Source organism: Lysinibacillus sp. NPDC097287 (assembly GCF_044761695.1).
GTDB lineage: Bacteria > Bacillota > Bacilli > Bacillales_A > Planococcaceae > Lysinibacillus.
The window spans coordinates 1-57671 of the sequence record NZ_JBIWCX010000006.1 but is presented as its reverse complement, the minus strand read 5'-3'; the positions used below and the strand labels follow the sequence as shown (position 1 = coordinate 57671).

Sequence of the window (57671 nt, the reverse complement as noted above, 5' to 3'; positions counted from 1 at the left end):
ACGTAAGCATGTCAACTAACTGAAATAACGGATTGGCAATCCCAACAAACACCATTGGAATTGAATACGTAATTACTTCTTTATAAATACTAGAAATCGGTAGCTGTGTAGAAGTTACACTTTGACTACGGAGTAAATTAAATTCTGGTTGGTATTTTTTCCAGTAATAATACAGTACTACTAAACCGCCAATTGCTCCGATGAATGCTGCAAATACGGCAAAGGAAATGGCTGTTTGCGCTGTTCCTTTAAAGACAATTACGACTAAGAACGAGCCACCTAACAGCACCACAATACGAACGATTTGTTCTACTAATTGTGAAATAGCTGTCGGCTCCATTTTTCCATATCCTTGGAAAAAACCTCGCCATAAACTCATAAATGGCACAACAATCAGTGCAAAACTCACCCATCGAATAACAGAGGCTATTTGTTCTACTGTAAATGCTTGCTCATCACTACTAATAACTAGTCCTGCAATTGGTGTCGCAAGCATAAAGAGTGCAATAAACGACAGAAAGCCCGTGATCATCATTATAAGTATGCCGGATTTCATCAGTTTGCGACCAGATTGATAATCGCCAATCGAATTATATTTCGAAACAAACTTTGATACAGCAATAGGCGCTCCTGAGATGGCTACTGCCAGCATGATTGAGTAGGGAATGTATGCATATTGATATAAGGCGATATTTTCTTCACCAACAATTGCATAAAACGGAAAAATATAAATTAAGCCGAGTACCTTCGATAAAAACATTCCCAATGTTAATATCGCAGTACCTTTCATTAAAGAGGACATCGTATCCATCCATTCATTTTTAAAATCATACTTCTTTTAGTGATACACAACGGTCACTTTTACACCTAAAACAAATAAACTAACTGTTATCTTAACATAATCTATAGGAAAACAGACGCATAAATACGCAAAATGTTGCAAAAAGAAGGTGTCTCATAGTATGCGAGACACCTTCTTTTCTGTACTAAAGCAAAGCAATAGCACATAACCAGGCTAAAAAGACACTTCCTGATGGTTCATCACCATACAGTAGGGTTGATTTCCGTTCCAGCTGGGCGCTTTCCTTGGGGCGTCCGATGAGCCGCGCTTCGGGTCAACACGATGTTGGCCACGAAGGCGTTGTCACAGGACGTGACGCTTATAGCCTTCGTTCCCCTATACGCTCGCTCCAGGGTCTCATCTAGGACGCTAATCCCCCAGGAAGCTTTGCTCTGTAGCGAAAGGCGAATGCCGTCAGCTACACTCACCCAGCCTCCACTCCAATCAACAAATATTCTAAAATCAATACGTTATTTAAACAAATGTTATCCCATAATTCTGGTGATAAGCCTTTCTAATTACATATCGACAAAGAATTGTTTATACCAAACAAGGAATACATATACTGTCCAAATATAGCGTCCACGATTTGCTTTACCTACGTAATGCTCATCTAAGTAGCCGACTAATTGATCTGTATCGAAGAACTCCTTCGCAAAATCAGTAGTGAACATTTCTTTAACTAAATTATAGTACTTCTCTTCACGTAACCAGTGACGGATTGGTACTGGGAAACCAAGTTTTGGACGTTTTGCCCATTCCTCTGGTAGTTCTTGATGGGCTGCTTGACGGAGGACATATTTCGTATCAATATCGTTCACACGATACTTAGACGGAATATTTTTTGCAAGCTCCATAACTTCCTTGTCTAAGAAAGGAACACGTAATTCAATAGAGTGTGCCATACTCATTTTGTCAGCTTTTAATAAAATATCACCAGGCATCCAAAGATTTAAATCTAAGTATTGCATTTTAGTCACATCATCATCGCCAGGTACTTCATCGTAAATACGTTTAGTAATTGTTTTGACAGATGGTCCGTTTTTATAGTCTGGTTTTAAAACATTAAGTGCATCATCTTCATCCCAAACGACCGCTTCACCAATGAAACGCTCCTCAACAGTTTGACCGCCTTTTACGAGGAAGTTAGTATATTGGTTTTTCGGTAACGATTCTGCGATACCTCGAAGTGCTTTACGCAGACCAAAAGGCACTTTTTCATACTTTTGCATTCTTCCTGAGTTTTGATACCAAGAATAGCCACCGAAAATTTCATCTGCTCCTTCACCTGAAAGAACAACTGTTACATCTTTCGCTGCTAATTCTGATAAGAAGTATAGCGGCACTGATGATGGGTTTGATTGTGGCTCATCCATATGCCACTGGATTTTAGGTAGCGCTTCAAAGCACTCATCTGCAGAAATGTATTTACGTTCGTTTTGGATGTTTAATGTGTCTGAAAGATCTTTTGCTAAGTTTGTCTCGTTGAACATATCTTCATAGTCCGAGAAACCGACTGAGAATGATTTGTCCGGACGAAGTAACGCTGTAATATAACTTGAGTCGATACCACCCGATAAGAATGAACCAACTTTCACGTCACTAATCTGATGTGCTTCTACAGATTCTTTTACTGTCTCACGAATTTCTTCCACATACTTTTCAATAGGTGCTTCTTTTGCATGGAATTTTTTATCCCAATATTGCACCATCTTTATATCGCCATTTTTGATAATCATATAATGTGCAGGTGGTAACTTGTACACACCTTTGAAGAATGTTTCATCCATTGAAGAATATTGGAATGTTAAATACGGACGTAAAGCGTCTTTATTTAATTCTTTAATGAAAGATGGGTGTGGTAAAAATGATTTAATCTCTGAACCAAAAATGAATGTATTATCAGTTGTATGGCTCGTATAGTAAAGTGGTTTAATACCAAAGCCATCACGAGCGATAAACTGTAAATCATTCTTTTTATCCCAAATACAAAACGCGAACATACCTCGAAGTTGTTTAACGAACTCTACACCATATTCTACATAACCATAAATGATTACTTCACTGTCTGAATGTGTTTTAAACGTATGACCTTTTGCAATTAGGTCTGCGCGTAATTCTTGGAAGTTGAAAATTTCCCCATTAAATACAAGTACGATGTTGCCATCCGCACTGTAAAGAGGTTGGTTTGCAACGTCTGATAAATCAATAATACTTAAACGACGGAAACCTAAAGTTACTGTATCGTCAGTATGAATACCACCGCTGTCTGGACCACGGTGAATAATAGTATTCATCATATTTTCAATTGTTTGATGATGATCAATTACATTTGTTCCGTTAATATAGCCAATAAATCCGCACATCTATTTTTCACCTCATAATTTAGTGCATAACAACTACCATAATAGCACGAATTGCCGTTCATTTCATGCTGTCATTACAGATATGAAATTATAGAACACTTTAGCTCAATTTTCAATGTTAAGTAGTCACCTTAACTATAGGACTTCATGTATAATAGGAAAGATTCATGAAAATGAAAAGAAAGCGAGTTTATATATATGTATGATGTAATTGTTATTGGTGGAGGACCCTCTGGTTTAATGGCTGCTGTAGCCGCAGGGGAACAAAAAAAGAAAGTACTATTACTAGAAAAAGGCACAAAGCTAGGCAAAAAACTAGCAATCTCTGGTGGTGGTCGTTGCAATGTTACAAATAGACTACCTGTAGAAGAAATCGTCAAACATATTCCAGGTAACGGCCGTTTTTTATATAGCCCATTTACGGTTTACAACAATGAAGACATCATTGCCTTTTTTGAAGGACTTGGTGTCGCTTTAAAGGAAGAAGACCACGGACGTATGTTCCCAGTTTCAAATCGTGCTCAGGATGTGGTCGATGCACTTATCCGTCAACTACAACGCCTACATGTAGAGGTGCGTTTAAATACGCCTGTTAGTAAGCTTTTAATGGATGATGACAAAATTCTCGGTGTGCGCCTAGCAGATGGCGTCGAAGTCCGAAGCGAAGCGGTAGTTGTAGCAGTTGGAGGCAAGGCTGTCCCACAAACAGGCTCCACAGGTGATGGCTACCCTTGGGCAGAACGTGCTGGGCATACCATTACTACACTTTTCCCTACTGAGGTACCTGTGTTATCTAAAGAAGATTTCATTCAAAATCGTGAATTACAAGGCTTAGCACTACGTAACGTGGCAGTTTCTGTACTAAATAAAAAAGGAAAAACACTTGTTACACATCAAATGGACATGCTCTTTACACATTTCGGTCTAAGTGGTCCAGCTGTCCTACGCTGTAGCCAATTTGTCGTCAAAGAGCTCATGAAAACTGGCTACGAACCCGTGACAATGCGAATTCAAACGCTAGTTGATTACAACGAAGAAACATGTCTACAATATTTAAACAAGCTCGTGAAAGAAGATCCGAAAAAATCAGTGAAAAACGTCTGGAAGGGTGTTGCACCTGAACGTTGGTTACTGTTCCTATTAGAACGAGCTGGCATTGATGCTCAATTAACAGGGATTGAATTGTCACAAGAAAAAATCCGTAACTTAGCGCGCGAGCTTGTGAACTTTACAATGACTGTCAGCGGCACACAATCACTGGAAAAGGCATTCGTCACAGGCGGCGGAGTTTCGGTCAAAGAAATCGAACCGAAGACAATGGCATCCAAGAAAAAGTCTGGGCTATTTTTCTGCGGAGAGATTTTAGATATTCATGGCTATACTGGTGGCTATAATATTACTTCTGCTCTTGTCACAGGCCGTATCGCAGGAATGAACGCCGCATTATAAAACAATCAAAGCCACCTGGCAACGATTAAATATCGGTTTGCTAGGTGGCTTTATCGTGTTCTATAGTTATCAATAACCAGTAAAACAATAGCTTGGCGTAGATTGTTCGGATATGCTATTACTATTTTTCACTAGATAAATACACTTCCTCAAACGGCTGAATGATTACGAAACCCTCACCTGAAAACGACATTTGAATCGATTCACCACTACCACGTCCGATAAACGTACGGAAGCTAATATCTGTATTAAATTCCGGTGTTAAATTTCCCGACCAAGCTACCGTGGCATGCGGATCAGTATAAACTGTTTCACCTGGTTTCACTAACAACGTTAACGGTTCAAAATGTGTTGTAATCGCTACTTTCCCACTTCCTCGTAGTGTTATATTAAATAAACCACCTGCCATTACCCCTACCATTTTACGCATTAAATGAATATCCCAATCTATGCTCGGCTCAAATGCAAGTAAATCATTGCCGTTTACACAAATGGTCTCATCCTTTAAATCAAAAATTGTAACTTTTTTACCTTGATCAGCTAAATAAAGGCGACCCTTCCCAATCGCTTTCATTAGTTGAGTGCCTTCGCCTGTCAAAGCCTTTTTAAACATTTTAGTAAGCCCATGCTCCAGCACTCGTTCACGTTCAAATTTAATATCTCCTACGTATGAAATCATTGCCCCCATCTTCGACCAAACTTCACCGTCCAAATTAATCTCTAAAACACGCTCAGTTTCTAACTCAAAATATTCGTTCTCGTTATCGTCTTGTTGCGTTTTGTTAACGAATTCACTCAATGCATATTTCACCATTATATGCCCCTCCCCCTTTTAACATTTATATACGTACTTCGCGAAAGAAAAGATTCAATTTTCTAATAATTAAAACACGTTACATTACCACTATGATACCGTTGCAAAATAGCTCTTTTGGTAGCAAAATCCTTTTATTTCCCAAAATGTTGTTGACACCACACAACCACTGTTATATGTTAGGTGAAGAATATTCGTTTGTACTATAACAACGTTGGATATAAAAAAACCGAATAGGGTCATGTGCGAAATGACAACTATCCGGCTAAGTACTTTCAAGTGCGAATTGAAAGTGTTTTTATTGAGCTGTTGTTGAGACGTCTCCAACTTTTTCTACTGAGGCTTGTTGTGCATTCAATGCCATTTGTTTGCGCACATCTGCACGTAAAGTTAAAGAAATAATTAATGAAATAGCAATTAAACCTGTAAATACATAGAATACTGGAATATAACTTCCATAAGAATTTTTGATTGTGCTTACTAAAAGCGGACCAAAAACTCCACCTAATGACCAAGTCGTTAATAGATATCCATGAATCACACCTAGTTGCTTCGTACCAAATAAATCACTTGCGAATGCTGGTAAATTCGAGAAGCCACCACCATAACAACTAACTACTAAGAAAATAAGTGCTTGGAAAATAATAACGTTTGTTGTATGCGGTAACACGATAAATGTTATTAACTGTGCTGTAAAGAAAATAACAAAGACGTTTGAACGACCAATATAATCAGACACAGCTGCCCAAATCAAGCGGCCACCACCATTGAATAACCCCATAATTCCTACCATTGCTGCAGCACCTGCAACTGATAAACCTACGATTTCTTGTGCCATTGGAGATGCCACAGAAATCATCATAATTCCCGCTGTTACATTCACTAAATGCATCGACCATAACATCCAGAAATGTTTTGTCTTTACTGCTTCACGAGCTGTCATAACAGCTAAATCTTTTTTCACTACTTGCTTGCCATTTTCTGATGCTACCTTCATGTTTGCTGGCATATAACCAGGTACTGGAGGTGCAATATATAGAGACCCCAAAATCATTAACGTGAAATAACTTGCCCCTAGAATAAAGTACGTTGTAGAAATACCTACTGCTTCCATCAAATTCGCTGCAACTGGCGCTGTAATCAATGCCCCTGATCCAAATCCTAATACAGCCATACCAGTTGCTAAGCCACGACGGTCTGGGAACCATTTTACTAATGTCGAGACAGGTGCAATATAGCCAATTCCCATACCTAACCCACTAAGTACCCCATATGTAAGCCAGTATAATACAACTGAGTCCATCATAATTGCGACACCCGCACCAGCTTGTCCTGCACCAAACATAACGGCAGCTACCATAGCAGATTTACGTGGACCCATTTTTTCTACCAAGTTACCAAATAGTGCAGCTGCAAAACCCGCAAGCCCCATCATAATGGTAAAGGCGATCGTTACATTCGTTTCACTCCATCCCATCTCTGTGACAATCGGTAGTTTGTATACGCTATATGCATATGCTCCCCCAATTGAAAGATGGATTGCAATTGCTGATAATGCAATTAACCATCTATTTTTATTCATAAATTCTCATTTCTCCCCTCTTTCGCTATATGTGAAGACTTTATGAACTTCCATGTAGAACAATTTACCACTTATAATTATTCAAATGCAAGATGTTTTTCTAAAAATTATTATTTCTCTAAAAAGTAATTTAAATCAAACAATCCATTTCCACATTTATTCCGCTTACAGTCTGTAAGGAAAAAGACGTTTAGCAAACAGTATTTATTACTTTTTTTAGCAAATAATATTTTTCTACTCTATTTATCAAAAAAACATTAACTATTTTAAAATAACTAATTTTGTGTATACTTTCACATATTTTTTACAACTCTCTTCCTATCTTTATGTGTTTTTTCTCATAATCACGAAATTTATCTGCCACTTACAATGAGGAATCCTCGCTTTATTAAACAGAAATATTAAGAATAATAGAGAAATTTTCAACTTTAAAAAGAAAATACCCTCAACATCCATTTTCAAGGGAAACTACCATGCAAAAAACTATATCCTGATAATAGTTTACTTATAAACTTTTTACAAAAACCTTCTTATTTCGTAAATTAACTCCAAAATATTTTTCTGCATCTTTTTATTATTCAAATATATATTTTTTAAAAATATTTATTTTCTTTGTTTGTAAGATACACAGCATTAAACTTAGATACACCAACATCTTCAATCAAATTACCTTATAATAAAATAAAACACAATTGTTATAGTACACAAGTGGAAATAATGTAGTATAGTAAGTTTTGTATTACAACAATCTTTTAGTTTATGTGTATTTGTAATAGAATGAAATTCTTAATTAACTTGACTATGGTAAAATAGGACAAATATACTTATATACCCAAATAAAGTACTTTTTACAGAATTGTTATGCTGGCATCAAAAATACTTTCATAAAAGAGGTGTACATTCTAAAAAAGGTTGCCGCTTTGGTATCCCCTTTTACATACTTATGAAAAATATTTCTTTACGTTTAAAGATGTTTATTTTTTCATTCATTATTGTTATATCGTCTATTGCTACAAGTGGCGCTATTATGATTCATAATCTTGCAGGTGCCTTTGAAAAAGAATTCGGTGCACGCGCTATTGCGATTGCTAGAACTGTCTCGCAGCTTTCGGATATTCAAAATTCTGTGGGTAAACAGGGTGGTTTTGAAATAATCCAACCTATCGCTGAAAGAATTCGATTAGCCACTGATGTCGATTACATCGTTGTGATCGATATGAATCGTATTCGTCACTCACACCCTTCTGAAAGTAAAATCGGTACAGTCTTTGAGGGTGGAGACGAAATAGAAGCTTTTTCGCAGCATGAATACATCTCAAAAGCTCGTGGTGTACTTGGTTACTCAATTCGAGCGTTCGTACCAATCATGAACGAAGCAGGAACGAAGCAGGTTGGTGTCATTACAGTTGGTCTTCTTGCACCAAAATGGTATCAGCTTCTTGATGAATATCAATTTGATATATTAGTGTCGTTATTTTCAGGATTAGCAATAGGTTTGGGAGGCTCAATTTTAGTAGCAACTCACTTAAAACGACAAACGTTCAATTTAGAACCATTTGAAATCGCTCGCCTTGTAGAAGAACGTTCGGGCATTATTCAAGCGATGGATATCGGAATATTGGCAACAGACGAAAAAGGAAATGTAACGTTTATTAACCGATTGGCAAGACAGTATACACATTTCTTTGGACAAACAATATCGAGAAAATCGTTATTTAAAGATACATGGCTTGCGGAGGATACGCTTCAACAATACGAAGCATATCGACCACTTTTGATGTTCGAGCAAATGTATTTAGTACGAACCGTATCTATACGAATTATGGATCAAAATGCCGGCTACCTCATTATGTTGACGAACCGAAAAGAAGCAAATATGCTTGCTGAAGAACTAACTGGCATTAAAATGCTTGTAGATTCGTTGCGTGCACAACAGCATGAATACATGAATCGCCTGCATAGTATCGCCGGGCTAATCCAACTTGAACGTAATGATGACGCCTTAAGTCTTATAATTGATGAAATAACAGATGAGGAAGAAATTATTCAAAGCTTACGTGATAAAATTCACGACTACTCCACTCAAGGCTTAATGCTCGGCAAATATTCACGCGCGAAGGAGCTTGGTGTAGAACTTACGGTCGACGAAGATTCTAACTTAGTCGAATTTATGAGTGGTTTCTCGAGTGGAGATATGGTAACAATAATCGGCAATTTACTCGACAATGCTATGGAGGCCTGTCTAGAAAGTCCACATAAGGATGTTCATTTAACATTAATCGGTGATAGGCATCATTTATTTATTGAAGTACAAGACAGTGGTAAAGGTATTGAAGGAATTCCACAACGAATTTTTGATTATGGCTTTAGTACAAAACAAAAAGAAGGCCGTGGTATTGGCCTCGCACTAATCAAACAAATAGTCGAATCGAACAAAGGAACAATCCAAGTAGAGTCTACTATTAATATTGGGACAACGATTACAATTAAAGCAGGGGTGACTGAAAAACAATGAGTAATCTTTCAGTTTTTATCGTAGAAGATGATCCAATGGTTCTTGAAGTAAACAAAGGTTTTTTAGATAAGATGAATGGTTTTCAGCTAGTAGGTGAGTCTACAAATGGGCGAGAAGCTTATGAAAATATAATAGCCAAGAAACCAAATCTCATTTTACTTGATATGTTTTTACCAGATATGACAGGTATGGAGCTCTTTTTAAAACTTCGTGCTGAGCGTATCCCATCAGATATTATAATGATTACGGCAGCTAGGGATGCACAAACTGTACAAGAAGCACTTCGCCTTGGTGCTATTGATTATCTTATTAAACCATTTCGTTTTGATCGCTTTGAAAAAGCTTTGCAACAGTATAAAGACTCTGCAAAGAAACTTTTAACTACTAATACCTTTAAACAAGAAGATATCGATCAATGGTTGGGAATCCAGTATGAGACAACAGAGCTCCCTAAAGGTCTCAATGACATTACTATGAAACAAATTTTAGATTATTTAATGACAGATCGTGCACCTATTACGTCTGAGCAGCTTGCTCAAAATGTCGGAATGGCTAGAGTAACAGTTCGAAAATATTTAGACTTCTTAGCTACAAAAGGTAGTGTTCATATTAATTTAAAATATGGTACAGTTGGTCGGCCAACAAAATACTACTCTATCAAATAATTATATAAAAAAAGCTTGCAAATCTAGCATTTGCAAGCTTTTTCACTGTTTTAGAACAGTATATAAGAATAGTGAATTGTTATATACCATAAATACCAAAATGTCCATTAATACCATAATATTGTGTATTTCGACATTTAAACTACAATGAGAACAGTCCAGCTGTTAATAACGTTAGGGGTCGTTTAGATTATGTGGCGAAAACATCTTATCCTCAGTTTTGTTAGCGTTCCCATTCTAGCAATAATTCTGTTAATTTTATCTCAAGAAACCGATTACCCTATCGACAATGAACAGTTAAGTCACGAGGAACAAATCGTTATTCGATTTTCGCATGTAGTTGGGGAAAATACGCCAAAAGGAATGGCTGCCCTTAAATTTGCTGAGCTTGTCAAGGAACGAAGTAATGGACATGTTGAAGTTCAAGTATTTCCAAACGGCGTTCTTTATAAAGACGGTGAAGAAATGAATGCACTTTTACGTGGAGACGTTCAAATGATTGCACCTGCGATTTCTAAAATCACACAACTTGTACCTGAATGGTCAGTCATGGATCTACCTTATGCATTTAAAAATGCAGATGAAGTTCATACATATATAGAAAGTAACACCGGTCAAGTTCTGATGAGTAAATTAAATGCGCATAACCTTTTGTCAATGGGCATTTGGGATAGCGGATTTAAGCAATTAAGTAATAGCATTCGACCAATTAAAGAAGTTAAGGATTTAAAAGGATTGCGAATGCGCATTATGCCAAGTGATATTTTAGCAGAACAATTTTCAAGCGTCGGAGCATTTCCAAGACGAATTGATTTTAATACTGTCTTTAATCAATTACAAAAAGGAAATGTTGACGGACAAGAAAATACGTTCACGAATATCACAAGTAAAAACTTACATTCTTTGCAAGATTATCTGACAGTAAGTAACCATGGCTATTTGGGCTACCTACTGCTCATGAATAATGAGTTTTGGAATTCCTTACCGAAAGATATCCAAACACTACTCATCGAAACACTTGCAGAAGTACAAGAATGGCAATGGCAACTGGCTAAAGATTTAAGTGTTGAACGTCTTCAAGAGGTTGAAGCATGTGATTGTATCGATATTAATTACTTAACAGAGCAAGATATTCAAAAATGGGAGACGGCTTTTGACCCTGTTTATGAATTTTACACAGAGCGCTATGGCGAAAAATATATTAAGGCGCTACCGAAAAATCAACCACACCATTAACTTGAGTTTAAAAGGATTACCTTTTTAACTATAAATCAAATTTTTAGGGGGATATATAATGAAGAAATGGCTTTTAATGTCACTTATGGCTGTGCTTGTACTAGCACTTGCTGCTTGTGGTGGCGACAAAGAAGAAGCTGCTCCATCAACTGATGGTGACGGTGGCTATACAAAAGACAAACCGCTTGTAATTAAGTTCTCTCACGTAACATCTATCGATAGTGTTAAAGGGATAGCTGCTGAACAATTCCGTAAATTAGTAGAAGAGAAAACAGAAGGTAAAGTAAAAGTTGAAGTTTACCCTTCATCTCAATTATACGGTGATGCAGATGAAGTTGATGCGTTAGTATCAGGAAACGTTCATATGATTGCTCCATCTGTAACAAAAATGGTAAAAATCGACCCGCGTTGGCAATATGTTGACATGCCTTATCTATTCGAAAACGAAGAGCATGTTCGTAAATTCTTTGAATCTGACGTAGCAAAAACAATTCTTGAATCAGATCAATTAGCAAATAACGATATTAAAGGTTTAGTATTCTGGGGAAATGGCTTCAAACATTTCTCTAACAACAAACACCCACTTGTAAAACCAGAAGACTTTAAAGGTCTTAAGTTCCGTGCACAAGCTGGTAAAGTTCTTGAAGAACAATTCAAAGCTTTAAACGCTGGTTCTGCAACAATTTCATTCGGTGAAACATACGCTGCCCTACAACAAGGTACAGTTGATGGACAAGAAAACACATTCAATAACTTTGATACACAAAAATACCAAGAAGTACAAAAACACTTCTCAGTTTCTGAGCACGGTCGTCTTGACTACGCAATTTTCGTAAACAAACCATTCTGGGATAAGATTCCTGCTGATTTATTAACAGCAGTAGAAGAATCTTTAGACGAAGCGACTACATTAGCATTGGATTTAGCTTCTGAAGAAAATGCAAAATCATTCGAGAACATTAAAAACTCTGGTATTGAAGTAGTCGAATTAACTACTGAACAAAAAGAAGCAATTAAAGCACAACTTGAGCCAGTATACGAAGAATTTGGCGAAGTAATTACTGAAGAATTAATCAACGGCATCCGTGATTTAAAATAAGTTCTTCTAGTTTGAGTGTCGATTCAATCGGCACTCACTCTTTTTTTGAAAATAAGCCGCTCACGCTTATGTGTTGAATGAAATCTTAACATGAATTTTTAAGGAGGCAACAGGATGAAAGCATTATATAAGTTATGGGGCTATTTAGAGGAAATCCTCGCTGGATTTTTCTTTTTAGTCGGTATTGCACTAATCTTTTACGGCGTAATTATGCGCTACGCTTTCAATGATCCGCAAGCTTGGGTAGAAGAACTTGCCCGTTATTCGATCATTTGGGGGACATTCCTTGGTTTTGGATTAGCACTTCGTCATAACCAACATATTCAAGTGGATATTTTATACGATCAATTAAAACCGTCTATGAAACGCGTCTTAGATTTAGTCGCAACTGGCTTAAGTATCACTTTCTGCGCGATTTATACGTATTACGGATTTGTATTAGTAGAGAATCGCTTCTCTTCTGGCATGGTGTCTCTTGATATTGGGATTCCGATGTGGATTGTCTATTTAGTATTACCAATATCAGGTGTACTGTTCCTAGCGCGTTTCCTTGAACGTCTAGTAAATATCCTACGAGGAAAGGATGAAGAATATGCTAATCCTCTTAATTAGTTTCTTTGTTTTACTATTTTTACGAGTACCCGTGGCGATTAGTTTAGCCCTATCAACTATTTTTGTATTGTTCCAAATCGATTTTAATATGAACATGGTTCCACAACGTATTTTCACTGCGCTTGATACTTTCCCGATGATGGCGATTCCAGGCTTCGTACTTGCTGGGGTGTTAATGGCACGTGGTGGTATTTCTAAATACTTAATCGAGGCTTTACGTTCTTGGATTGGTCACCTACCTGGTGGTCTTGCAGTTGTTACCATTTTAGCATGTGCGATTTTCGCAGCGATATCAGGTTCTTCACCTGCAACGGCAGCTGCAATCGGATCAATTATGATTCCAGCGATGATTTCTGCTGGCTATAAAAAACGTTATTCAATGGGTCTTGTAGCAGCTGGTGGTACATTAGGGATTTTAATTCCTCCAAGTGTACCGTTAATTATCTACGGTATTACTTCTGAGCAATCAATCGGTGAATTATTTATGGCTGGCGTTATCCCAGGTCTTGCTTTAACTGGCATCTTAATCGTCGCTGCTATTTTCTATGCAAAGAAAAATGGCTTCAAAGGTGATGCAAAGGCATCTTGGGGTGAACGTGGACGTAAATCTCTAAAAGCTATCTGGGGTGGTTTTTTACCATTCTTGATTTTAGGAACTATTTATTCTGGCGTTGTCACACCTACAGAATCAGCTGTAATTGCAGTATTTTATGGTTTAATCGTATCTGTGTTCATTTACCGTGAATTAAAGTTAAAAGACTTCCGAGAAATTTTAGTAGAGTCTATTAATATTACAGCGATGATTTACTTAATTATCGGCGCAGCTTCACTATTCGGGCTATACTTAACAAATGCTCAAGTTCCACAAACTGTAGGTGCTTGGATTGCTGAAAGCGATATGAATAAATGGATCTTCATGATTATCGTTAATATTCTGTTCTTCTTCATGGGGATGTTCTTAGAAGCAGTATCTATTATTTTAATCACGTTACCAATCTTATTACCGATTCTTGCACACTTCGATATTAACTTAATTCACTTTGCGATTATCATGACGATCAACATGGAGCTTGGTATGATTACTCCTCCTGTAGGTCTGAATCTCTTCGTTGTAAGTGGGATTGCGAAGGAAAAACTCGGAGAAGTTGTAAAAGGTGTAATTCCGTTTATCGTTCTGATGATTGTGTTCTTGGCACTTGTTGTTCTAGTTCCACAATTATCACTTTGGTTACCTGATCTAATGAAGTAGGAACATCCTTATGGACACGTTCAAACAGGGGTATTCCATCAAAGACATACAGTTTTGGGTAATTGTCACGAGCTTAGGTCTTGCATCGGTATTCGTATTTGCGGCGATGTATTCGATGCAACCACTCCTACCCTTCTTTACAGAGCAGTTTCAAATATCTGTATCGTATGCTAGTATGTCGATGTCCATGACAACATTGTCTGTTATTTTCGGGTTAATTGTTTTAGGATTTTTATCAGACCGACACGGACGATTAGTCTTTATCAGATTTTCAATCATCCTGACTGTACTTCCTTTTCTATTCATGCCTTTAACAGATTCATTTTTCATCATTGTTGTTTTGCGATTTATTCAGGGCTTTGCCATTGCTGGTGTTCCCGCAGCGGCACTTGCCTACATTAGTGAAGAAATTGATCACAAATCGATGGGGATCGCGACTTCACTCTATATTTCCTGTAACGCACTTGGTGGAACAATAGGGCGCCTTGTAATGGGCTATGTAACAGAACGGTTTTCTTGGGAGACTGCGTTCTTTGCACTTGCTATATTGGGTATGATCATCTTTGCCATCGTATGGCTACTACTACCAAAATCACGCAACTTTGCAGTGAATGATCGAACAATACAAAAAGATCTACAGGGCTTTTGGTTCCATTTGAAAAACCCAAGCTTGTTGAAGCTATTTGGGCTCGGCATAATTTTACAAGTATCGTTTACAGGTATGTGGTCGTTTATTCCTTATCATCTAACAGAACCACCGTTTTCTCTTTCGTTAAAAATAATTTCATTCATTTTTTTAGCGTATAGCTTAGGCATTGTCGGCTCACCATTCGCTAGTGCACTTGCAGGGAAAATAGGGATTCACATTGTTCGAACATTAGGGGTGTTTTTATTAGTAATCGGGATTCTTTGCACACTAAGCAACTCACTTGTCATCATTGTAGCCGGCTTATGTATTGCTTGTTTAGGGTTCTTTTCTGCACATGCCTTAACATCAACAACCGTCAGTCGAACTGCAACCTATCAAAAGGGTAGCGCTTCTAGTCTGTATCTCGTTTCCTATTATATAGGTGTTGCTTGCGGTAGCACGTTGCTTAGTCCGATTTGGACCTTTTTCCAATGGCCAGGCATCGTCAGTATCGCGGCAATCCTTCCAATAATTTATATACTATTTTTAAATCGTACGTTACGAAAACAAACATGAGAAAAATAGATTTCATTCAACACTATGACCGTTGAGCATATAAAAGAGATGTCCGCTAAAAAGCGAGACATCTCTTTTGAGTTACATCTTCAAAAAGAATAAGAACAAGACAAAAAGAGTAATGCTAGCGATAGCAGAAGCAATCGTTACGTAATGCCTTTTCTCCTCTCGCCCATAATAAAAATCAATCGCAATAGATGAAAGTACTGCCATAATCAGTATGCCTAAGAACCCACCATAATAGAGAAACCATCCCTTGATTATAAAAATAATTATTAATATACCGTACATGATGCTATAAATTGTCGTAACCAGTTGGTGATTTCGAGACATGTATTTCGGTTTCTGTTTAATATTAAAGATTTTTCGCACAACTATTTCTACAAGCCATCTTAATAGAAATAGACTCATGATAAAAATAAACATTAAATTAGAATGTAAGTCGTTACTATTAAAGGAATTGAACAATGCAATAAACTCTGCTGCCACTACATCGTCTACTTTGTAAAACAAATCTGTATTTACATCAATAAAAGCTAGCTGTTCATCGTTGCTTTGCATTTTCAGTTTTGCTATTTGTCCATTTTCAAACTGGAGCCACACATCCCTAAAAGGGCTATATTGCTCATCCTTTTCGCTCAATTCAGCATGTCGTAATACCCGCTCCAACAGCTCAGTTTCATGACCTTGTTGAAATTCCTCTTGATCAAAAACCCACCCTACTCTCCCTGCCTTAAAAGAACCATCTTCCCAATTCCAAGCAACTCCAAATTGCTTCACAGTAGTAGTTTTCGCGGTTTCATTAATAGTTGCCACTTTAGAAGGATTTGTTGTACTCCATGGCCCACTGACTATTAAAAACAATATTATTGCCGTCATCATAGCAAGAACAACCGGATATTTCCATTGTCTTTTCTTGTTCGGTAGCTGCTGTGACTTTTGTAAAATGGTTGCCTGTAATTCTTTTGTAAAGAATGAAGGCTCCCCAAGCTCTTTATTTAACTTTTCTTTAAAAGGTGTCATCTACTAGCACCTCCCATTCACTTTGATCGAGCTGCTCTTGCAATAATGTCCTCGCTCTTCGTAATCTCGTTTTCACCGTGTTTTCAGAGCAACCTAAAATCTCTGCAATCTCTCGAACTTTAAGATCCCTATAATAATGCAGGATCAACACTTCTCTATACATAACCGACAACGCGAACAAAGCATCCTTCAATACAGTTCGTTCTTCACCTTCAATAAACTCTTTTTCAACCGTCCTATTACTTGCTCCAATTTGTAATTTCTCAAGTAAAACATGGCGTTTGTTTTTCCAACTACGTAAGTAATCGTGACTTTTATGAACGGTGATTTTTACTAAATACGTTTTCAATGAAGACCTTTGTGCAAATCGTTCTTGTTGCCGATAATACGCCAAAAATACATCTTGCACGATTTCTTCTGCAAGTGCCCAGTCCTTCACATACAAATAGGCGACACGTAAACAATACTCACCATGTTCATCCATAATTGCTGACAAGTGCTCACTCAAACAAACACCCCCATTCACACTATAGTCGGGAAAAATATATGTATGGTTTCATTTTTGCATAAAAAATTGCTAAACGATTCATTTAGTTTCGTTTAGCAATCCGACTTTTACTTTCCCTTTAAATTTAGCACCATACAGTATCGATTCTCACCGACGCCAAATTCATCTGGTCTTGTTTCCTTAATCACAAACCCACAACGCTCATATAAAGCGATAGCTGCCTTATTCTCAACATTGACTGTAAGCGTTACGTTTAAAAATCTGTCCTCACGTAGTAACGCTATTACCTCTTGTAAAAATCGTCTACCAATCCCCTTCCCCTGCCAGTCGGAACGCACATAATAACCAAATACATATGCCGTTTCAGGATTATCATAGCTACGCATGATTTCTGCTACTGCAATCGGCCGTACATCCCCCTCAGCTCTATACCAAACCATCTTGCCGTAGCGAGCAATTGGTACAAGGGTTTGCTCATCGACAGCGCCTATACCCGAAAACGCATCTCGTTCTAGCTCAATCATCATCTTCTGTTCTACTGGCGTTAACTTTTTTGGAACCTCAACATAGTACATACTTTTCCTCCTATAAAAAAACCGGGAAAGCAATGCTCTCCCGGCTAGTCAATTATTATTTTACAACGATGTTTACAAGTTTTCCTGGAATAACAATAACTTTCACAAGTTCCTTGCCAGCCATATGCTCTTGTACTTTTTCGTCAGCTAATGCTACTTTTTCTAATTCTTCCTTAGAAGCATCTTTAGAAACTGTCACTTTTGCACGTACTTTACCTGCTACTTGCACAGCTACCTCTACTTCATCATCTACTAATTTAGATTCGTCGTATGTTGGCCATTCTTGGTAAGAAATTGTTCCTTCATGACCTAGTAGTTGCCATAGCTCTTCTGCAACGTGTGGTGCAAGTGGTGCAAGCATTTTTACAAAGCCTTCTGCGTATGCAGTTGGAATGACGTCTGCTTTGTAGCAATCATTAATGAATACCATCATTTGTGAAATAGCTGTATTGAAGCGAAGACCTTCGTAGTCTTCTGTCACTTTTTTCACAGTTTGGTGATATGTTTTTTCTAATGTTTTATCATTAGAATCTTGGATTTTAGCTGCGATTGTTCCTTCTTCTTCATTGACAAGCAAACGCCAAATACGATCTAAGAAACGACGTGCGCCGTCTAAGCCATTTGTAGACCAAGCTACTGAAGCTTCTAGTGGACCCATGAACATTTCATATAGACGAAGTGTATCAGCACCATGTGAAGCAACGATTTCATCAGGATTTACTACATTACCTTTTGACTTAGACATTTTTTCATTACCTTCACCAAGAATCATCCCTTGGTTGAATAATTTTTGGAATGGCTCTTTCGTGTGAACCACGCCTAGATCATACAATACTTTATGCCAGAAGCGAGCGTATAGTAAGTGAAGTACCGCATGCTCTGCTCCACCAATATAAATATCAACTGGTAACCAGCGTTTTAGTAATTCTGGGTCAGCAATTGCTTCCGTATTCGTTGGATCGATATAGCGTAAGAAGTACCAGCTTGAACCTGCCCATTGTGGCATTGTGTTCGTTTCGCGACGACCTTTCATACCTGTTTTTGGATCAACAACATTTACCCAATCAGTAATGTTCGCAAGTGGTGATTCACCTGTACCAGATGGTCGAATATTATCTGTTTTAGGTAGCATTAATGGTAATTCAGATTCTGGAACTGGCGTGATTGTGCCATCTTCCCAATGAATCATTGGAATTGGCTCGCCCCAGTAACGTTGACGAGAGAATAACCAGTCACGTAAACGATAAGAAATCTTCTTCTCTCCAACACCTTTTTCTTCTAACCATGCGATTGCTTTGGCGATTGCTTCTTCTTTACCAAGTCCATCAAGGAAACCAGAATTGATGTGCTTGCCGTCTCCAGTAAATGCTTCGTTTTCGATGTCTCCACCTTCAAGTACTGCTTTAATTTCTAAGCCGAACTCTTTGGCAAATTCATAGTCACGCTCATCATGTGCAGGTACTGCCATAATCGCACCCGTACCATAAGTAGCAAGTACATAGTCAGCAATCCAGATTGGCATTTTCTCGCCGTTTACAGGGTTAACTGCATAAGCTCCTGTGAAAACGCCTGTTTTTTCTTTCGCTAAATCTGTACGCTCAAGGTCAGATTTAAGTTTTACTTTATCTAAGTACGCTTCAACCGCTTCTTTTTGATCTGCAGTTGTAATTTGAGCTACTAATTTATGTTCTGGCGCAAGTACTGCGTAAGTCGCACCAAATAATGTGTCTGGACGTGTCGTAAATACTGTGAAGTTTTTATCAGTACCTTCAATATCAAATGTTACTTCTGCGCCTTCAGAACGACCAATCCAGTTACGTTGCATATCTTTAATAGACTCTGGCCAGTCAACTTCTTCTAAGTCATCGATTAGACGGTCTGCATAAGCAGTAATTTTAAGCATCCATTGTTTCATCGGACGGCGTTCTACTGGGTGTCCACCACGCTCAGATTTACCATCGATTATTTCTTCGTTGGCAAGTACTGTACCAAGTGCTGGGCACCAGTTTACAGCGACTTCATCTACGTAAGCTAAACCTTTGTTATACAGTTGGATGAAAATCCATTGCGTCCATTTATAATATTCTGGATCTGTCGTATTAATTTCACGATCCCAGTCATAAGAAAAACCTAATTCTTGAATTTGACGCTTGAACGTAGCAATATTTTTCGCAGTGAATTCTGCAGGGTCATTCCCTGTATCCAGTGCGTATTGCTCTGCTGGTAAACCAAATGCATCCCAGCCCATTGGATGAAGAACATTATAGCCTTGCATTCGTTTGAAACGTGAAAGAATATCCGTTGCAGTATAACCTTCTGGGTGTCCTACGTGAAGACCAGCACCTGATGGATATGGGAACATATCTAATGCAAAAAATTTCGGTTTGTCTGTTTCATTTTCAGTTTTGAATGTCTTGTTGTCAGCCCAGACCTGCTGCCATTTTTTTTCGATTTGTTGATGATTGAAACTCAAAATTATTTCCTCCTTTTATATGTGCAGTGTTGCTCACTATTAGAATTGACAAAATATTTAAAAAATAAAAAAACTCGCCCCTTTTTTGTATAAAAGGGACGAGAGAATACGCATCTCCCGCGGTACCACCCAAATTAGTGATCACACTCGGCTCAATTTTCCTTAACGCGGAAATAAAACGGCAAACGTGATTTTACGTTTACTGACTCAGTAGGCGAGTTCAATTTGTTCTCTTACTAGCTTCCACCACCCGCTAGCTCTCTAAAAAGAAAGGCAAATCTACTATTCCTCATCATTGTCATTACATGTATTGCATTTATTCTAATAGATAGTTTCAAAAAGCACAAGTACAAAACGAAATCCGCTATTTACACACTATCTCATTCATTTTTTCTTCCTGCACAGATAACGTCGTACACTCTCTAAAAGCGAAGTGCTTGCAGCCTAAACACTTACTAGTATTTAAACATGTTAATGCAGCATCTATAGCTTCACCTGTTTGGCTATAAAAATTCTCCTCACCAATTTCAGCAACTAAACCACTTTGCTCGAGCATTACTTTTAACTCTGGCTGTACACCTGTAACTAACACTGTGCCACCGCGCTTTTTAAAATTTTGCACGATATTCCTAAAGTAAGATTCCCCTGTCGAATCCATAAAAGGTACTTTCCCCATACGCAAAATTAATACTCTAGGATGATAATGTATTGAATCTAATATTGATTGCTCAAATGTTTGGGCAGCACCAAAAAATAGTGGTCCTTCTATTGTATAAATACTAATTTGCGGGCAATCATGCGTTTGATTGACAATATGAGGTAGTAATTTACCACTTTTTTTCGTATGGTCAGGAAGAACCTTTGTCACAACAAGCATCTCACTCATACGTTTAGCAAAAAGAATGACCGCTAATACGAGCCCTACTTCCACTGCCAATGTTAAGCTTGTAAAAACTGTAAGTAAGAAAGTGACCAGTAAGACCAGTGAATCTCCTGATTTCATTTTTAAAATATGTGCGAAATGCTTTTGCTCACTCATATTCCATGCAACAACCATTAAAACTGGCGCCATACTTGCCAACGGAATATGTGATGCATATGGCGCTAACAATAGCACTGTTATTAATACAAAGACACCATGGATAATACCTGACATAGGTGATGCCGCACCAGTCTTAATATTTGTCGCTGTGCGAGCAATCGCCCCGGTTGCAGGAATTCCGCCAAATAGAGGCGTAATAATATTAGCAATTCCTTGTCCAACAAGCTCTCGATTACTGTTGTGTTTACTGTTTGTCATTCCATCTGCCACAACTGCCGATAACAGGGATTCAATCCCCCCTAGCATTGCAATGACAAATGCTGGTCCAATTAATTGCTGAATACGTTCAAACGTAATTTCAGGTACCGCAAACTGTGGCAATGTATTTGGAATACTGCCATATGCCGTGGCTATTGTCGCTACTTGCCCAGAAAAAAATACGGATGCAACAATCGTAGAAACGACTATCCCTGCTAATGCTCCCGGTACTTTTGGTAGTACTTTTGGCGTTAATAGTATGATTACTAAACTAAGAAGAGCTATTAAAATACTGTAAAAATTAGTAGTACCTATCTGTTTGGCTAACTCTTTAATGTTTGCAATGAAATATTCATGCTGTTCAATATTAGTCAACCCCAAAAAATTCGCAATTTGCCCAGTAAAAATGATGACTGCAATTCCTGCAGTAAAGCCCACTGTTACAGGACGAGGGATAAATTTAATAAGTGAACCTAATTTAAAAATACCCATCAAACATAATAGAATACCCGCCATGAACCCTGCGATAAGCAGATCTTCATAGCCATAGGTCAATACAATACCCAATAGGACGGGGACAAATGCACCTGTTGGTCCACCTATTTGATATTTGGAACCACCGAGTAACGAAATAAGGATACCGGCAATACATGCGGTATAAATGCCATACTCCGGTTTAACGCCTGAAGCAATCGCAAATGACATGGCAAGCGGAATCGCCACAATGCCCACGATGGTCCCAGACAATAAATCCTTTTTAAAATGTCCAACTGAATACCCTTCATAACGGCCCGTAAACAGTGACTTCATAATAATTCTTCCTTTCGAAATTAAATTTTCCACCGGATCTAGTACAACTAAAGCATTTTTCAACCAGATTTTGAGATACTTTCTAAGGAGGGTATTAATTATTTATTTGCAACATCATACAAATTTCTCTTAATAGGTGCGATTATCATGAAATCCCATCATTACTTTCACTAACAGCCATTTCTTCTAATCTTGAAATAGTATTAATTAAATGATTGTTAAAAATCTTACGGGCCACATCAAGCAATTCTACAATCATCGGGTCTCGCAAAGAATAGTAAACTCTCTTCCCATCTTTCGTCCCATACACAATATTTTTGGCGCGTAATATACTCAATTGTTGTGAAACAGCAGAACCCTCTATCTCTAGACAGCTTTGAATTTCATTTACACTTTTCTCGCCATCTACTAACAATTCAAGGATTCTTATTCGTAATGGATGTGCTAATGCTTTAAAAAAATCTGCCTTGAAATGTTGCAATCCTTCTTCCATATAAATCCCCCATTTCTACCGTGGCCACTTAAAAAATGTTTTCCCAATAAATTCTCTAATAAAAATATGACCTAAAGGATTTTGCGCTCTAGCATTCACTTTCCGCAGGCACAGCGTAAGCCGCAACCCTCGCTACGCGCGGTTTGTTGCGTCTTACATCTCGTGCTATTCCTGCTGGAGTCTCACGCCGCTGTCGCTTTGCTTTCGCGCGGAAGACATTCGCTGCCGCGCAAAATCCTTGCATAGTAAAATAATGCCATGCGGAAAATTACTATAAAATAATTTTAGTTTAGAGTTTTTCAGTGCCCTCTTTCTACCGTGCCGTTAACTACTCTAACTTTCGTGCAGAAAAAAATGCGTTACCCACTAAATATAGTTAAAGCAACACAATTGTGTACGATTTATAAAAATAAAGCCTCTTATATTCAAATATCTGAATATGTATGATTGTAAGTCGAAAACAAGGCGATTTCAAGAGAAAATTTCAAAAAACGAACAAAAAAGCTGCTTTAACAACTTTTTTGTTCGTTTTATACACGTTTTCTATTCTACAACCTTCTATCTATTAATCTGGTACCACATTTGTCTTTTCTCTATTAATAAGAGGGCGATCATATACAAGGCATGGAATAATCGCGATAACTACAATGACTACTAAAATCGACATGAGCGCCATCATTCCAAATTGATCAACCATAATACCACCAAATAATGGTCCAATCATCCGGCCACCTGTTGCTGCACTATTTATAATGCCTTGATAGAAGCCTTGACGACCTTTTGGTGCAAGCTGATTTGCAATCGTCGGTAATACTGGTGTATAGAACATTTCACCAAACGTTAAGACGACCATCGCAGCTGCAAACATTTTAAAATCACCTGCAAATGCGACAATACCAAATGAAATTGCGATTAATACAACACCGAATACTAACTGACGTTTTAAATTATTTTCCCAACGCTTCACGAGTGGGGCAATTAATGGCTGCGCCAGTACGATGAGTAATCCATTGATTGTCCAAAGTAAACTATATTGCTTTAAACTTAAGCCCAAGTCCAGTGTGTAAGAAGAAATTGTCGCACTCCATTGCGAATATGCTAACCAACATAGAACTGATGATGAACTAATTATCAATAGTGCATAAAACGGTGCTTTATTTGTGATTCGTTTACTTTCACCGATTACGTTTTTCGGTGCAACACTGCCTGTCTCGAGGCGTTTAAACGTTAATAGTGCAATAAATAAGAACAACACATACATCCATAAATTAACCTTAAATACATTATCAAAGCCATTATCAGCGATAATCCCCGCTAATGCAGGACCAACAGCAACGCCTAAATTTTGCGCTAAATAAATGGCATTAAACGCCTTACGACCACCTTCAGGCCAAGCCGTACCTACTAGTGCAAACATACTTGGATAAACAATCCCCCCACTAAAACCGAGCAATGTTAAAAACCATACATAATGCGGCCATTCATGCCACATCGTGAGCCCCACTAAAGTTAATACAGTAAGTACAATACCTAGTATTATCGCTTTATAGCCACCGATTTTATCGAATAAATAACCACCAAGTAAGTTTCCTAAAACGCCCGCTGCTGAATTTAGCATTAAAACAAAACCCGCCATTGCAAGAGTCTTTCCTAAATAATCATGCATATAAATCGCATTCAATGGCCATAAAAAAGAATTACCCGTCGCATTCACGAGCATCCCGATAACTAAAAACCACACAATTTTCGGCATTTCCAGTCCCCCATTATTTCGACACTCTAAATAGATAGTTTATTCTGAATTCCGAAAATTGACAAGAAAATAATTTTATCATTTCTTCATAGTAACTCGATATGAGCAAAATAATGCCCTAAAAATACCCAATCTATTTTAAGAGGTATTCATCTTCATGAATGGGTGATTTCCGTTCCGGCTGTGCGCTTTCCGGGGGGGGCGTCCGATGAGCCGCTTCACTCAGCAAGCCTCGCTCCAGGGTCTCATCTAGGACGCTAATCCCCCAGGAGTCACCCAGACTACTACGGGAAAGCGAGTGCTGGAGCGGAAAGCAACTACCACTTTATTAGATGGAAGTAAATGCTTACTTATTTACTCATTATGAGTAGTAATTATTATCCCATGACGTAACGCACTACGCATGATAAAATATAACGTTAGAGGAGTGAAACATATGACAGAAACAAACTTTCCTTTTCCTTCTGAAGGGAAAAGATATTATACATGGAATCGCTATTTACGCGATCAGTTCGGCCATAAAGTATTTAAAGTAGCACTTGATGCAGGCTTTGACTGCCCGAATCGTGACGGCACAGTAGCCTTCGGAGGCTGTACGTTTTGTAGCGCTGCTGGTTCAGGTGATTTCGCAGGGAATAAAGTTGACCCTATCGACGTCCAATTTGCTGAAATCCGTGATAAAATGCATCAAAAATGGAAAGACGGCAAGTATATGGCGTACTTCCAAGCCTATACCAATACGCACGCCCCACTTCCTGTCCTTAAAGAAAAATTTGAAGCAGCTCTTGCACAAGAAGGCGTGGTCGGTTTATCGATTGCCACGCGCCCCGACTGCCTACCTGATGATGTGGTGGAATATTTAGCAGAGTTAAATGAGCGCACATATTTATGGGTTGAGCTTGGTTTACAAACTGTACACGAAAAAACAGCTAACTTAATAAACCGCGCACATGACTATGCAACATATGTAGAAGGTGTGGAAAAACTGCGTAAACACGGGATTCGTGTATGTTCGCATATTATTAATGGACTTCCACTTGAAGACTATGACATGATGATGGAAACAGCTCGTGAAGTAGCAAAGCTAGATGTACAAGGCATTAAAATTCACTTACTTCACCTATTAAAAGGTACTCCTATGGTGAAGCAATATGAAAAGGGTATGCTTGAATTTTTAGACCAAGATGTCTATACAAAGTTAGTAGCAGACCAATTAGAAATTTTACCACCAGAAATGGTCATTCACCGTATTACTGGCGACGGGCCAATTGACTTAATGATTGGGCCAATGTGGAGTGTCAACAAGTGGGAAGTATTAAATGGCATTGATGCAGAGCTTGAAAAACGAGGAAGCTGGCAAGGGAAACTTTATAATGCTGAGGTACCAAAATGAAGTTACAACGAGTTTTGCAATATGCGCAGCAGCTTTTGAAAGATTCCATAGAAGAAGGCGATACTGTCGTTGATGCAACTGCTGGAAACGGTCATGATACGTTGTTTCTAGCACAGCTTGTTGGGGATGATGGACAAGTATACGCATTTGACGTGCAAAAGACCGCCGTCGATGCAACATTACATCGCTTACTGGATAATGCTTTAGAGCACCGTGCGCTTGTCCTCCATACTGGGCATGAACAAGTCGCTAAACATGTAAAAAAGCCAGTAGCTGCTGCTATTTTTAATCTTGGCTATTTACCTGGTAGTGATCACGATATTATTACAAAGCCAAACACAACAATTCAAGCAATTCAATCATTGCTCGACCTATTAAAAGTAGGCGGCATCATTGTACTCGTCATTTATCATGGACATGAAGGTGGAAAAGAAGAACGGGATGCAGTCATTGACTATGTCTCTACATTGCCTCAAAAATTTGTTCATGTTTTGCGATATGAATTTTTAAATCAGCAAAATGACCCCCCCTTTATCATTGCATTAGAGAAAGTAAAAGCTTTCCCTACTAATTAGAAGACAGAAAAAGAGGCTATCCAATAAACCCTTTAAGCAAAACAACGGGCTTTCTATATGGTAAAAATCCACTTCGCTTTCCGCGGGCACAGCGTAAGTCGCAACCCTCGCTACGCGCGGTTTGTTGCGTCTTACGTCTTGTGCTGTTCCCGCAGGAGTCTACGTGGATTTTTACCTGTATAACAAAAGTACTCTCAACACACTATTTCACTTTTAGGACAACCCCCTCAGTCTGTAGGCAAACATAATGTTGTTTGCATAACGGTGTTTAGTTGTAAAACCGGCAAGCTCCGCCACTTCGCTTTTCGTGATCTCGACTGTCACGCTTTCCCACAGAAGTCCACGTGACGGGGCTTGCCTTGCATAAAAATGAGCTACCCTATAGGCTTAAGAGTACTTTATAACAGATGTAAAAGAATATTATTTTTGTTTCAACTTGTCGACTCGCCCATTATATAGGGATAGCGTGAATTAAATCGTTCTTAAAGATATTGCAAAAAAGATGGTGCTTCTACTTTTACTAACTCGTATAGAAAAAATCTAGTTGATTGGAGTGGAAGGCGGCGACTCCTAGGGGATCAGCGAGCAACTTGAGACCCTGCAGGAGCAGTGTGTTTTGCGACGAAGCGGCTCAAGGCTCTCCCCCTGGAAAGCGCCCGCCTGTAACGGAGATCGACGGGTTCCTTGTACACTCTCATAATCGTTCACAAAGAATTTATTGAAGTAATTGTTTGCAAAAATATGAAAAGAGACTATGAATTATATCATAGCCTCTTTTTATATTATTTATTTTTACGTTTTTCATTGTAGTCAACCCAGAAGTCTGCACCTTTAATACCTAGTTTACGAGGATCGAAGACAGGGTCTTTTCCTTCTTTTTTCTGTTTATCGTAATCTTTTAATGCGACAATTGCTGGTTTCATAATAATTAAGATTGCAAGTACATTAATCCATACCATTAATCCTAAACCTACATCCCCCATTGCCCAAGCAAGATCGGACGTTCTTACTGTACCGTAGAAGGCTGCACATAAAATTGCAATCTTCGCTAACCAAATGAATATCTTCTCCTTTTGCCCCTTGAATAGATATGCTACATTCGTTTCAGCGATATAGTAATAAGCCATAATTGTCGTAAATGCAAAGAAGAATAATGCTATTGCTACGAATGGTGCACCAAAGCCTGGCAATGCAGACTCAACTGCATACTGTGTATATGCTGCACCCTCTTTAATGCTTTTCGCAAACGTCATTTGCTCTTCGCCTGTTAAGCCACCTTGATTGAATTCACCTACATGAATAAATGGTTCAGTCCCTTCAGCCGCCTTCTCAACCTGAACGTTATACATGCCTGTGAACAAAATCATAAATGCTGTCGCTGAACAAATCAGTAATGTATCAATGTATACAGAAGCCGCTTGCACAAGACCTTGTTTCGCAGGGTGTGAAACTTCTGCTGCTGCAGCAGGGTGCGCACCAGTTCCTTGACCTGCTTCATTAGAGTAAATACCACGCTTAACACCCCAAGCAATTGCTGAACCGATAATACCGCCAAAAATTTCTTGTGCGCCAAATGCACTTGTGAAAATCAACGCAATTACATTAGGTACTTCTGAAATATTCATCACGATAATGATAATTGCCATGATCACATATGCTAACGCCATGAAAGGTACGATAAATTGGGCAGCATTTGCAATCGATTTAACACCACCAATAATAATTCCACCAAGTAATACTACGATAATCAAGCCTGTAATCCATGTTTCAATACCAAAAGCGTTTTCAACTGCTCCTGCAATGGCATTCGCTTGAACACCCGGCATTAAAATAAGCATAGCGATTAACGCTGCAATTGCAAAAATAATTGCAAACCATTTTTGCCCCATCCCTTTTTCAATGTAAAAGGCAGGACCACCACGGTATTCTGTTTCCTTTTCTTCTTTATAAATCTGAGCTAATGTCGATTCAACATAAGCAGTTGCTGCACCAATGAAGGCAATTGCCCACATCCAAAATACTGCACCAGGTCCACCCATACCGATAGCAGTAGCAGTACCAGCGATGTTACCAGTACCTACGCGGCCTGAAAGTGCGATGGATAGAGCTTGGAAAGAAGAAATCCCTTTTTCAGACTTCTCCCCCCTAAACATTAATACAAACATGTCTTTAATGTGTCTCACTTGGACAAACCGTGTAATAATAGTGAAAAATAATCCAACTAATAAAATGCCATAAATAAACCACGGTCCCCATAAAATATCATTAAGCGTCCCTACGAGTGTCTCCATTTTATCCCTCCCCATTCTTTAATTTCCTATTTAAGACATTATAGTATTACACTTTTCAGAAAATTACAATATTTTTTCTAGATCAATACTATCTTGAAAAATTATTGCTAAATAGGGAGAAATATAGGTTATTTTACAATATATCCTACTGAGCGAAGTACGTTATTCATAAAGTCCCTCATATAGATAAAAATCTCTTCACGCTCTACCTCGTGAAACAGATTATGATAACATTTTGGCCATTCTTTATATTGAATTTCAGTTAAATCCTGCTGAAAGAGCCAGTGACGAGCCATTCTTATATCTGTAATAGAATCTCTTTCCCCGGTCATCACAAGCATAGGCTTATTTGGGAATTCACCTTTTGGCAAAGCTATTAAATCTTTTTTTAGCATTTGTAGGTCACGATACCATTTTACTGAAACAACTGTCATAAAGGGGAAATCATCTTTCATCTCCTCTATGCCTTCCACACTGCGTGTTAATTTACCAAATCCAATTTCATGGGTCATCTTTACGTTCGCAGTTAGTGCACTTAAAGTCGTTAAAGCGTTCGATAATTTACCTGGCTGTAATTTCAATTGCAACCATGGAGAACTTAAAATAATTCCTGCACACTCATACTTTCTCTTATGCATCATACGTAGTGCTAGTGTTGCACCTAGTCCATGCCCAATTAAAAAAACAGGTAACTCATATGAAAAAGCATTTTCTATAAGCTGTCTTGTATATTTATAATATTCTTTAAAATCCTCATCATGGGCACGTGAAAACTGCGCTTTTGTCCCATGATTCGGTAAATCCCCCATTACTACGTGGAAGCCTTCCATTCTAAGTTTTTCTATAAGCCACGCATACCAGCGGTGATTCTCATACGCACCATGAAGAACGGCAATTACAGCCTTGGCTTGTCCATCAGCTTCCCATTTCCACATTTAACATACTCCTCCTGAAACTTAGTTACACAATTATTATAACGAATATCATGATTTTTTAACATTATTCGACGATTTATCTAAACAATCGTCGAATAATATTAAATACTACTGATGTTTGTAGATCTACATGTTGTAGGATTTTTAGCCATCTTCGCATAGTTGTAGCAAGCTTTGGCTACTATTTTTATTGTAAACGAATATATCGAACAAGTATGATACAAAATCTGGATGAAGTATTTTTCTTATTTAAGTGATGCTTCTAGTATAATTACTAAATGGCGTAATTGATTTTCACCTTTCTAATAACTTGCGTATTTGATACGATAATATCACATCACGTAAAAGAAAAGAGGCGGTTAATTTGATCTATCCTTTTAAAGATAAAACCCCAGACATTGATCCATCTGTCTTTATTGCAGACTATGCTACTATTACAGGCGACGTCAAAATTGGGGCTGAATCAACAATTTGGTTTAATACGGTTATTCGAGGGGATGTATCTCCTACAATTATCGGTAAACGAGTAAGTATTCAAGACCTTTGTTGCTTACATCAAAGTCCTAAATTTCCACTAATAATTGAGGATGAAGTAACAGTTGGTCATCAAGTGACACTACATAGTTGTACAATTCGGAAAAATGCTTTGATCGGCATGGGCTCTATTATTTTAGACGGGGCTGAAATTGGCGAAGGTGCCTTTATCGGTGCGGGTAGTCTAGTACCACCGGGTAAAGTAATTCCTCCTAATAGCTTAGCTCTAGGACGCCCAGCCAAAGTCGTTCGTGAATTAAATGCAGAAGATAAAGAAGATATGGAACGCATTGTTCGTGAATATGCTGAAAAAGGACAATACTATAAATCACTGCAAGAATAAGGGAAAAGGGGAACTAAGATAATTTCTTAGTTCCCCTTTAATCATTATAGACCAGCTTTAGCTCTTAATACGTCAGCTTTATCTGTCTTTTCCCATGGTACATCTAAGTCAATACGACCGAAGTGACCATATGCTGCTGTTTGTTTGTAAATTGGGCGACGTAGGTCAAGCATTTTAATAATACCTGCCGGACGTAAGTCGAAGTATTCGCGGATCCATTCCACGATTTGGCTTTCTTTTACTTTACCTGTACCGAACGTATCAACAGCGATTGATACAGGTTGTGCTACACCAATTGCATAAGCAAGTTGTACTTCTGCACGATCTGCAAGTCCAGCTGCCACGATATTTTTCGCCACGTAACGTGCTGCATACGCTGCAGAACGGTCAACTTTTGTTGCATCCTTACCAGAGAATGCACCACCACCATGACGCGCATAACCACCATAAGTATCAACGATGATTTTACGGCCAGTAAGACCTGCATCACCTTTAGGTCCTCCGATTACAAAGCGTCCTGTTGGATTAATGAAGTATTTTGTATTTACATCTAATAATTCACTTGGTACAACAGGTCCAATCACAACTGCTTTCAAATCAGCTTGAATTTGTTCAAGTGTCACTTCTTCATCATGTTGTGTTGAAATAACAATCGTATCCACACGTACTGGACGGTTATTTTCATCGTATTCAATCGTTACTTGTGTTTTACCATCTGGACGTAAGTATGCTAGTTCGCCTGATTTACGTACTTCGGTAAGACGACGAGCTAATTTATGTGCTAAGCTGATTGGTAAAGGCATAAGTTCAGGCGTTTCGTTACATGCGTAACCAAACATTAGACCTTGGTCTCCTGCGCCAATCGCTTCGATATCCTCTTCTGTCATAGTTCCTTCGCGTGCTTCTAATGCTTGGTCAACACCTTGTGCAATGTCTGCAGATTGCTCACCGATTGCAACTAATACAGCTAGGTTTTCAGCATCAAAACCGTACTTCCCACGCGTGTAACCAATCTCTGCTACAGTATCGCGTACGATTCCTTTAATATCTACATAAGTAGAAGTAGTAATTTCTCCTGCTACCAATACTAGGCCCGTTGTTACAGTAGTTTCACACGCTACACGTGCATTTGGATCTTCTGCTAATATGGCATCTAAAATTGCATCCGAAATTTGGTCACAAATTTTATCTGGATGTCCTTCTGTCACACTCTCTGATGTAAACAGTCGACGGTTTGTCATTTGGTTTCCTCCTATTACTCTTGCGAATAGTGCTCGCGAAATTAATACGGTACTCATTACCCATGTCAAGTTCGCTCCAAAGGGAATGAACTTCAAGCCGTTGTTGCTGTCGTTTCACTTTCGCACAAAAAGACACGTTGTTGCTGTCGTTTCACTTTCGCACAAAAAGGCAGCTGCTGCTTAAACACGAGGATTTCGAAAGGCTTATCCCTACTTATAATAAGGAAGAAAATAAATATCGCTACTACGGTAGTTATTTTTACAAATAAAAAAATCCTCTACCCACGCTTATACATGAGGAAAGGATTTGTAATTTCGTAACCTTTCACTCTTATCGTTCAAGGGAAATTCCCCTGCATCAGGTTGGCACCAACGCATAACGTGAAATAAGTTATGCAGGTTGCCGGGTTTCATAGGGCCTGACCCTCCACCAGCTCGGGATAAGAGTATCCGTTCAATTCCACATAATACGCAAATCAGTTGCCTATGTCAAATATTTTATGACGTTTTCGCAAATTGTAATAAATTCTCATAAATATTTTTTTGAATTAGTATAGATTATTTAGTCAATTGTGTTATACTATTTTTGAAATTAAGAAAATCTCCCTGACTCAGGGAATACTATAAAAAAGGATGGTATTTAATCGATGAATTCAGTAGAAATTGCAAACGAACTGAAGGAATTATTAAGCGGCGAGAACATTAAAGTTCAACTTTCAGTACCACAATTAGTAGAAAAAGCTACATCTCGTGGTGAAGCATTGTTAACAGTAGATGGCGCAGTTAGCGCAGAAACTGGTAAATACACTGGTCGTTCACCTAAAGATAAATATACGGTAGAAGAAGCAGGCTCAAAAGATCAAATTGATTGGGGCAATGTAAACCAACCAATTTCATCTGAAGTATTTGATAACTTATATGTAAAAGTAGTGAACTACTTAAAAGAAAAAGATGAACTTTTCGTTTTCAAAGGCTTTGCTGGCGCTGATAAAGATTCACAATTAAGCATCCAAGTGATCAACGAATACGCTTGGCACAACCTTTTTGTTCATCAATTATTTATCCGTCCAACAGAAGAAGAATTAGCATCTCACGTTGCAGACTTCACAATCGTTTCAGCTCCTAACTTCAAAGCAGACCCTGCTGTTGATGGTACAGCTTCTGAAACATTCATCATCGTGTCTCTTGAAAAGAAAGTCATCTTAATTGGTGGTACTGAGTATGCTGGCGAAATGAAAAAATCAATTTTCGGTATCATGAACTACTTATTACCACAACAAGGTATCCTTTCAATGCACTGTTCAGCAAACGTTGGTGAAGCTGGCGATGTAGCACTATTCTTCGGACTATCTGGTACTGGTAAAACTACGTTATCAGCTGATGCTGATCGCAAATTAATCGGTGACGACGAGCATGGTTGGTCTGATAATGGCGTATTCAATATCGAAGGTGGTTGCTACGCAAAAACTATCAATCTTTCTGAAGAAAAAGAGCCTGAAATTTACCACGCAATCCGTTTCGGTTCTGTATTAGAAAACGTTGTGGTTGATCCAGAATCTCGCGTATGTGACTACGATGACGGTTCATTAACTGAAAACACGCGTGTTGCTTATCCAATCGATTACATCGAAAACATCGTAACACCATCTGTTGCAGGTCACCCAAAAACAATCGTCTTCTTAACAGCCGATGCTTATGGGGTATTACCTCCAATCAGTAAATTAACAAAAGAGCAAGCAATGTACCACTTCCTAAGTGGCTTCACTTCAAAACTTGCTGGTACTGAACGTGGCGTTACAGAGCCTGAACCAGTATTCTCTACATGCTTCGGTTCTCCGTTCCTACCACTTCCAGCAACAGTTTATGCTGAAATGTTAGGTAACAAAATCGACGAGCATGGCGCACAAGTATTCCTAGTTAACACTGGTTGGACTGGCGGCGAATACGGCGTAGGTTCACGTATGAAGCTTTCTTATACTCGTACAATGGTACGTGCTGCAATCGACGGTAAATTAAACAACGTTGAAACAATCCAAGACGCGGTATTCGGATTACACATCCCAACAGCTGTTGAAGGTGTTCCAACTGAAGTACTTAACCCTCGCGATGCATGGGCTGATAAAGCAGCTTATGATGTAAAAGCAGCTGAACTTGCTAATCTTTTCAATGATAACTTCAAGAAATTCTCAAACGTTTCTGAAGCAATTACAAAACTTGGCGGTCCTTTAAAATAAGACACATTCAAAGAGGAGACGAATAACATCGTCTCCTCTTTTTTTTACGATCTATAAGGATTTCACAATATCATAAATAACCTGATTCAACTCTGGTTGATGGACGCCAACCATCGTATAATGATTACTTGGTGTTACAAATGTTTCAATATTTTTTGTATAGTCCTTTGTGTCCTCAAAAAATGGGGCCGCAAACAAAGCAGGGAGAGGGCCGATCATACCAGTTGCTATCACTAACAGTACTGGACACTTCACTTTTCCTGCAATTGCCTTTGGATTATAGTCTGCAAAGCCTTGTAAATCTTCATTTATATTTCGAGCATTCATTTTGCTTTTCCATATTCCATCAGTCTCTACTACCTCGTACAATACTGCCTGTTCAATTTCTTCAGACCAAGTAATGCCTAACATCGTATAAAGTAGCCGCATCTCTTGTAAGTACTGCTCTTTTGTCTCATACGTTTTTTGTAATCGACTTAGTGATGGCTGTAGCATCATACTAAGTATAGGGTCAACTTTACAAGCACCATCTAAATAAACCGCCCCTTTTACATGCGGATGCTCACTAGCAATAATCGATGTGATAAATGCCCCCATCGAATGTCCGATAAGTATCGGTTCGTCTATTGCTAGTTTTTCTAGTAACAGTTGGATATCTTTTGCATGTTGTGGTACAGAACTCTTTTCTGCCGGGTCACTTTCCCCTCGCCCTGCCAAATCCACTGTCACCGTTTTAAAGTCTTCTTTCAACAGTTGGACTAAATGATAAAAATTATGCTGATGTCCCGTTAAGCCATGCAAAAATACAATCATGTTCTCACCTTGTCCATCAATTGTTACCGCTAAATTCCTTCCTCCTACGTCTACAAGCAATTTCTCCATTGCTCCACCCCTTTTGTGAAAGAAAATTCTAACAATTAAATGATAGCATGAGAGAAAATCAATCACAATTGCTTCAAAAATAACCTTATTACATAATCTGTTTTTCTTTTGCTTCTTTTAGCCACACAGGAAACTCCTCAAGTAATTGCTCATATAACTGTTCATCACTGACAGCTTCCATACTATCTAGATGAAAGAAATTAGCATTATCGACTACGCGTCCCTCCATTGTATCTAACTTACGTAAAACATCGAAGTTCGAATCTCCAATTCCTATAAATTGCCAAAACAAAGGTTTATTCGATGATTTAATAATAGAGCGCTTAATGCTAGCCTTACATCCCCCATCATTAATGAAAACAATAAATACAGGATCCTGACTAGGCTCTTCATATACATATTTTTTTATAACATCTGCCATAACTTGTGGCTCATCATTACGTCCAAATTTATGCACACTCGCATTATTTATGATTTCACGATCCACATAGCCAATAAAATCTTTTTCAGTTACCGCAGGCAGTCTTGAAAATTCATTATCATATACCCACACGTCTAGTGCCCCATCATCATCAAACTGACTGGCTACAGCGAGCATTCGTTCAACGGCCTCCTGTACTACACCCTCACTATAAAGCTTACGCATTGAACCTGAAATATCTAGTACAATCCCAACACGTGCGACAACACCCTTTAATTTCTTCTTCTCTAATACAATCTTAGCGGCTTGCTTCTTCAAATTAATAGAATTCATCTCACAACACCCCTGATAGTTAATAGATTACAAATAAATTATACAATATAATACAATTAAACAAAAATAAGGTTATGACCCATAAATTGTGGGTGATTTCCGATGGGCGTCCAGCCCCCACCCCAATCAAGGCGTTGGTTAAGATTAAATTTTGATTATACATTACTCTAAATCCTTGATTTTACGGCATATAAAAAGCTATCGTTTCGAATAAAGATTGATCAAAACGATAGCTTTCTTTTATTTTTTAGAACTGTGTTTTTATAAAAAAGATTGATTTTTTTAAATATTCCCACTCCACTAAAGCACTCCGTTAGCTTAAGTACACTATTTCACAAATTCTAGATTTCCTTTCAGTTATTACAGGAATGCTGCTCTTAGCGAAATAACAAAAGAACTCTTATAATTAAGAAAACCCCATAAAAGACACTGACTAAACTGCCACTGTAGCAGTTTACAGAAAGTCCGCTAAATATTTATTTTTGTAATAATTAATGAGTAAATAAAGGACTATACACAAAAATAAACGCTGTTTCCAAGGGGCAACTAATAGTTTACATCCCTGCAACGATACGGTTCTTTAATTTTTTAGTGTAAGTAAATATACTGTGGATAGGAGTTGATCATATGTATTTTTCTTCAAAAATAAAAGAAGAACGTCAAAAGCATAATATGTCACAACAACAGCTTGGAGAAAAACTTAATATTAGTAGACAATCTATTTCCAAATGGGAACGTGGAGAAAGTTACCCTAGTATTGAATTGTTAATTAAGTTAAGTGACATATTTGATATTACTCTTGATGAATTAGTAAAGGAGGATAATTCTTTGAAAGAGCAACTCATAAAAGATAGCCAAAAATTAGTCTATCCAAGGTGGAAATTATTTTTTGATATTCTTCTAATAATTGGATTTTTAATCATACTAGCTAAGATATTCATTGTAATAGGTAATAAGTTATTTGATTTAAATATTGTGTTCTTACAGGATTCTCTGTTATTTCAAATTGGACCTTTTTTTATGACTATCATTGGAGCAATTGGCAGCGAATCTCTAGCCAAAAAATACAAATAATCATTTTGGATTTAGAGTTATACACTAATTATTTAGGAAAGTCCCTTCAAACTATCTGAAGGGACTTTTTTCAGTATGTATCTTCTTCAACAAAACTGCTTCGTTAGTTTAAGTACATTTCTTCACAATCTTTATAGCGATATCCACATAAATATCCAATTAAAATCATCTCACCTCTAAGAAATCTACAGAGATGAGATGATTTTAATCAAACTTTATTATAAATAATCAATCTTTTTTACAAAGCTACACAAGGAACATTCTAATATTGATATCCTCTTTAACCAAAATTAGTCCAATTTATTGTAAAAACCGAAGCGAGCACTGATATATAAGATACATGTGACGAACCATATAAAAACAGTCATTCTGATAATAGAATGACTGTCATGTTCTTTATTGTGATTTCATCCAGTTACAAAGCTTTCGAACAACTTGTCGATTCACTTCTGGTGGGAAGAAATGCGTCAAGTTTTCATAATACCATGTCTCCACGGTTTTCTTTTCATCTTCTAAATAAAATTCAAGCTGCCTTGCATGCTCAACATCAACGTTTTCATCTCGTAATCCATGAATGATTAATACAGGTCCTGCTATTTGTTCTAATTCAAACAATGGTGTTCGAGCATCATATGCTTCAGGTACTCGATTTGGTGTACCCCCTATGACACGTTTCATCATACGACGCATATCCATCCGTTCCCAATATGTAGCTGTTGCATCTGATACACCTGCCCACGTTACAATGGATGTAATATCACTTCGTAAAATCGCTGTCCATAATGCCATCATGCCGCCACGTGAGAACCCAAAAACATGCACGCGGTTATTGCAATATTGCTTTAAAACTTCAACTCCATGCACTGCATCGAAGCGATCATCACCTGCAAACTCATCGCGTCCTTCGCCGCCCCGATTACCACGATAATAAGGTGCAAAAACAATAAATCCTTGTGCTGCAAACTGCGTAATACGTGGAGCTCTTACCATACCGACATTTTGTATGCCACCTCGTAAATATAGAAAGCCATCATATGTGCCTTCTGCTTTTGGTTCTGCTAGTAATCCTTTCACCCGTAAACCTTGTGAGAAATACGTAATTTCTGTTAAACGAATAGCAGGATTCGGTGAAGGATATGCTCGTTTTTCAAGGATCTCACCATCGATTATCATAACGCTTCACTTCCTCTAGCATTTTTTTCATGCCTTCATCCTTCATATAAAAGCTTAAATTTGGATGTTCCCCTAATTCTTTATCTGTTAGCCACGTCATACCCGACGTTTCTAAATCAAAAGATATATCTTCTTGACTAGCAAACTGTGCAGTAAACACCGCTTTACAAAATAATGTGTCCTCGTGTACTGCGTATTCCGCGAACCACTGCAAGTTCTTCACCCGCACTCCAGTTTCCTCAAATACTTCTCTTACAGCCGCTTCTTCTAAAGTTTCACCAGGCTCTAACTTCCCACCCGGAAATTCAACACCTCTACGTTTATGAATTGTACAAAGCCACTTATTTTTATGCTTTAAAAACACAAGTACGTGCTTCGGCTCTACGGTAAATTCCCCTCTTGTGAAACTTAAATCTACTTGAAAGCCATTTAAATCTTGAAATGAAAACATTCACGTCAACTCCTATATTCCTAGTGTAACCAACGTGTTCAATGCATTCAACTTTCCCTGAAAAAAGTACTGTACTTCAAACAAATAACACCTATTAAGTTTGGCATGTATTTCCTCTAATACATCGTTAATTTATCACCATAACACCTATCTCTACACCTGTGTGGAATCAATCACAAGGAAATAACGACACTCTTCATCTCCAATATTAATAAATCTATGTTCTGTATCCGCTTCAAAAAAGAATGAATCCCCCTCATCTAATTCATCTTTAAAAACCCCGTTTCCTAGTTCAACGCGTAATTTTCCACTTTCAACAAAAATATATTCTTGAACACCTGATTTGTGTGCCGGAAATACGCCCGACTCTTTATGAGCGGGAATAATATTTAAAACAAATTCAATACCTCTTGATGGAAAGGACGGCGACAATAAGTGCCGTTGGAAACCAGATTTTTCATCAACATAAATGGGACGATTATTTTTTCTCATCACAACAATATCCCGTTTTTCCTGCTGATCTAATAAAGCTGAAAGTGTCGTATTTAATGCCTCCGCAATTTGACAAGCTACTTGAATGGTTGGATTTTTTTCTTCTCGTTCAATTTGAGACAGCATGGAGGCACTCACATTACTTAATGAAGATAAATCCTGTAACGTCATATTGTTTTTTTTTCTAATAAAATTTACTTGTTTTCCAAATCCCATTATTTTAAGCTCCTTCATTTTCACTATAGTGTATTTTCAGAGACGCATTTCTTCTATAATATGGCACAACAGCTATAACTATCAACATTAATAAAACCTTATATGGTTATTGTGAAACTAAAATTACAGTAATTTTCAAAACTTTTATACTATAGTGCATTTTTATATACTATAATGAATTAAAGTCGTATAAATTAGGAGTGTATGAAATGTTAAAAATCATTTTTGCTTTGCTACCACTACTTAGTATTTTGTTTATGATTTTCGTATTAAAAAAATCTTCCATTTTAACAGGGATAACTGCTTGTATCATTACAACGGTCATTGCTATTTCACCAGTCTTTAACACGAGTATTAAAATATTACCTGAACCTATAACTAAAAGTTTTCTGACGACATCAATTATTGTGTATATCTTATTTTTTGGTATTCTTTTATTTCACTTGATGGAAAAAGCCGGAGCTATCGATGGAATTGCTTCTTCTATTACAACTGCGACCAATGATAAAATTTATCAAGTTTTGATATTGGCTTTAGGGTTATCCCCTTTAATAGAGGCTGTTAGTGGCTTTGGTTTAGCCGTCATCGTCATTGCGCCTATATTAATCGCATTAGGTTATAGTCCTATTCAGTCATCCGTTATTGCTTTAATTAGTTTATGTATTATACCTTGGGGAACTTTAGCGTTGGGTACGATCATTGGAGCCACACTAGGAGATATCCCCTTACAAGAGTTAGGAATGGGCAGTGCCTTAATGTCTATACCTATTTACGTCTACTTTGCAGTCTTAGTTGCATACATAGGCGCTGGAAAAGAAGCTTTAAAAGAAAGCATTTTTCAAGTATTATTTATTGGATTTTTATTAGGCTTTTCTGTCTGGATCTGTAATCGTTTTGCTAGTGTTGAGCTTGCAGGCATATTTGGATCTCTAACTGTAATCGTCGTTATTTTTCTATTGATCAAACTAAAAAGTAAAGGAAGTAATCTTACACAAGAAAGCCCAATTTCTTTTTTGAAGAATGTTTCTCCCTATTTACTTTTAATACTCCTATTATTCACATCAAGAATCATTCATCCTATTAAAAACTTTTTATCTGGTATCTTTAACATTTCTATAGAAAAATATAATTTTCAGTTAGCACTACTATACTCACCCGGATTTTTTCTCATGCTCGTTTGCCTTTTCACACTTTTCCTCTTCCGCTTAAACAGAAGTGCCATCATAGATAGTATTAAGTTAACAATCAATAAATGTTATCCAGTAATCTTAACTACTTTTTTATATATTGTCGTTTCAGAGATTATGTCAGAAGCGAAGATGATTGAAATTTTGTCATCAACTGCAGCACAATCCTTTGGTCAATTTTTTATATTTATTGCACCCTTAATAGGAGCCACTGGTGGATTTTTAACGGGAAGTAACACCGCCTCTAACACCATGTTTATAAGACTTCAAACAGAGACAGCTGTCCAAGTAGGGATTTCTCCAGTTCTAATAGCATGCGCTCAAAATGTAAGCTCATCTTTTATGACCATGGTGAATCCCTCTAGAGTCGCACTAAGCTGTTCTGTCTGTAAAATCAGCACACTAGAAAATGACATTCAAAATAAATTAGCTTTCGTTGGCATCGGTACACTTACCATTATTTTTATAGAGTTAGCAATAATTTATTCACTATTTTAATTAGTTTTCTTAAGTTCGAATAAAAAAGGTGCTATTCTAAAAGAAAAATCGTACGCTGTGAGTACTTTTAATACGCTATTTTTTTGATAAACAGGTGAAAATCCGTGTAGACTCCTGCGGGAAAGCACGAAACGCAAGACGCAACAAACCGCGTGTAGCGAGGGTTGCGACTTGCGCTGTGCCCGCGAGCGGATTTTTACCATATAGGAAGCCAGTTGTTCTGCTTATAAGGTCTTATTGGATAGCCCCTTTTCCCAGAATATTAAACTGCCTTTATTGATTAATAGTCGATATAAACCATTTCTCCGCAAAATATAAAAATGCCTAGCCGCAATAAGCTAGACACGTCTATCGAAGTATGGTAACTGCTCCACAAATGCTTTTGTGTCATCATCCCCGTACTCATGCACTAAGGCATATATCTTTTTCAATCTCAAATCAATATCATCATTTTCTTTATCTAAATGATAGGGTACATATGGAAGCTGTGCTCTCCACATATTAGATATCTCGAGTAGCTGCATTTGCTGAAAGATTTTTTCAAAAACATCTAGTGCTTGTCGATCAATATTTAGCTCAAAATTCCATGGACCTGCATGTGGATTTGTATAATACGTTCGGTTGGCAAGTGAAAAATATACGCGGTGGCGATCCATCAAAACACTCCTTTTTTCTCTAGTATGATGAAAAAGGAAATTTTTTATTCGCCGGAATGTCAAACTTCCTTCACAATTACCAGAAGCACATATTCTATAATAGAGTTGATGAATCAGAAACGGAGTGAAGTAAATGAGTTTAACCACACTATTAATTGTAGCGGTTATCATCGTTATTTTAATAACAGTTGCTACTATTGCAAGTGTCAATCGTGCATACGCCTTTAAACATACTGTCGATGAAAAACCTGTCCAAAACTTTCAACACGATAAGAAGTAGATTGCTACATAACTTATCCCTAGTTCAATTAATACGTTTTTAATGCTAAAACTATTATAATAAAAATAAAGAAACTGATTTGGAGTGAAAAAAATGGGTGTCCCATTACCAATTATTATTATGATTGCCATGATGATGCTAATGTTTGGCGTTTCTGTCATCGTCCTCATGAAGAAAAAAGGCGATGTTTTTAAACATACAATCGATGCTAAACCTGAACAATCAACAATACAGCACAAGGATGGTCAAGCATGAAATATCCCTTTATATGGCTCATTAAGTTTTACAGAAAATTCATCTCACCTATGACGCCACCCTCGTGCCGCTTCCATCCTACATGCTCATCTTACGGATTAGAAGCATTTCAAAAGCACGGTGCAATTAAAGGATTTATCTTGACGATTACCCGTATTTTAAAATGCCAGCCACTGCACCCTGGTGGCTTTGACCCAGTTCCAGACAAGTGGCCTTCGAAAAAGAATTAATTTCGAAGGTCATTTTTTCTTGTACTTTTTTCATATGTACGTTATTATAATAACTGTCAAAAAATAAATCGTAATCATTACTATTTGAAAGAGGTATACGTATAATTATGAAAAAAATGCTTTTACTGTTCACAGTAGCTGTACTCGCGTTATTTACGGCCGCATGCGGTGACAAAACAACAACTACGGATAAGGACGCCGCATCTACTGACAAATTATCTATTTACACGACAGTTTACCCGTTAAGCTATTTCACTGAACGAATTGGCGGCGAATTTGTAAACGTTTCTTCTATTTACCCGACTGGCGCTAATGAGCATACATTTGAGCCTACACAAAAAGATATGATGAAATTAGCAGAGGCTGATCTGTTTTTCTATGTTGGCTTAGGTCTTGAAGGCTTCGTTGAAAATGCGAAAAAAACGTTAGCCAAGGAAGACGTAACAATGATTGCAACTGCTGACCAAGTATCAGATGAACAACTAGCAATTAGCACTGGGCTTGCGCATGACAGCGAAGAAGATAGTCATAATCACGAGGATCACGACCACGGTGATGTAGACCCACATGTTTGGCTATCGCCTATCATTAGTCAGGACTTAGCACTTTCTATTAAAAACGCATTAATCGAAAAAATGCCTGAACAAGAAGCTACTTTTACTGCCAATTACGAAGCTTTAGTTAATGAATTACAACAATTAGACGATCAATTTAAAACAATGGCTGATACAGCAACAGATAAAACATTCTTCGTATCACACGCAGCATTTGGTTATATTGCGGGTGAATATGGCTTAACTCAAATACCAATTGCTGGATTAAACTCACAAACTGAACCGTCACAAAAGGAATTAACGGCGATCGTAGACAAAGCGAAAGATTTACAAATTTATCACATTTTGTTCGAGCAAAACGTTTCATCCAAACTAGCGGAAGTTATTCAAAAAGAAGTCGGAGCAGATTCACTTGTCTTGCATAATTTAAGTATCTTAACGGCAGATGATGTAAAAAACAAAGAAACGTACTTCACGTTAATGCAGAAAAATATCAAAACCTTAGAAACTGCTTTAAATGCTCAAAGTCATTAAAATGAAAAAAGGGTGTCTCGATGATGAAAATTCGAGACACCCTTTTTTATGACGACTAACTTCTTATGAGATATTCTTTGTTGTGGAACGTAAATGCTCTTATACTTTTGATTGCTAGTTAGATCATATTCTTTCTTGCTATCAAAGAATAAAATTAAGGACAAATTAGGTATAAGAAATTTCGCATTCATGTTTTCTGCATATATCTTTGAAAACTTGTCATCCTTTGAATTGCTTCCTTTATAAACGGTGTTCTTTACTACAGCAAGAAACTTTGTGCGATTAATTGAAGCCTTCTTTAATCGTGGCATACCACTATTCGTAGCATATACATTTTCAATGCCACTAAGATCCAGGCTATTAAATACAAATGACTTATTCAAATCATTTCCCATTGAAAAGTATTCACGATTTGCTACAGGATATTGAGTGCGATCCCATTCATGATCTTTTGCCAATTGCTCATCTGACAGAAGAAAATAGTTATAACGTACTTCATTTGCTTTATCTGGTACTGGATCATCCCACGTTACATCAATGTGATACCAAGCATCATCTAAATTCACTAATACCCAAGCATGGAGCTGTTCTTTCGCATCTCCAGTAACATAACGCACTTCTAACCCTAACTTTTCTAACATTCGATAAAGGACTAACGCATAAGCTTGGCAAACCGCCTTGTTTTCCGTTAACAATGTGTATGGTGAATATTGACTGTTTATTGACTGACTTGAATACTCTGTAAACAAGACGATAAAGTCATGTGCAGCCTTAACTTTCTCAAAGTTACTAAGTCTACGCATCGGCTCTATTATATTATTCAATGTATGATCTACGAAAGCTTCTTCGACTTTTGAATGATGATAGTTAAACTGAAAATTGATGACAATGTTTTTTACATAGCCGCTATAATGCCATTTAAAACTTGCTATATTCGCATAAATATATGGATCTGTAACTGACTCTTTAATCATTGCTGTCAGCTCATCCTTCGTCAAAACAGTCGATCCCGTATAGCGAATATCAAAATCCGTTTTTAGTTGCATTACAGCCTGTTGAATTTGATGTTTTAATTCATCGACTGTATTTGCTGTTTCATATTTTTCATGATAATTACTGGCCATTACATGCAGTTGACTCATTTGTAAGAAAGTTAGTAGTATCATAATAATACATAAGTATTTTCTCATATGAGTCTGTCTCCCTTACTATCTAATTTATGTAATTTCCACGTTTTTTATGCAAAATTTCTTGTAAATTTGTGATATGCATAAAAAAAGAAGCCTTCTTGTATGCAGAAAGCTTCTTCTTAGACTATATTTCCTTTAATTTTCTTCTTAACAGCTTATTGGATCCATTCCTAGGTAACTCCTGGACAAAATTTAATTCCTTAGGCATTTTATATTTGGCGAGCTTTTGTTTACAAAAATCTATAAGTTCCTCAACCGACACTTCTTCCTTCAACACGATATAGGCTGATGGTACTTGCCCCCATTTCTCATCGTCCTTACCACAAACACCTGCTTCCTTTACAGCTGGATGTGCAAGAAGTACATTTTCGATTTCTGCAGGATAAATATTTTCCCCACCTGAAATGATTAAATCTGCTCTACGATCGACAACAAATAAATATCCATCTGCGTCGATATAGCCAATATCACCCGTATGAAGCCAACCATCTATTGTCGTTTCTCTTTCGGCAAAGCGTCCAATGTAACCCGGCGTCACATGTGGGCCTCGAATACAAATTTCTCCCTCACCTTGTCCATTTGGCTCAGCAATACGAATTTGGTTGAAAAATAGCGGCTTCCCCGCAGAACCAATTTTAAACATCGCATCCTCACTCGCAAGCGTTGCCGTTTGTGAGGAAGTTTCTGTCATGCCATATGTTTGTGCGACTGCTAAATTTAGCGCTTGGGCACGCTGTAAATAATCGACAGGTACAGGTCCACCACCTGCAAGCATCATTTTAAATCCTGATGAGGCTTTCGCATGTTTCTCCTCTAGAGCATGTAAAATTCGTTCTAATGTGACAGCAACTACAGACATATGTGTCACATTACCGTTTACAATATTGTTCGTAATAGCATCAACATCGAATTGTTCATATAAATGCACTTTGTTGCCATATAGTAATGACCGCACTAAAATCGAAAATCCACTAATATGAAATAATGGTACCGCACACAACCAGACATCTTCAGCCTGTAAACCTAAATTTAATACAGAGGCTGTTGCACTTGCCTGATGATTGCCAACAGTTTGACGTACCCCCTTCGGAAAGCCAGTTGTGCCTGACGTATACATAATCGAAGTCGTGTGTGCTAATGACCATTCTTTAACGATGGTAACATCTCGTTCAACACCTTGCTCGATTACGGAGAATAAAAGCCGTGGCGCATTTTGTGGCAGCTTTTCTGCATCTTCATCCGCAACAAGTACAGTTACTACTGCTGCATCCTCTAATTGATAGGCAATTTCTGATGCTGACAAACGTCGATTCAGCATGACCAATTCACACTGCAAGTGCATACATGCATACATCATGAAAATTAAATTTGGCGTACTTGGCCCCATAATCGCAATCCGGTCCCCTTGCTTTATCCCAAGTGCGGTTAATTGTCGAGCACGTTTTAACGCAAGTTCATTTACTTCACTAAATGTCCATGTTTGTCCTTCATATGTTAAAGCAGCACGCATTGGTGTTAAATAAGCGCGCTGTAAAATCCAGTTCGGATACATATCGTTACCTCCAATCACTTACAATGCTAATCTTACTGCTTTTTTATAGGATTTGTATAGATATTGTGCTGTTCTATCCGCCACTTTCGTGGTTTTATCCGTCATTTTTCATTTTTATCCGTCTCTATCATAGTTTTATCCGTCTAAACGTCTTACCCACGCAAAAAAACACGTATCTAATAAAAGATACGTGTTTCTATCATTGTCTAGCTCCGAGCGTTATTCCCTCGGGGCGTTTCGGGAATGATCGAACGCGCTCCGCTTTTCAAATCATCAAGGGAATCTTGGGAATTGACCGAAGTCTGGTTGGCGTTTTTCTTTGAATGCGTCGCGACCTTCTTTTGCTTCATCAGTTGTGTAGTAAAGAAGTGTAGCGTCACCCGCCATTTGTTGAAGACCTGCTAAGCCGTCTGTATCAGCGTTCATCGCTGCTTTTAAGAAGCGAAGTGCCATTGGAGACATTTGTAGCATTTCTTCACACCATTGAACTGTTTCGTCTTCAAGTTGCTCGTAAGGAACAACTGTGTTAACTAAGCCCATATCAAGTGCTTGTTGTGCATCGTATTGACGGCAAAGGTACCAAATTTCACGTGCCTTTTTATGTCCAATAATACGTGCAAGATAACCAGAACCATAGCCCGCATCGAATGAACCAACTTTTGGTCCAGTTTGTCCGAAACGAGCATTGTCTGCAGCGATTGTTAAGTCACATACTACGTGTAGTACATGTCCACCGCCGATTGCAAAACCTGCAACCATTGCGACAACTGGTTTTGGAATAACGCGAATTAAGCGTTGTAAATCTAATACGTTTAAACGTGGAATTTCGTCGTCTCCAACATAACCACCGTTACCACGAACTTTTTGGTCTCCACCTGAACAGAAGGCTTTTTCACCTTCGCCTGTTAAGATGATAACCCCAACATTTTTATCGTCGCGCGCACGTGAAAATGCATCGATCATTTCCATTACCGTTTTAGGACGGAAAGCGTTGCGCACTTCTGGACGGTTAATCGTAATTTTTGCGATACCGTTATAGAACTCATACTTAATATCTTCATAAGTATGTAATGATGTCCATTGACGTGTCATTGAAATTGCCCCCTAATTATTCTAATCCGCCTCATAATTGATATGAGGCGTTAACATGATCTCAAAATCACATTAAATACTTCTTTACTATTGTAGCAAACTCCGCAGGATTTTCCACATGAATTGCGTGCCCCGCGTCATTTACTGTCACATGTTGTGCATTCTTGCATAAAGCTGTAATCTCAGTTGCAATTTTACAGAACTTTTCATCAATCGAACCCGTAATCAGTAGTACTGGCATGTCAAGTTGTGCCAAAGATGGCCAATTGGATGGTTGCATCCCTGTCCCTATTCCACGTAGGCTACCAGCTAAACCAGATTCGCATTGCGCAAGCCGCTCTGTACGAATGTCATGCTGTACACTTTCTGGCAATCTTTTTTGTGATGCAAAGAGCGGAATGTTTTCCCATGCATCAACAAACGAGGTAATGCCGTTCATCTCAATTTTATCGGCTAACACGTTATCTCTCTGACAACGCTCTATACGCTCTTTAGATGTGCGTAGACCAGGTGATGCACTTTCTAATATTAACTTATCAATTCGCTCTGGATACACCAGTGCATAGGACAATGCAATACGACCACCCATGGAATACCCGAGTAATGAGAATTTTTCCAAACGTAGTTGCGTAAAAATTTCTTCTAAGTCCTTTATCTGCTCATCCATTGAGAAGCGACTTGCGCTTTCAGGTACCATTGTTTTACCGTGACCGATTAAATCAATTGCAACGATTCGTACATTAGGGAGCTCATTCGCTAAATTTCGCCATGTGGCCGTACTACCTGTAAATCCATGTAATGCCACGACTACTTGCTCGCCCGCTTCATTCCACACCTCTACATTTGTCTCAATACCTCGGATAATTAGCTTTGCCATGCTTTTAACCCCGAATTTATTCGTTGCCATAGCGCACGGTGCGCAAAAACATTTTCCTCACGATCTGTGAAGATTTCTACCAAACGTAATGGGCGTTTTTTTGCCATCGTAAATTTCGGGAACAACTCCGTAATTTCATCCACACGTACATATTCCATACCATACATATGTGCAATATCACGAAACTCAAGAGCAGTTGGTGTACCAAATAAATCCTCATAATGTTCTTCCACTTTTGACTGAGGCAAATAAGAGAAGATCCCACCACCATCATTATTCATGACGATAATTGTTATATTGCAATCCTGATAACGCGAAGCAATCAGGCCATTCACATCATGTAAAAACGCTAAATCACCAATGAGTAAGTACGTTTCGCGTTTGTTTACTTGGCTAAAGCCCATCGCTGTAGAAACAACACCGTCGATTCCATTCGCTCCGCGGTTCGCAAACACACGAATATCCTTAGTCGTTTTGATTAAAAACGTATCAACATCCCGAATCGGCATGCTACTACTTACAAAAATATCACTACCTTCTGGTATGAAATCAAGAAGTAAACTTACCATTGCCCCTTCATCAATTGCCCCGTCTGTGTAATGCTCTATATATTCAAGTGCTAGATCATCAGCATCTTGCCATTCAGCTAAATATGCTGATTCTAGCATATTATCACGAACATCTAATTCTCTTAGCCATTCACCAATAGTCGCCTGTATAAAGTGCGTGGACACACCTGTTGAATCTCGGAACATCGGATCCTCATCGACTACAATATACGCATTGGGCTGAGAGTTTGTAATAAATTGCATAATAAATTTCGATATCGGTTGTGCCCCTAAGCGAAGCACTGTTTCCGGCTTAACTAACGCTGTAAAATCATCGCTCTTCATAATCGCATCATACGTAGCAATCACATACTTCATACAGTCTTCAGGTACTAATGTGCGCATGTTTGACAGGCTTTCCACAATTATTGGCCATTTTAACTGGCGTACAAAGTCCCAAATGATTGTTAAGTCAGTGCCTAGTGGAAGCTCACCTACAACAATAAAGCCTCTTTTCGTCGCACGTAATATATCACTTAATTCTCGCTGCGTTCTATCTGAAGGTGTTAACTCTGCGATTCTGCTTTGCTGAAATGTTGCTCTTGGCAGTTCGTCACGAAAGTCAATAAGTAATGGCTCTCGAAACGGTACATTCAGGTGCACAGGTCCAAACGGTGCACTCGTTGCTAGCGCAACTGCACGTGCGATATGACGCTCAACAAATGGCAATGTAGGTGCCGCACCATCTGCTAATGGAAAGTCGACATTCCACTTCACATGCTCACCGTAAAGGTTCAGCTGGTTAATGGCTTGTGGTGCACCCACCTCACGTAATTCATGCGGACGGTCTGCTGTAATGACGATTAATGGTACACGCGCATAACTCGCCTCAACAATCGCAGGAAAGTAGTTTGCTGCCGCAGTCCCTGATGTGCACAATAACACAACTGGCTTTGCTGTTGCTTTGGCAATACCTAGTGCAAAAAATGCTGCTGAACGTTCATCAACCTGACGATACATCGTTAACTCTTTTGTTGATGCAAAGGCATAGGCAAGCGGTGTAGAACGTGAACCTGGACTAACAACAACATGTTCGACTCCACCTTGTACTAGTGATGCAACCATTTTATAAACATAATCAGTTAATATCTGACGATCACTCATCTAATTGACCTCCTAACGCTCGAAGCATCGGGCGGAATTTCACTAATGTTTCTTCATATTCAGATTGTGGTTCTGAATCTGCTACAATACCACCACCTGCATATAAATAGGCTTTATCATCGACTAAAGATGCAGAGCGAATCGCTACAGCAAATTCACCGTTACCTTCTGCATCTAGCCAACCAATCGGCGCAGCATAAAGCCCGCGATTCATCGGCTCGTATTTACGAATTGCTGCCATTGCCTCTTGTCTTGGTACGCCACCTAAAGCTGGTGTAGGATGTAGATACTTCGTTAATTGTAATATTGTTGCATCCGCGTTCAACTGACCTTCAACAGGCGTATACAAATGTTGAATATCACGGATTTTCAGTAAACGTGGACCTGTAGGAATTTTCGTTTCCGAACAGTTTTTACGGAATGTTTCAGCAATCATATCAACGACATATTGATGTTCTCCACCATTTTTGCGATCATTCAATAGACTTTGGCCTAAAAACGTATCTTCCTCTGCTGTCTTACCACGCTTAATGGAACCTGCTACGCAAGACGAAAAAGCACGACCATTTTCCACTTTCACAAGACGCTCTGGTGAAGCACCGAAAAATAGTAAATTATTTCTCTCTAAGCCAAATAAAAAACTTTCTGGTTGCTCATTAATCACCTGAGAGAGTACTTGTTGTGAGCCGACTTGATCTTTAAATTGCAACGCAAGAGAGCGCGCAATGACAACTTTATCGGCTTCTTTGTTTTTAATAAGTGATGTCACCTGATTAATCGATTCTAGATACTGTTTCTTATATGGTTCGAAATAGCTTATCATTTCAGGTTTTGAATAGGTTTTTACTTCTTTCACCTGTGCTGCGTGAATTAAATGATCTCGCTCCTTCAAAAGCGTTGCAAATTGTTCTTCTGCATGCGCATTTTTAGTTACAAAATTCACACTGATATATGCTTTGTCATCGCGTAAAACTAATTGATATGTTGCGAGTGCAAAATAAGCTTGTGGAAAGTCCGTCCACTCCCCACTCACATCATTTTGTGGATCGAAAGTAAAACCGCCAAAAAGTATCGGCTGTAATTCAGCTTGACCTTTTATACAATTTTTCGTTAAGCTAATCCATTCTTTTTCTACATCATCAAAACGGTCGTTTTTTGCGTTATTTTGAATTGTATAGGCATGTCCTAAGCCTACTAATGTCATTGTTTTTTCTCTATTTTGCCAATAAAATCGTTCACCTTTATAACGCTCCTCACCAGCCGCGTAAAATGCTAGTGCCGATAAGCGACTTACTTCGATCGTTTCCATATAAAAATGAAGGTTTTGGCCCAAAGAGTCCACATATACTTCTGTGGCTTGGTACCACTTCTGTTGCATGAAAATTCCCTCCGTTGTTGCAATGTAAACTCGCTAAAAGAACCGTCCCTAGTTTCTCTGACGGCTATTAACTACTGTATCGTTCTATGAAATCAGTTTCTATTGTATCATATCATTTTTTTAGACTTAACTGTATCCATTAAGCCGATAACCTACCCAATTTCTCGTTCTTCGTATAAAATAGGTAGAGTCTACAACATTTGAAGGAGAGAATCACCTTATGACCAAAGTCATTGAAGCTGATAGGGGTTTTAAAGTTTGGTGGCATTTAACACGTCCACACACTTTAACCGCTTCATTCGTTCCAGTATTTTTAGGAACAGCAATTGCTCTAGCAATTGACAAAGAAACTATTAATTTTGCCCTGTTTTTTGCCATGCTTATCGCAAGTATGCTCATTCAAGCGGCAACAAATATGTTCAATGAATACTATGATTACAAATTAGGACTCGATAATGAACATTCTGTCGGCATCGGCGGGACAATTGTCCGTCATGGTGTCCAACCAAAAACTATTATGATTATTGCACTTAGCTTTTATGCCATTGCTGCATTAATCGGTATTTATATTTGTGCCTCAACGTCTTGGTGGCTTGCAGCTGTTGGACTTGTATGTATGCTCATCGGCTTCTTGTATACTGGGGGACCTTACCCAATTGCGTATTCACCATTTGGTGAGCTCGTTTCAGGGGCTGTCATGGGGATGGGGATTGTATTAATCGCCTTTTTCATTCAAACAGGTACAGTCACATTGGATGCGGTATTACTCTCTGTTCCAAGTATGATTTTAGTTGGAGCAATTATGCTCTCGAATAATATTCGTGATATTGTCGGAGATACGGAAGGCGGACGTAAAACACTCGCTATCTTAGTTGGTCGTGACCGAGCAATTACTGTGTTATCAGGCTTCTTTATCATTTCATATTTATGGATTATTGCACTTGTAGCAATTGATGACATTACCGCTTGGGCACTCATTATTTTCTTAAGCGTACCAAAACCATTACGTGCCATCCAAATTTTCCGCGATAAAAAAGAAGCAAAAGAAGTAATGCCTGCGATGAAATATACAGCGCAAACAAATACATTCTTCGGCTTCCTACTTGGTCTTGGATTATTATTTAATTATTTCTTTTATTAATAGAAGTGCGGCAGCCTTAATGGGTTGTCGCATTTTTTATATTCATCCAGTAAATTTTTTCTGCGCGAAAGCGAAGCGTCAGCGGCAATTACGCCGAGGCGTAATTGATAAAACGACGGAAATTCATATTGGCAATTCCGCGCACTTCTTCGACTGAAAAATGTTCTCGTAATGCTTCTAATAAATTTTGTGCTTCACCTGCATGCGCTAAACCTTTTACCGTTTCATCAATTCCATCAAAATCAGAGCCTAAGCCAAGATGCTCAACACCTATTAAATCAGCTAAATGCTTTACATGTGCAACTAAATTATCCAGTGTAGCATTTTTACCAATAAAATGTGGATAGTACACCACATGGATATGTCCCCCGTGCTCTACTAGTGCTTTCGCTTGCTCATCTGTCAAATTACGTGGATGCTCACAGAGTGCACGTGCATTACTATGACTCGCTATTATATGCTTCGCTAGTGGCAGGACATCCCAAAAACCTTGCTCATTTAAATGTGAGACATCAATTAGTATATCTCTCTCATTTAAAATGTTCACGACCTCTTTGCCAAATGGCTTTAAACCGAGTTTCGCATCTTGCTCAGCTCCGTATGCCACACTGTTTTCACCATTCCACGTTAGACCGACAAGCTTCACACCAGCGTCTAATACTGCTTGTAATTTTGTGATATCATCACCAATGGCATCACAACCTTCTAAACTTAAAATCGCACCTATTTCATGAGGCGCTAAATTTTCAAGCTGAGACCAGTCCGTAATATGCACCATACCCTCTGTTTGTAGCACATGTGTATGAAATGCTTCAATCTGACGGATTACCTCCAAGAACTTCATGCTTTGTGGAATTTGCGGATCAATAAATATCGCAAAAACCTGAGCCTTTACCTGCCCTAATTGCAGTCGATCCTTATTTGTTTGTAAACGTACATCATCTTTAAATCTCGCTGTTTCTAGCTTTGTTAATTTCATCAACACATCACAATGTAAATCAATAATGTCCATACTTTTCACCTCATACAAATATTATACTGCCAGAGGTGAAGAATGCTTACATATTTTGATCAGACTCAGTATCCGATGAGCCAAATGCCTCGACCTCTTCAAAATCATCCGAGAATTTTGGTGAAGCTGACAGCACCTCTTCTTCAACAGGTCTTAAATTCTCATCTTCTTTCTCCGCATGCTCTACGCATGTCAGAGCTTTTGGCATCGCCTCTAGACGACCAAGTGGAATCTCTTCACCACATACACTACAAACGCCGTAAGTGCCCTCTTCCATCGCTTCAAGGGCTCGTTTGATTTCTTCAGCGTTGTCACTGCGATGCTCATCAATAGCCATTTCTGTTAGCTGATCCGTTAAATCACTGGCATTATCGGCTGGATGATTATCATAATTTGATAATTCCGTTTTCTCTGGTCTCTCAGAGTCTTCCAACTGTTGTTCTACTTCCTTTAATTCCTGCTCTAATTGCTTTTTCAACTTGGCTATTGTTTGTTCTTTCAAAAAAACGCCTCCCTTTGCCTTTTCTGTATTTTTTCCTAAAATATCATTTCTAAAACACCAAGCATCGGGAGAGTTTTGTTAATTCCGTGTATAAACTAGAATGGCCTCATGTAAAAACTGCGTCGCACCTGGCGCTACACGCTCATCATAGTAAGCCGTAAATCGCTCATCTGCTATATACATCTGTGCTAAACCAGCATGTGCCTCCTTCGAATATTTCGACCAATTAAAGCATAACCAACGCTTGTGAAGTTCTGCTACTTCCATCGCAATGTCACTCGATGCATCACCAATTTCTATCGCCTCTTTTAAGCGGGCAAATAACTGTTGCTCTAACTGCTGCATCGCTTCATATTGTTCCTCTGTCATATTTCTTAGTTTCGCGTTGGATGTATCAACCGTTTCATTGCCGTATTTTGCACGGATTTCATCGCCGTATTGTTTTTCATTGTCCTCAATAAGCTTTTCTTTAAAGCCTTCAAATTTTGCTTCGTTCGTCATCGGTGCTTCCTCCTCTAATGATTGAATCGTTTGCTCTACCGTTTGTAATAATTTATCAAGCTGCTGTTTTCGTTGTAATAATGCAACTCGGTGTGATTCAAGTGCCTCTTTCTGCTGGAAATCAGGAGCTTGAATGATTTCTTGAATCATCGACAGTTTTATATCTAACGCCCTGTAAAATAAAATTTGCTGTAACATATCCACCTCATCTTGGGTGTAAAATCGGTAACCTGCCTCATTCGTTCTTGCTGGCTTCAGTAAACCAATTTCATCATAATAACGTAGTGTCCTCGTACTGACACCAGACATGTTTGCCAGCTCTTGAATCGAAAATTCCATAGATTTCACCTCCACTATCCATACTGTAAACCTTTACGTAACGTCAAGGTCAAGCGAAATCCTTTTTCCATTTCATGTACTAACGAAATACCATTTTTCTGATAATACTAAGCATCAATTTCAATCCCATTAACCTTTGCAATAGAAAGTGGCGAGCTCATTTATGCTGATTTCTCTATTCATCCATGTAATTTCAATCAATTTTTTCCATTTAACCCTACACACTCGTGACTTTTTACCGATATTAATAGTAAATATTTCACAAGGAGTGCAGTAAGATGAAATGTCCGAAATGTAAATATGAAAACAACTCCAATGGTAAATTTTGCTCCGAATGCGGTGAAAAATTTGAAGGCATTGTAATTGTCAAACAAGCCATTCCCATTTGGGCTATGATCATATTATTAATGTGTTTTCTAACAATTGGTGGACTTGGATATGGTTTTTGGGATTACTTCCAAGATCAAAAAGGAAGCCCAATCGCCTATACAGAAACAGCTGACAGTGAACAAATAAAAGTACAACAAGTTTCAAGCGAAGAAATTGTGAAAAAACAAGAAAATCACGCCCAACAAGTAGATCGTGTGACGCTCATTAAAGAAGTTCAACAAAAAGTCTTTACTGTGGTAACAAGCAAAGGACATGGCTCTGGCTTCCTCTATAAAAAAGGTGGCTATGTCATTACAAATGCTCACGTGGTCGAGGGGAATGTCGAAGTAGCCGTTCGTAATTCAAAGGGGCAGGAATCCCCCGCTACGGTCATCGGTATTTCTGATCATTACGATATTGCTTTGCTACATGTACCTGCCTATCAGGATACTACACCACTGGGCGTCGAAAAAAATGAATCACCTGTTGGTTTAGAGGTCATTGCCTTTGGTAGCCCGAGGGACTTTGAAAATTCAGCATCTGTTGGTTATATTACAGGCAATAAACGCGATATGGAGTCTGAAAAATTTATTTACAAGCAAATCTATCAAATTGATGCACAAGTTGATCAAGGCAGTAGTGGTGGGCCGTTAGTTGATGTGAAAACTGGTAACGTCATCGGTATCAATTCTCTCTTGTACACATCAGAAACGAGTACAAACTTTGGCTTCTCCATTCCGCTCTATAGCATGCTTGAACAGTTCGATGCTTGGGTTGCTCAGCCACTGTCGACCAACGATGTGCTTGCTGTAGCAGGTGTTTATAATTACAATCCACAACCAGTTGAAACCGAAACAGATGACGTTTTAGCTGGACAATTCGTGCAATCCTTCCGCATGTACTATGAAATGGCACTAAATGAGGGAGACTTTTACTGGATTGCCGATATGCTCGCAATCGATAGTAGCGCCTACAACGAGCTAGAGGATTACGTTAACGACATCTCTGGTGAAGGTCACTATTTCTCCTTTACGAGCAATGATATTTTAAGCGTTAACTATGCTGATGGTCAGTATTATGTAGAAATGAACGAAACATTCGATTTCTATGATACGCAAAATAATTATCAATATTATGATCGCTATAAAACATACACTGTAACAACGGACGAATATGGTGCGTTCAAAATTTCTAAAATCGATATTCATTAAAAATAGACAGCTACGTTTCACCTGACGTAGCTGTCTTCTTTTATTTTGCGTATTTACCGTGCCACACAATATCTCGGTAGTTTTTAATATCGGTATCGCCCTCTGTATTTACAAACAGTACACGTGACATTTTATCTAACTGTAATGTCTCTTTCAGCTCAGCATAACGAAAATCCGTCATGAGTTCATAAAAACAGCCAAACGGTGCTGCGCCCGATTCACCGGCAATAATTTTCGCATCCTGACCTAGCGGATTGCCAAGCACGCGCATAGCCGTAGCTGCCACTTCCTCTGCACAGCTAATCGACACTCTCGTATACCCTTTTAAAATATCCCATGCAATCGGACTCGGCTCACCACAAGCAAGCCCTGCCATAATCGTCTGCATAGCTCCTCCAACTGTCACAAATTCACTCGTTCCTTGATTAAAACTCTCATAATAGCAATTCGCTACATGTGGCTCTACCAAAACAAACGTGATGTCCTTTTCATAGTACTGCTTTAAAAACGCCACTATTGCGCTCGCAAAAGAGCCCACCCCAGCTTGTAAAAATACATGTGTAGGTGCTTCTTCAAGATGATCAACAACTTCTTTTACAAGCGTTGTATAGCCTTGCATAATCCACAATGGAATTTCTTCATAACCTTCCCACATCGTATCTTGTACAATAACCCAACCGTTTTCCGAAGCAAGCTTTGAGGTATAACGAACAGTATCATCATAATTCATACTTGTAATTTCAGCATAAGCGCCCTCATTTATTATATTTTGTAGACGCTCCTCTGCACTACCAGCTGGCATATAAATGCGTGCTTTGAAACCAAGCTCTCTCGCAGCCCAAGCCACACCACGTCCATGATTACCATCCGTTGTTGAAATAAACGTCAGTTCTCCTAAGTGTTTCTTCACTCCTGGCAACTTTAACTCTTCAAACGATAAATCATCGATATTTTTTCCTAATGCTTTAGCCACATACTGTCCTAATGCATACACCCCACCTAACACTTTGAATGCATTTAGGCCAAATCGAAATGACTCATCTTTTACTAAAATCTGATTCACTCCTACATATCTTGCTAAAGCATCTAATCTTCGTAAAGGTGTCTCTTCAAACTGCCCATATGTACGATGGAATCGCTCGACACAACTCACTTGATCTAACGTGAAATTTTCTAGTAGTGGCACTACTTGTTTTATGTTCCCTGGCAATTGAAATTGTTTATTTTGAACCCACATTAGTTTATCGTTCATGTTTCTCCCCCTATCTATACTCTATCAATATCTTATCTGAAATAAATTTTAAATACAAAAAAACACCGAAGATGTTAAAAAACATCTTCGGTGTTTTACGTATGACCCCTACGGGATTCGAACCCGTGTTACCGCCGTGAAAGGGCGGTGTCTTAACCGCTTGACCAAGGGGCCAATATTTTTTATTGTGGCGG

50 protein-coding genes, 1 tRNA gene, 1 riboswitch and 1 other annotated feature (1 of these 53 running past the window's edge) are annotated in these 57671 nt (G+C 38.3%); of the genes, 20 read left to right on the top strand and 31 right to left on the bottom strand.

Going from position 1 to position 57671, the window contains the following annotated elements:
• Together ACIQ2D_RS10465 and asnB are read right to left on the bottom strand one after the other, a co-directional pair.
• Positions 1-802: the 5' portion of a putative polysaccharide biosynthesis protein gene (locus ACIQ2D_RS10465; protein ID WP_402863471.1), read on the bottom strand. The gene continues 812 nt to the left of window position 1, outside the view; only the first 802 of its 1614 coding nucleotides appear in the window; it begins with the start codon at positions 800-802; its stop codon lies off the left edge, out of view.
• 557 nt (positions 803-1359) lie between these two features.
• Entirely contained in the window at positions 1360-3207 is a 1848-nt protein-coding gene (gene asnB, locus ACIQ2D_RS10460) for an asparagine synthase (glutamine-hydrolyzing) (RefSeq protein WP_402863468.1), read from the bottom strand.
• Between the two features lie 198 nt (positions 3208-3405).
• On the opposite strand from asnB, the gene ACIQ2D_RS10455 reads away from it, so the two are divergent.
• Entirely contained in the window at positions 3406-4656 is a 1251-nt protein-coding gene (locus ACIQ2D_RS10455) for a BaiN/RdsA family NAD(P)/FAD-dependent oxidoreductase (protein WP_402863465.1), read from the top strand.
• A gap of 121 nt (positions 4657-4777) precedes the next feature.
• Here ACIQ2D_RS10455 and ACIQ2D_RS10450 read toward each other — a convergent pair whose 3' ends face one another.
• Both ACIQ2D_RS10450 and ACIQ2D_RS10445 read right to left on the bottom strand, forming a co-directional pair.
• Positions 4778-5470 (bottom strand): AIM24 family protein, encoded by a 693-nt coding sequence (locus ACIQ2D_RS10450; RefSeq protein WP_402863462.1) that lies wholly within the window; start codon positions 5468-5470, stop codon positions 4778-4780.
• Positions 5471-5768: 298 nt separating this feature from the next.
• A complete protein-coding gene (locus ACIQ2D_RS10445; RefSeq protein WP_402863459.1) occupies positions 5769-7052 on the bottom strand; it encodes an L-lactate MFS transporter in 1284 nt (427 codons plus the stop codon).
• A gap of 1027 nt (positions 7053-8079) precedes the next feature.
• Here ACIQ2D_RS10445 and ACIQ2D_RS10440 point away from each other — a divergent pair.
• From ACIQ2D_RS10440 to ACIQ2D_RS10410, 7 genes are all read left to right on the top strand, one after another.
• A complete protein-coding gene (locus tag ACIQ2D_RS10440) occupies positions 8080-9567 on the top strand; it encodes an ATP-binding protein (RefSeq protein WP_402863456.1) in 1488 nt (495 codons plus the stop codon).
• Positions 9564-10232: a response regulator gene (locus ACIQ2D_RS10435; RefSeq protein ID WP_402863453.1), complete on the top strand. Its 669-nt coding sequence runs from the start codon at positions 9564-9566 to the stop codon at positions 10230-10232. The genes ACIQ2D_RS10440 and ACIQ2D_RS10435 overlap by 4 nt, the downstream gene beginning before the upstream one ends.
• A gap of 192 nt (positions 10233-10424) precedes the next feature.
• Positions 10425-11468: a DctP family TRAP transporter solute-binding subunit gene (locus ACIQ2D_RS10430; protein ID WP_402863450.1), complete on the top strand. Its 1044-nt coding sequence runs from the start codon at positions 10425-10427 to the stop codon at positions 11466-11468.
• Positions 11469-11526: 58 nt separating this feature from the next.
• Positions 11527-12567, top strand: a complete 1041-nt coding sequence (locus ACIQ2D_RS10425; protein ID WP_402863448.1) for a DctP family TRAP transporter solute-binding subunit — start codon at positions 11527-11529, stop codon at positions 12565-12567.
• 114 nt (positions 12568-12681) lie between these two features.
• Positions 12682-13179: a TRAP transporter small permease gene (locus ACIQ2D_RS10420; RefSeq protein WP_402863445.1), complete on the top strand. Its 498-nt coding sequence runs from the start codon at positions 12682-12684 to the stop codon at positions 13177-13179.
• Positions 13160-14428, top strand: coding sequence for a TRAP transporter large permease (locus ACIQ2D_RS10415; protein WP_402863921.1), 1269 nt, complete (start codon positions 13160-13162; stop codon positions 14426-14428). Before ACIQ2D_RS10420 ends, ACIQ2D_RS10415 begins: the two co-directional genes overlap by 20 nt.
• Before the next feature lie 10 nt (positions 14429-14438).
• Complete coding sequence (locus ACIQ2D_RS10410; RefSeq protein WP_402863442.1) at positions 14439-15632, top strand: MFS transporter; 1194 nt, start codon at positions 14439-14441, stop codon at positions 15630-15632.
• 81 nt (positions 15633-15713) lie between these two features.
• On the opposite strand, the gene ACIQ2D_RS10405 is transcribed toward ACIQ2D_RS10410, so the two are convergent.
• The 7 genes from ACIQ2D_RS10405 to ACIQ2D_RS10375 form a co-directional block, all read right to left on the bottom strand.
• Complete coding sequence (locus ACIQ2D_RS10405) at positions 15714-16655, bottom strand: hypothetical protein (protein WP_402863440.1); 942 nt, start codon at positions 16653-16655, stop codon at positions 15714-15716.
• Complete coding sequence (locus ACIQ2D_RS10400) at positions 16642-17163, bottom strand: sigma-70 family RNA polymerase sigma factor (protein WP_402863437.1); 522 nt, start codon at positions 17161-17163, stop codon at positions 16642-16644. Before ACIQ2D_RS10400 ends, ACIQ2D_RS10405 begins: the two co-directional genes overlap by 14 nt.
• Positions 17164-17270: 107 nt before the next feature.
• Positions 17271-17738, bottom strand: a complete 468-nt coding sequence (locus tag ACIQ2D_RS10395) for a GNAT family N-acetyltransferase (protein WP_402863434.1) — start codon at positions 17736-17738, stop codon at positions 17271-17273.
• A 55-nt stretch (positions 17739-17793) separates the two neighbouring features.
• Positions 17794-20211: a leucine--tRNA ligase gene (gene leuS / locus ACIQ2D_RS10390; RefSeq protein ID WP_402863431.1), complete on the bottom strand. Its 2418-nt coding sequence runs from the start codon at positions 20209-20211 to the stop codon at positions 17794-17796.
• 91 nt (positions 20212-20302) lie between these two features.
• Positions 20303-20516, bottom strand: a binding site (T-box leader).
• A 59-nt stretch (positions 20517-20575) separates the two neighbouring features.
• Positions 20576-22321: a SulP family inorganic anion transporter gene (locus ACIQ2D_RS10385; RefSeq protein ID WP_402863428.1), complete on the bottom strand. Its 1746-nt coding sequence runs from the start codon at positions 22319-22321 to the stop codon at positions 20576-20578.
• Positions 22322-22466: 145 nt separating this feature from the next.
• Positions 22467-22814 (bottom strand): ArsR/SmtB family transcription factor, encoded by a 348-nt coding sequence (locus tag ACIQ2D_RS10380; RefSeq protein ID WP_402863425.1) that lies wholly within the window; start codon positions 22812-22814, stop codon positions 22467-22469.
• A 565-nt stretch (positions 22815-23379) separates the two neighbouring features.
• On the bottom strand, positions 23380-24567 hold the full coding sequence (locus ACIQ2D_RS10375) for an MDR family MFS transporter (RefSeq protein ID WP_402863422.1): 1188 nt from the start codon (positions 24565-24567) through the stop codon (positions 23380-23382).
• 436 nt (positions 24568-25003) lie between these two features.
• Between ACIQ2D_RS10375 and mnmL the strand changes: the two genes are divergently transcribed.
• A complete protein-coding gene (gene mnmL / locus ACIQ2D_RS10370) occupies positions 25004-25960 on the top strand; it encodes a tRNA modification radical SAM protein MnmL/YtqA (RefSeq protein ID WP_402756579.1) in 957 nt (318 codons plus the stop codon).
• Positions 25957-26535 (top strand): tRNA 5-(aminomethyl)-2-thiouridylate-methyltransferase MnmM, encoded by a 579-nt coding sequence (gene mnmM / locus ACIQ2D_RS10365; RefSeq protein ID WP_402863419.1) that lies wholly within the window; start codon positions 25957-25959, stop codon positions 26533-26535. The genes mnmL and mnmM overlap by 4 nt, the downstream gene beginning before the upstream one ends.
• Before the next feature lie 782 nt (positions 26536-27317).
• Here mnmM and ACIQ2D_RS10360 read toward each other — a convergent pair.
• Positions 27318-28826 carry an alanine/glycine:cation symporter family protein gene (locus ACIQ2D_RS10360; protein WP_402863416.1) on the bottom strand — a complete coding sequence of 503 codons (1509 nt, stop codon included), beginning with the start codon at positions 28824-28826 and terminating at the stop codon, positions 27318-27320.
• Between the two features lie 128 nt (positions 28827-28954).
• Positions 28955-29761, bottom strand: coding sequence for an alpha/beta hydrolase (locus ACIQ2D_RS10355; RefSeq protein WP_402863413.1), 807 nt, complete (start codon positions 29759-29761; stop codon positions 28955-28957).
• A 364-nt stretch (positions 29762-30125) separates the two neighbouring features.
• On the opposite strand from ACIQ2D_RS10355, the gene ACIQ2D_RS10350 reads away from it, so the two are divergent.
• Positions 30126-30638 (top strand): gamma carbonic anhydrase, encoded by a 513-nt coding sequence (locus ACIQ2D_RS10350; protein WP_402863410.1) that lies wholly within the window; start codon positions 30126-30128, stop codon positions 30636-30638.
• 44 nt (positions 30639-30682) lie between these two features.
• On the opposite strand, the gene metK is transcribed toward ACIQ2D_RS10350, so the two are convergent.
• A complete protein-coding gene (metK, locus tag ACIQ2D_RS10345; RefSeq protein ID WP_402863407.1) occupies positions 30683-31879 on the bottom strand; it encodes a methionine adenosyltransferase in 1197 nt (398 codons plus the stop codon).
• A gap of 328 nt (positions 31880-32207) precedes the next feature.
• Positions 32208-32326: riboswitch (SAM riboswitch) on the bottom strand.
• Positions 32327-32526: 200 nt separating this feature from the next.
• On the opposite strand from metK, the gene pckA reads away from it, so the two are divergent.
• On the top strand, positions 32527-34113 hold the full coding sequence (gene pckA / locus ACIQ2D_RS10340) for a phosphoenolpyruvate carboxykinase (ATP) (protein WP_402863404.1): 1587 nt from the start codon (positions 32527-32529) through the stop codon (positions 34111-34113).
• A gap of 51 nt (positions 34114-34164) precedes the next feature.
• Here pckA and ACIQ2D_RS10335 read toward each other — a convergent pair whose 3' ends face one another.
• Both ACIQ2D_RS10335 and ACIQ2D_RS10330 read right to left on the bottom strand, forming a co-directional pair.
• A complete protein-coding gene (locus tag ACIQ2D_RS10335; RefSeq protein ID WP_402863401.1) occupies positions 34165-34995 on the bottom strand; it encodes an alpha/beta fold hydrolase in 831 nt (276 codons plus the stop codon).
• Positions 34996-35083: 88 nt separating this feature from the next.
• A complete protein-coding gene (locus ACIQ2D_RS10330; RefSeq protein ID WP_402863398.1) occupies positions 35084-35749 on the bottom strand; it encodes a vWA domain-containing protein in 666 nt (221 codons plus the stop codon).
• A 627-nt stretch (positions 35750-36376) separates the two neighbouring features.
• On the opposite strand from ACIQ2D_RS10330, the gene ACIQ2D_RS10325 reads away from it, so the two are divergent.
• Positions 36377-36823 (top strand): helix-turn-helix domain-containing protein, encoded by a 447-nt coding sequence (locus ACIQ2D_RS10325; protein ID WP_402863395.1) that lies wholly within the window; start codon positions 36377-36379, stop codon positions 36821-36823.
• A gap of 396 nt (positions 36824-37219) precedes the next feature.
• On the opposite strand, the gene ACIQ2D_RS10320 is transcribed toward ACIQ2D_RS10325, so the two are convergent.
• From ACIQ2D_RS10320 to ACIQ2D_RS10310, 3 genes are all read right to left on the bottom strand, one after another.
• Positions 37220-37996: an alpha/beta hydrolase family protein gene (locus tag ACIQ2D_RS10320; protein ID WP_402863392.1), complete on the bottom strand. Its 777-nt coding sequence runs from the start codon at positions 37994-37996 to the stop codon at positions 37220-37222.
• Positions 37980-38447 (bottom strand): NUDIX domain-containing protein, encoded by a 468-nt coding sequence (locus tag ACIQ2D_RS10315; RefSeq protein ID WP_402863389.1) that lies wholly within the window; start codon positions 38445-38447, stop codon positions 37980-37982. The genes ACIQ2D_RS10320 and ACIQ2D_RS10315 overlap by 17 nt, the downstream gene beginning before the upstream one ends.
• Before the next feature lie 153 nt (positions 38448-38600).
• Positions 38601-39155: a helix-turn-helix domain-containing protein gene (locus ACIQ2D_RS10310; protein ID WP_402863386.1), complete on the bottom strand. Its 555-nt coding sequence runs from the start codon at positions 39153-39155 to the stop codon at positions 38601-38603.
• Between the two features lie 209 nt (positions 39156-39364).
• On the opposite strand from ACIQ2D_RS10310, the gene ACIQ2D_RS10305 reads away from it, so the two are divergent.
• The gene (locus ACIQ2D_RS10305) at positions 39365-40840 is read left to right on the top strand and encodes an L-lactate permease (protein WP_402863383.1); all 1476 of its coding nucleotides are present in this window, start codon (positions 39365-39367) and stop codon (positions 40838-40840) included.
• A 338-nt stretch (positions 40841-41178) separates the two neighbouring features.
• On the opposite strand, the gene ACIQ2D_RS10300 is transcribed toward ACIQ2D_RS10305, so the two are convergent.
• Entirely contained in the window at positions 41179-41496 is a 318-nt protein-coding gene (locus tag ACIQ2D_RS10300; protein WP_402863380.1) for a transposase, read from the bottom strand.
• Between the two features lie 133 nt (positions 41497-41629).
• Here ACIQ2D_RS10300 and ytzI point away from each other — a divergent pair, with 133 nt between their 5' ends.
• From ytzI to ACIQ2D_RS10280, 4 genes are all read left to right on the top strand, one after another.
• Positions 41630-41776 carry a YtzI protein gene (gene ytzI / locus ACIQ2D_RS10295; protein WP_402863377.1) on the top strand — a complete coding sequence of 49 codons (147 nt, stop codon included), beginning with the start codon at positions 41630-41632 and terminating at the stop codon, positions 41774-41776.
• A 93-nt stretch (positions 41777-41869) separates the two neighbouring features.
• Entirely contained in the window at positions 41870-42031 is a 162-nt protein-coding gene (locus tag ACIQ2D_RS10290) for a hypothetical protein (protein WP_402863374.1), read from the top strand.
• Positions 42028-42261: a membrane protein insertion efficiency factor YidD gene (yidD, locus tag ACIQ2D_RS10285; protein ID WP_402863371.1), complete on the top strand. Its 234-nt coding sequence runs from the start codon at positions 42028-42030 to the stop codon at positions 42259-42261. The genes ACIQ2D_RS10290 and yidD overlap by 4 nt, the downstream gene beginning before the upstream one ends.
• A gap of 107 nt (positions 42262-42368) precedes the next feature.
• Positions 42369-43349, top strand: coding sequence for a metal ABC transporter solute-binding protein, Zn/Mn family (locus tag ACIQ2D_RS10280; protein ID WP_402863368.1), 981 nt, complete (start codon positions 42369-42371; stop codon positions 43347-43349).
• Here the strand turns inward: ACIQ2D_RS10280 and ACIQ2D_RS10275 are convergent.
• The 6 genes from ACIQ2D_RS10275 to ACIQ2D_RS10250 form a co-directional block, all read right to left on the bottom strand.
• Positions 43346-44539 carry a transglutaminase domain-containing protein gene (locus ACIQ2D_RS10275; RefSeq protein ID WP_402863365.1) on the bottom strand — a complete coding sequence of 398 codons (1194 nt, stop codon included), beginning with the start codon at positions 44537-44539 and terminating at the stop codon, positions 43346-43348. The genes ACIQ2D_RS10280 and ACIQ2D_RS10275 overlap by 4 nt on opposite strands.
• Positions 44540-44663: 124 nt before the next feature.
• Positions 44664-46091, bottom strand: a complete 1428-nt coding sequence (locus ACIQ2D_RS10270) for an o-succinylbenzoate--CoA ligase (protein ID WP_402863362.1) — start codon at positions 46089-46091, stop codon at positions 44664-44666.
• A gap of 273 nt (positions 46092-46364) precedes the next feature.
• Entirely contained in the window at positions 46365-47183 is an 819-nt protein-coding gene (gene menB, locus ACIQ2D_RS10265) for a 1,4-dihydroxy-2-naphthoyl-CoA synthase (protein ID WP_402863359.1), read from the bottom strand.
• Positions 47184-47250: 67 nt separating this feature from the next.
• Complete coding sequence (gene menH, locus ACIQ2D_RS10260) at positions 47251-48060, bottom strand: 2-succinyl-6-hydroxy-2,4-cyclohexadiene-1-carboxylate synthase (protein WP_402863356.1); 810 nt, start codon at positions 48058-48060, stop codon at positions 47251-47253.
• Entirely contained in the window at positions 48048-49772 is a 1725-nt protein-coding gene (gene menD / locus ACIQ2D_RS10255) for a 2-succinyl-5-enolpyruvyl-6-hydroxy-3-cyclohexene-1-carboxylic-acid synthase (RefSeq protein WP_402863353.1), read from the bottom strand. Before menD ends, menH begins: the two co-directional genes overlap by 13 nt.
• Positions 49765-51150, bottom strand: a complete 1386-nt coding sequence (locus ACIQ2D_RS10250; protein WP_402863350.1) for an isochorismate synthase — start codon at positions 51148-51150, stop codon at positions 49765-49767. Before ACIQ2D_RS10250 ends, menD begins: the two co-directional genes overlap by 8 nt.
• A 220-nt stretch (positions 51151-51370) precedes the next feature.
• Here ACIQ2D_RS10250 and ACIQ2D_RS10245 point away from each other — a divergent pair, with 220 nt between their 5' ends.
• Complete coding sequence (locus ACIQ2D_RS10245) at positions 51371-52291, top strand: 1,4-dihydroxy-2-naphthoate polyprenyltransferase (protein ID WP_402863347.1); 921 nt, start codon at positions 51371-51373, stop codon at positions 52289-52291.
• Positions 52292-52379: 88 nt separating this feature from the next.
• Here ACIQ2D_RS10245 and ACIQ2D_RS10240 read toward each other — a convergent pair whose 3' ends face one another.
• The 3 genes from ACIQ2D_RS10240 to ACIQ2D_RS10230 all read right to left on the bottom strand — a co-directional run bounded on the left by ACIQ2D_RS10240 (position 52380) and on the right by ACIQ2D_RS10230 (position 54645).
• The gene (locus tag ACIQ2D_RS10240; protein WP_402863344.1) at positions 52380-53303 is read right to left on the bottom strand and encodes a dipeptidase; all 924 of its coding nucleotides are present in this window, start codon (positions 53301-53303) and stop codon (positions 52380-52382) included.
• A gap of 46 nt (positions 53304-53349) precedes the next feature.
• Positions 53350-53805 (bottom strand): TraR/DksA C4-type zinc finger protein, encoded by a 456-nt coding sequence (locus tag ACIQ2D_RS10235; RefSeq protein ID WP_402863341.1) that lies wholly within the window; start codon positions 53803-53805, stop codon positions 53350-53352.
• A 78-nt stretch (positions 53806-53883) separates the two neighbouring features.
• Complete coding sequence (locus tag ACIQ2D_RS10230; protein ID WP_402863338.1) at positions 53884-54645, bottom strand: MerR family transcriptional regulator; 762 nt, start codon at positions 54643-54645, stop codon at positions 53884-53886.
• 278 nt (positions 54646-54923) lie between these two features.
• On the opposite strand from ACIQ2D_RS10230, the gene ACIQ2D_RS10225 reads away from it, so the two are divergent.
• Positions 54924-56225, top strand: a complete 1302-nt coding sequence (locus ACIQ2D_RS10225) for a trypsin-like peptidase domain-containing protein (RefSeq protein WP_402863335.1) — start codon at positions 54924-54926, stop codon at positions 56223-56225.
• 40 nt (positions 56226-56265) lie between these two features.
• On the opposite strand, the gene ACIQ2D_RS10220 is transcribed toward ACIQ2D_RS10225, so the two are convergent.
• Both ACIQ2D_RS10220 and ACIQ2D_RS10215 read right to left on the bottom strand, forming a co-directional pair.
• Positions 56266-57477, bottom strand: coding sequence for a diaminopropionate ammonia-lyase (locus tag ACIQ2D_RS10220; protein WP_402863332.1), 1212 nt, complete (start codon positions 57475-57477; stop codon positions 56266-56268).
• A gap of 102 nt (positions 57478-57579) precedes the next feature.
• A tRNA-Glu gene (locus tag ACIQ2D_RS10215) sits at positions 57580-57651 on the bottom strand.
• Positions 57652-57671: the final 20 nt, after the last annotated feature.

Bases quoted from the DNA above. Each gene is read 5' to 3' on its own strand.
- asnB (WP_402863468.1), bottom strand. From the start codon at position 3,207: ATGTGCGGATTTATTGGCTATATTAACGGAACAAATGTAATTGATCAT.
- ACIQ2D_RS10455 (WP_402863465.1), top strand. From the start codon at position 3,406: ATGTATGATGTAATTGTTATTGGTGGAGGACCCTCTGGTTTAATGGCT.
- ACIQ2D_RS10450 (WP_402863462.1), bottom strand. From the start codon at position 5,470: ATGGTGAAATATGCATTGAGTGAATTCGTTAACAAAACGCAACAAGAC.
- ACIQ2D_RS10445 (WP_402863459.1), bottom strand. From the start codon at position 7,052: ATGAATAAAAATAGATGGTTAATTGCATTATCAGCAATTGCAATCCAT.
- ACIQ2D_RS10440 (WP_402863456.1), top strand. From the start codon at position 8,080: ATGATTCATAATCTTGCAGGTGCCTTTGAAAAAGAATTCGGTGCACGC.
- ACIQ2D_RS10435 (WP_402863453.1), top strand. From the start codon at position 9,564: ATGAGTAATCTTTCAGTTTTTATCGTAGAAGATGATCCAATGGTTCTT.
- ACIQ2D_RS10430 (WP_402863450.1), top strand. From the start codon at position 10,425: ATGTGGCGAAAACATCTTATCCTCAGTTTTGTTAGCGTTCCCATTCTA.
- ACIQ2D_RS10425 (WP_402863448.1), top strand. From the start codon at position 11,527: ATGAAGAAATGGCTTTTAATGTCACTTATGGCTGTGCTTGTACTAGCA.
- ACIQ2D_RS10420 (WP_402863445.1), top strand. From the start codon at position 12,682: ATGAAAGCATTATATAAGTTATGGGGCTATTTAGAGGAAATCCTCGCT.
- ACIQ2D_RS10415 (WP_402863921.1), top strand. From the start codon at position 13,160: ATGCTAATCCTCTTAATTAGTTTCTTTGTTTTACTATTTTTACGAGTA.
- ACIQ2D_RS10410 (WP_402863442.1), top strand. From the start codon at position 14,439: ATGGACACGTTCAAACAGGGGTATTCCATCAAAGACATACAGTTTTGG.
- ACIQ2D_RS10405 (WP_402863440.1), bottom strand. From the start codon at position 16,655: ATGACACCTTTTAAAGAAAAGTTAAATAAAGAGCTTGGGGAGCCTTCA.
- ACIQ2D_RS10395 (WP_402863434.1), bottom strand. From the start codon at position 17,738: ATGTACTATGTTGAGGTTCCAAAAAAGTTAACGCCAGTAGAACAGAAG.
- ACIQ2D_RS10385 (WP_402863428.1), bottom strand. From the start codon at position 22,321: ATGAAGTCACTGTTTACGGGCCGTTATGAAGGGTATTCAGTTGGACAT.
- ACIQ2D_RS10380 (WP_402863425.1), bottom strand. From the start codon at position 22,814: ATGGAAGAAGGATTGCAACATTTCAAGGCAGATTTTTTTAAAGCATTA.
- ACIQ2D_RS10375 (WP_402863422.1), bottom strand. From the start codon at position 24,567: ATGCCGAAAATTGTGTGGTTTTTAGTTATCGGGATGCTCGTGAATGCG.
- mnmL (WP_402756579.1), top strand. From the start codon at position 25,004: ATGACAGAAACAAACTTTCCTTTTCCTTCTGAAGGGAAAAGATATTAT.
- mnmM (WP_402863419.1), top strand. From the start codon at position 25,957: ATGAAGTTACAACGAGTTTTGCAATATGCGCAGCAGCTTTTGAAAGAT.
- ACIQ2D_RS10360 (WP_402863416.1), bottom strand. From the start codon at position 28,826: ATGGAGACACTCGTAGGGACGCTTAATGATATTTTATGGGGACCGTGG.
- ACIQ2D_RS10355 (WP_402863413.1), bottom strand. From the start codon at position 29,761: ATGTGGAAATGGGAAGCTGATGGACAAGCCAAGGCTGTAATTGCCGTT.
- metK (WP_402863407.1), bottom strand. From the start codon at position 31,879: ATGACAAACCGTCGACTGTTTACATCAGAGAGTGTGACAGAAGGACAT.
- pckA (WP_402863404.1), top strand. From the start codon at position 32,527: ATGAATTCAGTAGAAATTGCAAACGAACTGAAGGAATTATTAAGCGGC.
- ACIQ2D_RS10335 (WP_402863401.1), bottom strand. From the start codon at position 34,995: ATGGAGAAATTGCTTGTAGACGTAGGAGGAAGGAATTTAGCGGTAACA.
- ACIQ2D_RS10330 (WP_402863398.1), bottom strand. From the start codon at position 35,749: ATGAATTCTATTAATTTGAAGAAGCAAGCCGCTAAGATTGTATTAGAG.
- ACIQ2D_RS10325 (WP_402863395.1), top strand. From the start codon at position 36,377: ATGTATTTTTCTTCAAAAATAAAAGAAGAACGTCAAAAGCATAATATG.
- ACIQ2D_RS10320 (WP_402863392.1), bottom strand. From the start codon at position 37,996: ATGATAATCGATGGTGAGATCCTTGAAAAACGAGCATATCCTTCACCG.
- ACIQ2D_RS10315 (WP_402863389.1), bottom strand. From the start codon at position 38,447: ATGTTTTCATTTCAAGATTTAAATGGCTTTCAAGTAGATTTAAGTTTC.
- ACIQ2D_RS10310 (WP_402863386.1), bottom strand. From the start codon at position 39,155: ATGGGATTTGGAAAACAAGTAAATTTTATTAGAAAAAAAAACAATATG.
- ACIQ2D_RS10305 (WP_402863383.1), top strand. From the start codon at position 39,365: ATGTTAAAAATCATTTTTGCTTTGCTACCACTACTTAGTATTTTGTTT.
- ACIQ2D_RS10300 (WP_402863380.1), bottom strand. From the start codon at position 41,496: ATGGATCGCCACCGCGTATATTTTTCACTTGCCAACCGAACGTATTAT.
- ytzI (WP_402863377.1), top strand. From the start codon at position 41,630: ATGAGTTTAACCACACTATTAATTGTAGCGGTTATCATCGTTATTTTA.
- ACIQ2D_RS10290 (WP_402863374.1), top strand. From the start codon at position 41,870: ATGGGTGTCCCATTACCAATTATTATTATGATTGCCATGATGATGCTA.
- yidD (WP_402863371.1), top strand. From the start codon at position 42,028: ATGAAATATCCCTTTATATGGCTCATTAAGTTTTACAGAAAATTCATC.
- ACIQ2D_RS10280 (WP_402863368.1), top strand. From the start codon at position 42,369: ATGAAAAAAATGCTTTTACTGTTCACAGTAGCTGTACTCGCGTTATTT.
- ACIQ2D_RS10275 (WP_402863365.1), bottom strand. From the start codon at position 44,539: ATGAGAAAATACTTATGTATTATTATGATACTACTAACTTTCTTACAA.
- ACIQ2D_RS10270 (WP_402863362.1), bottom strand. From the start codon at position 46,091: ATGTATCCGAACTGGATTTTACAGCGCGCTTATTTAACACCAATGCGT.
- menB (WP_402863359.1), bottom strand. From the start codon at position 47,183: ATGACACGTCAATGGACATCATTACATACTTATGAAGATATTAAGTAT.
- menH (WP_402863356.1), bottom strand. From the start codon at position 48,060: ATGGCAAAGCTAATTATCCGAGGTATTGAGACAAATGTAGAGGTGTGG.
- menD (WP_402863353.1), bottom strand. From the start codon at position 49,772: ATGAGTGATCGTCAGATATTAACTGATTATGTTTATAAAATGGTTGCA.
- ACIQ2D_RS10250 (WP_402863350.1), bottom strand. From the start codon at position 51,150: ATGCAACAGAAGTGGTACCAAGCCACAGAAGTATATGTGGACTCTTTG.
- ACIQ2D_RS10245 (WP_402863347.1), top strand. From the start codon at position 51,371: ATGACCAAAGTCATTGAAGCTGATAGGGGTTTTAAAGTTTGGTGGCAT.
- ACIQ2D_RS10240 (WP_402863344.1), bottom strand. From the start codon at position 53,303: ATGGACATTATTGATTTACATTGTGATGTGTTGATGAAATTAACAAAG.
- ACIQ2D_RS10230 (WP_402863338.1), bottom strand. From the start codon at position 54,645: ATGGAATTTTCGATTCAAGAGCTGGCAAACATGTCTGGTGTCAGTACG.
- ACIQ2D_RS10225 (WP_402863335.1), top strand. From the start codon at position 54,924: ATGAAATGTCCGAAATGTAAATATGAAAACAACTCCAATGGTAAATTT.
- ACIQ2D_RS10220 (WP_402863332.1), bottom strand. From the start codon at position 57,477: ATGAACGATAAACTAATGTGGGTTCAAAATAAACAATTTCAATTGCCA.